This is a genomic window from Microbacterium sp. NPDC064978 (genome assembly GCF_044543605.1).
GTDB lineage: Bacteria > Actinomycetota > Actinomycetes > Actinomycetales > Microbacteriaceae > Microbacterium > Microbacterium meiriae.
In genome coordinates this window covers 1-56,073 of record NZ_JBITWF010000005.1, presented here as the reverse complement: position 1 = coordinate 56,073, position 56,073 = coordinate 1, and the positions used below count along the sequence as shown (strand labels likewise).

57 protein-coding genes and 4 pseudogenes (1 of these 61 only partly in view) are annotated in these 56,073 nt (G+C 65.2%); 37 read left to right on the top strand and 24 right to left on the bottom strand.

Annotated features, from left to right (window positions below):
* Window positions 1-705 carry the 5' portion of an App1 family protein gene (locus ACIGJI_RS15750; RefSeq protein WP_187661683.1) on the bottom strand. It extends 321 nt beyond the left edge of the window, so 705 of the gene's 1,026 nt are visible here — the first part of the coding sequence; it begins with the start codon at window positions 703-705; its stop codon lies beyond the left edge, outside the window.
* Between the two features lie 4 nt (window positions 706-709).
* Window positions 710-1,381: a DedA family protein gene (locus ACIGJI_RS15745; protein WP_025104953.1), complete on the bottom strand. Its 672-nt coding sequence runs from the start codon at window positions 1,379-1,381 to the stop codon at window positions 710-712.
* A gap of 41 nt (window positions 1,382-1,422) precedes the next feature.
* Between ACIGJI_RS15745 and ACIGJI_RS15740 the strand changes: the two genes are divergently transcribed.
* The 4 genes from ACIGJI_RS15740 to ACIGJI_RS15725 all read left to right on the top strand — a co-directional run bounded on the left by ACIGJI_RS15740 (window position 1,423) and on the right by ACIGJI_RS15725 (window position 6,480).
* Window positions 1,423-2,745: an anthranilate synthase component I family protein gene (locus ACIGJI_RS15740; protein ID WP_363447630.1), complete on the top strand. Its 1,323-nt coding sequence runs from the start codon at window positions 1,423-1,425 to the stop codon at window positions 2,743-2,745.
* Between the two features lie 46 nt (window positions 2,746-2,791).
* Complete coding sequence (gene leuS, locus ACIGJI_RS15735; RefSeq protein WP_363447628.1) at window positions 2,792-5,356, top strand: leucine--tRNA ligase; 2,565 nt, start codon at window positions 2,792-2,794, stop codon at window positions 5,354-5,356.
* A 9-nt stretch (window positions 5,357-5,365) separates the two neighbouring features.
* On the top strand, window positions 5,366-5,785 hold the full coding sequence (locus ACIGJI_RS15730; RefSeq protein WP_363447626.1) for a hypothetical protein: 420 nt from the start codon (window positions 5,366-5,368) through the stop codon (window positions 5,783-5,785).
* A 95-nt stretch (window positions 5,786-5,880) separates the two neighbouring features.
* Window positions 5,881-6,480 carry a ComEA family DNA-binding protein gene (locus ACIGJI_RS15725; RefSeq protein ID WP_363447623.1) on the top strand — a complete coding sequence of 200 codons (600 nt, stop codon included), beginning with the start codon at window positions 5,881-5,883 and terminating at the stop codon, window positions 6,478-6,480.
* A gap of 68 nt (window positions 6,481-6,548) precedes the next feature.
* Here the strand turns inward: ACIGJI_RS15725 and ACIGJI_RS15720 are convergent, their stop codons facing one another.
* Window positions 6,549-6,821, bottom strand: a complete 273-nt coding sequence (locus ACIGJI_RS15720; RefSeq protein ID WP_363447621.1) for a hypothetical protein — start codon at window positions 6,819-6,821, stop codon at window positions 6,549-6,551.
* Window positions 6,822-7,091: a hypothetical protein gene (locus tag ACIGJI_RS15715; protein WP_363447618.1), complete on the bottom strand. Its 270-nt coding sequence runs from the start codon at window positions 7,089-7,091 to the stop codon at window positions 6,822-6,824.
* Window positions 7,092-7,348: 257 nt separating this feature from the next.
* On the opposite strand from ACIGJI_RS15715, the gene ACIGJI_RS15710 reads away from it, so the two are divergent.
* From ACIGJI_RS15710 to ACIGJI_RS15625, 18 genes and pseudogenes are all read left to right on the top strand, one after another.
* Window positions 7,349-8,092, top strand: coding sequence for a hypothetical protein (locus tag ACIGJI_RS15710; protein WP_363447616.1), 744 nt, complete (start codon window positions 7,349-7,351; stop codon window positions 8,090-8,092).
* On the top strand, window positions 8,085-8,339 hold the full coding sequence (locus ACIGJI_RS15705) for a hypothetical protein (protein ID WP_363447613.1): 255 nt from the start codon (window positions 8,085-8,087) through the stop codon (window positions 8,337-8,339). Before ACIGJI_RS15710 ends, ACIGJI_RS15705 begins: the two co-directional genes overlap by 8 nt.
* Before the next feature lie 87 nt (window positions 8,340-8,426).
* Window positions 8,427-8,645 (top strand): annotated as a pseudogene (locus tag ACIGJI_RS15700) (IS30 family transposase); the annotation flags it as partial.
* A 193-nt stretch (window positions 8,646-8,838) separates the two neighbouring features.
* Window positions 8,839-9,804 (top strand): hypothetical protein, encoded by a 966-nt coding sequence (locus ACIGJI_RS15695; protein ID WP_363447611.1) that lies wholly within the window; start codon window positions 8,839-8,841, stop codon window positions 9,802-9,804.
* A 681-nt stretch (window positions 9,805-10,485) separates the two neighbouring features.
* Window positions 10,486-12,351, top strand: coding sequence for a molecular chaperone DnaK (dnaK, locus tag ACIGJI_RS15690; RefSeq protein ID WP_363447608.1), 1,866 nt, complete (start codon window positions 10,486-10,488; stop codon window positions 12,349-12,351).
* An 18-nt stretch (window positions 12,352-12,369) separates the two neighbouring features.
* A complete protein-coding gene (locus ACIGJI_RS15685) occupies window positions 12,370-12,909 on the top strand; it encodes a nucleotide exchange factor GrpE (RefSeq protein WP_363447606.1) in 540 nt (179 codons plus the stop codon).
* 3 nt (window positions 12,910-12,912) lie between these two features.
* On the top strand, window positions 12,913-13,800 hold the full coding sequence (locus tag ACIGJI_RS15680) for a DnaJ C-terminal domain-containing protein (protein WP_363447604.1): 888 nt from the start codon (window positions 12,913-12,915) through the stop codon (window positions 13,798-13,800).
* On the top strand, window positions 13,797-14,108 hold the full coding sequence (locus ACIGJI_RS15675; RefSeq protein WP_363447602.1) for a chaperone modulator CbpM: 312 nt from the start codon (window positions 13,797-13,799) through the stop codon (window positions 14,106-14,108). The genes ACIGJI_RS15680 and ACIGJI_RS15675 overlap by 4 nt, the downstream gene beginning before the upstream one ends.
* Window positions 14,099-16,726: an ATP-dependent chaperone ClpB gene (gene clpB / locus ACIGJI_RS15670; RefSeq protein WP_363447600.1), complete on the top strand. Its 2,628-nt coding sequence runs from the start codon at window positions 14,099-14,101 to the stop codon at window positions 16,724-16,726. Before ACIGJI_RS15675 ends, clpB begins: the two co-directional genes overlap by 10 nt.
* Window positions 16,723-17,175, top strand: a complete 453-nt coding sequence (gene trxA, locus ACIGJI_RS15665) for a thioredoxin (RefSeq protein ID WP_363447597.1) — start codon at window positions 16,723-16,725, stop codon at window positions 17,173-17,175. Before clpB ends, trxA begins: the two co-directional genes overlap by 4 nt.
* On the top strand, window positions 17,172-17,432 hold the full coding sequence (locus ACIGJI_RS15660; RefSeq protein WP_363447594.1) for a UBP-type zinc finger domain-containing protein: 261 nt from the start codon (window positions 17,172-17,174) through the stop codon (window positions 17,430-17,432). The genes trxA and ACIGJI_RS15660 overlap by 4 nt, the downstream gene beginning before the upstream one ends.
* Complete coding sequence (locus ACIGJI_RS15655; protein WP_363447592.1) at window positions 17,429-19,132, top strand: FAD-dependent oxidoreductase; 1,704 nt, start codon at window positions 17,429-17,431, stop codon at window positions 19,130-19,132. Before ACIGJI_RS15660 ends, ACIGJI_RS15655 begins: the two co-directional genes overlap by 4 nt.
* Window positions 19,129-20,031 carry an alpha/beta hydrolase gene (locus ACIGJI_RS15650; RefSeq protein ID WP_363447590.1) on the top strand — a complete coding sequence of 301 codons (903 nt, stop codon included), beginning with the start codon at window positions 19,129-19,131 and terminating at the stop codon, window positions 20,029-20,031. Before ACIGJI_RS15655 ends, ACIGJI_RS15650 begins: the two co-directional genes overlap by 4 nt.
* 144 nt (window positions 20,032-20,175) lie before the next feature.
* Window positions 20,176-20,589, top strand: coding sequence for an Hsp20/alpha crystallin family protein (locus ACIGJI_RS15645; protein ID WP_183623767.1), 414 nt, complete (start codon window positions 20,176-20,178; stop codon window positions 20,587-20,589).
* Between the two features lie 195 nt (window positions 20,590-20,784).
* Window positions 20,785-21,312 carry a general stress protein gene (locus tag ACIGJI_RS15640; RefSeq protein ID WP_141386018.1) on the top strand — a complete coding sequence of 176 codons (528 nt, stop codon included), beginning with the start codon at window positions 20,785-20,787 and terminating at the stop codon, window positions 21,310-21,312.
* A 53-nt stretch (window positions 21,313-21,365) separates the two neighbouring features.
* Window positions 21,366-21,611: pseudogene (locus tag ACIGJI_RS15635) on the top strand (helix-turn-helix domain-containing protein); the annotation flags it as partial.
* A gap of 154 nt (window positions 21,612-21,765) precedes the next feature.
* Window positions 21,766-22,943, top strand: a pseudogene (locus ACIGJI_RS15630) (IS3 family transposase).
* Window positions 22,944-23,723: 780 nt separating this feature from the next.
* On the top strand, window positions 23,724-24,326 hold the full coding sequence (locus ACIGJI_RS15625; protein WP_363447587.1) for a hypothetical protein: 603 nt from the start codon (window positions 23,724-23,726) through the stop codon (window positions 24,324-24,326).
* Between the two features lie 229 nt (window positions 24,327-24,555).
* On the opposite strand, the gene ACIGJI_RS15620 is transcribed toward ACIGJI_RS15625, so the two are convergent.
* On the bottom strand, window positions 24,556-25,356 hold the full coding sequence (locus ACIGJI_RS15620; RefSeq protein WP_363447585.1) for a hypothetical protein: 801 nt from the start codon (window positions 25,354-25,356) through the stop codon (window positions 24,556-24,558).
* Between the two features lie 1,055 nt (window positions 25,357-26,411).
* Here ACIGJI_RS15620 and ACIGJI_RS15615 point away from each other — a divergent pair.
* From ACIGJI_RS15615 to ACIGJI_RS15600, 4 genes are all read left to right on the top strand, one after another.
* On the top strand, window positions 26,412-26,795 hold the full coding sequence (locus ACIGJI_RS15615) for a hypothetical protein (protein ID WP_079113010.1): 384 nt from the start codon (window positions 26,412-26,414) through the stop codon (window positions 26,793-26,795).
* A gap of 66 nt (window positions 26,796-26,861) precedes the next feature.
* Window positions 26,862-27,062 (top strand): LPXTG cell wall anchor domain-containing protein, encoded by a 201-nt coding sequence (locus ACIGJI_RS15610; protein ID WP_079113994.1) that lies wholly within the window; start codon window positions 26,862-26,864, stop codon window positions 27,060-27,062.
* 141 nt (window positions 27,063-27,203) lie between these two features.
* Complete coding sequence (locus ACIGJI_RS15605) at window positions 27,204-28,109, top strand: hypothetical protein (protein WP_363447583.1); 906 nt, start codon at window positions 27,204-27,206, stop codon at window positions 28,107-28,109.
* A gap of 236 nt (window positions 28,110-28,345) precedes the next feature.
* Window positions 28,346-28,654, top strand: a complete 309-nt coding sequence (locus tag ACIGJI_RS15600) for a hypothetical protein (protein ID WP_079113008.1) — start codon at window positions 28,346-28,348, stop codon at window positions 28,652-28,654.
* Between the two features lie 126 nt (window positions 28,655-28,780).
* Here the strand turns inward: ACIGJI_RS15600 and ACIGJI_RS15595 are convergent, their stop codons facing one another.
* The 6 genes from ACIGJI_RS15595 to ACIGJI_RS15570 form a co-directional block, all read right to left on the bottom strand.
* Window positions 28,781-29,446, bottom strand: a complete 666-nt coding sequence (locus ACIGJI_RS15595; RefSeq protein WP_363447580.1) for a hypothetical protein — start codon at window positions 29,444-29,446, stop codon at window positions 28,781-28,783.
* A gap of 131 nt (window positions 29,447-29,577) precedes the next feature.
* Window positions 29,578-30,144: a DUF5067 domain-containing protein gene (locus tag ACIGJI_RS15590; RefSeq protein WP_363447578.1), complete on the bottom strand. Its 567-nt coding sequence runs from the start codon at window positions 30,142-30,144 to the stop codon at window positions 29,578-29,580.
* A gap of 296 nt (window positions 30,145-30,440) precedes the next feature.
* Entirely contained in the window at window positions 30,441-31,124 is a 684-nt protein-coding gene (locus tag ACIGJI_RS15585; protein WP_363447576.1) for an HNH endonuclease signature motif containing protein, read from the bottom strand.
* Window positions 31,121-32,209 carry a hypothetical protein gene (locus tag ACIGJI_RS15580; protein ID WP_363447574.1) on the bottom strand — a complete coding sequence of 363 codons (1,089 nt, stop codon included), beginning with the start codon at window positions 32,207-32,209 and terminating at the stop codon, window positions 31,121-31,123. The genes ACIGJI_RS15585 and ACIGJI_RS15580 overlap by 4 nt, the downstream gene beginning before the upstream one ends.
* Before the next feature lie 45 nt (window positions 32,210-32,254).
* Entirely contained in the window at window positions 32,255-32,410 is a 156-nt protein-coding gene (locus ACIGJI_RS15575) for a hypothetical protein (RefSeq protein ID WP_363447572.1), read from the bottom strand.
* An 11-nt stretch (window positions 32,411-32,421) separates the two neighbouring features.
* Entirely contained in the window at window positions 32,422-32,877 is a 456-nt protein-coding gene (locus tag ACIGJI_RS15570) for an SOS response-associated peptidase family protein (RefSeq protein WP_366244619.1), read from the bottom strand.
* Between the two features lie 600 nt (window positions 32,878-33,477).
* Here ACIGJI_RS15570 and ACIGJI_RS15565 point away from each other — a divergent pair.
* Window positions 33,478-33,774, top strand: a complete 297-nt coding sequence (locus ACIGJI_RS15565) for a hypothetical protein (protein WP_363447568.1) — start codon at window positions 33,478-33,480, stop codon at window positions 33,772-33,774.
* Window positions 33,775-33,915: 141 nt separating this feature from the next.
* On the opposite strand, the gene ACIGJI_RS15560 is transcribed toward ACIGJI_RS15565, so the two are convergent.
* Window positions 33,916-34,476, bottom strand: coding sequence for a hypothetical protein (locus ACIGJI_RS15560; RefSeq protein WP_363447566.1), 561 nt, complete (start codon window positions 34,474-34,476; stop codon window positions 33,916-33,918).
* A 221-nt stretch (window positions 34,477-34,697) separates the two neighbouring features.
* On the opposite strand from ACIGJI_RS15560, the gene ACIGJI_RS15555 reads away from it, so the two are divergent.
* The 6 genes and pseudogenes from ACIGJI_RS15555 to ACIGJI_RS15530 all read left to right on the top strand — a co-directional run bounded on the left by ACIGJI_RS15555 (window position 34,698) and on the right by ACIGJI_RS15530 (window position 38,585).
* Window positions 34,698-35,864: a glutathione-independent formaldehyde dehydrogenase gene (locus tag ACIGJI_RS15555; RefSeq protein WP_147041051.1), complete on the top strand. Its 1,167-nt coding sequence runs from the start codon at window positions 34,698-34,700 to the stop codon at window positions 35,862-35,864.
* Window position 35,865: 1 nt separating this feature from the next.
* Entirely contained in the window at window positions 35,866-36,435 is a 570-nt protein-coding gene (locus ACIGJI_RS15550) for a type 1 glutamine amidotransferase domain-containing protein (protein ID WP_363447564.1), read from the top strand.
* Window positions 36,432-36,734, top strand: a complete 303-nt coding sequence (locus ACIGJI_RS15545) for a putative quinol monooxygenase (RefSeq protein WP_061018829.1) — start codon at window positions 36,432-36,434, stop codon at window positions 36,732-36,734. The genes ACIGJI_RS15550 and ACIGJI_RS15545 overlap by 4 nt, the downstream gene beginning before the upstream one ends.
* Before the next feature lie 141 nt (window positions 36,735-36,875).
* Entirely contained in the window at window positions 36,876-38,006 is a 1,131-nt protein-coding gene (locus tag ACIGJI_RS15540; protein WP_366244623.1) for an FAD-dependent oxidoreductase, read from the top strand.
* A gap of 47 nt (window positions 38,007-38,053) precedes the next feature.
* Window positions 38,054-38,241 (top strand): annotated as a pseudogene (locus tag ACIGJI_RS15535) (transposase); the annotation flags it as partial.
* A 71-nt stretch (window positions 38,242-38,312) separates the two neighbouring features.
* A complete protein-coding gene (locus tag ACIGJI_RS15530; protein WP_363447658.1) occupies window positions 38,313-38,585 on the top strand; it encodes an antibiotic biosynthesis monooxygenase in 273 nt (90 codons plus the stop codon).
* A 63-nt stretch (window positions 38,586-38,648) separates the two neighbouring features.
* Here ACIGJI_RS15530 and ACIGJI_RS15525 read toward each other — a convergent pair whose 3' ends face one another.
* Both ACIGJI_RS15525 and ACIGJI_RS15520 read right to left on the bottom strand, forming a co-directional pair.
* Window positions 38,649-41,306: an excinuclease ABC subunit UvrA gene (locus tag ACIGJI_RS15525; protein ID WP_363447559.1), complete on the bottom strand. Its 2,658-nt coding sequence runs from the start codon at window positions 41,304-41,306 to the stop codon at window positions 38,649-38,651.
* Window positions 41,307-41,504: 198 nt separating this feature from the next.
* On the bottom strand, window positions 41,505-41,843 hold the full coding sequence (locus ACIGJI_RS15520; RefSeq protein WP_180964651.1) for an SOS response-associated peptidase family protein: 339 nt from the start codon (window positions 41,841-41,843) through the stop codon (window positions 41,505-41,507).
* A 128-nt stretch (window positions 41,844-41,971) separates the two neighbouring features.
* On the opposite strand from ACIGJI_RS15520, the gene ACIGJI_RS15515 reads away from it, so the two are divergent.
* Both ACIGJI_RS15515 and ACIGJI_RS15510 read left to right on the top strand, forming a co-directional pair.
* Window positions 41,972-42,697, top strand: a complete 726-nt coding sequence (locus ACIGJI_RS15515) for a tyrosine-protein phosphatase (RefSeq protein WP_363447556.1) — start codon at window positions 41,972-41,974, stop codon at window positions 42,695-42,697.
* A 57-nt stretch (window positions 42,698-42,754) separates the two neighbouring features.
* A complete protein-coding gene (locus ACIGJI_RS15510) occupies window positions 42,755-43,231 on the top strand; it encodes an ATP-binding protein (protein ID WP_219846283.1) in 477 nt (158 codons plus the stop codon).
* A gap of 291 nt (window positions 43,232-43,522) precedes the next feature.
* Here ACIGJI_RS15510 and ACIGJI_RS15505 read toward each other — a convergent pair whose 3' ends face one another.
* The 4 genes from ACIGJI_RS15505 to ACIGJI_RS15490 all read right to left on the bottom strand — a co-directional run bounded on the left by ACIGJI_RS15505 (window position 43,523) and on the right by ACIGJI_RS15490 (window position 47,219).
* On the bottom strand, window positions 43,523-43,741 hold the full coding sequence (locus ACIGJI_RS15505; protein ID WP_146008274.1) for a hypothetical protein: 219 nt from the start codon (window positions 43,739-43,741) through the stop codon (window positions 43,523-43,525).
* A 153-nt stretch (window positions 43,742-43,894) separates the two neighbouring features.
* A complete protein-coding gene (locus tag ACIGJI_RS15500; protein ID WP_363447553.1) occupies window positions 43,895-45,796 on the bottom strand; it encodes a site-specific integrase in 1,902 nt (633 codons plus the stop codon).
* Window positions 45,790-46,917 (bottom strand): tyrosine-type recombinase/integrase, encoded by a 1,128-nt coding sequence (locus tag ACIGJI_RS15495; protein WP_363447550.1) that lies wholly within the window; start codon window positions 46,915-46,917, stop codon window positions 45,790-45,792. Before ACIGJI_RS15495 ends, ACIGJI_RS15500 begins: the two co-directional genes overlap by 7 nt.
* Entirely contained in the window at window positions 46,914-47,219 is a 306-nt protein-coding gene (locus ACIGJI_RS15490; protein WP_363447547.1) for a hypothetical protein, read from the bottom strand. The genes ACIGJI_RS15495 and ACIGJI_RS15490 overlap by 4 nt, the downstream gene beginning before the upstream one ends.
* A 150-nt stretch (window positions 47,220-47,369) precedes the next feature.
* Here ACIGJI_RS15490 and ACIGJI_RS15485 point away from each other — a divergent pair, with 150 nt between their 5' ends.
* Window positions 47,370-47,717: a hypothetical protein gene (locus ACIGJI_RS15485; RefSeq protein ID WP_025103720.1), complete on the top strand. Its 348-nt coding sequence runs from the start codon at window positions 47,370-47,372 to the stop codon at window positions 47,715-47,717.
* Here ACIGJI_RS15485 and ACIGJI_RS15480 read toward each other — a convergent pair whose 3' ends face one another.
* From ACIGJI_RS15480 to ACIGJI_RS15460, 5 genes are all read right to left on the bottom strand, one after another.
* The gene (locus tag ACIGJI_RS15480) at window positions 47,718-47,927 is read right to left on the bottom strand and encodes a hypothetical protein (protein ID WP_115642549.1); all 210 of its coding nucleotides are present in this window, start codon (window positions 47,925-47,927) and stop codon (window positions 47,718-47,720) included.
* A 400-nt stretch (window positions 47,928-48,327) separates the two neighbouring features.
* Window positions 48,328-49,317: a hypothetical protein gene (locus ACIGJI_RS15475; protein WP_363447545.1), complete on the bottom strand. Its 990-nt coding sequence runs from the start codon at window positions 49,315-49,317 to the stop codon at window positions 48,328-48,330.
* 546 nt (window positions 49,318-49,863) lie between these two features.
* The gene (locus ACIGJI_RS15470) at window positions 49,864-50,517 is read right to left on the bottom strand and encodes a hypothetical protein (protein WP_363447542.1); all 654 of its coding nucleotides are present in this window, start codon (window positions 50,515-50,517) and stop codon (window positions 49,864-49,866) included.
* Window positions 50,518-50,591: 74 nt separating this feature from the next.
* A complete protein-coding gene (locus ACIGJI_RS15465; protein ID WP_366244627.1) occupies window positions 50,592-51,668 on the bottom strand; it encodes a plasmid recombination protein in 1,077 nt (358 codons plus the stop codon).
* Window positions 51,669-52,088: 420 nt separating this feature from the next.
* The gene (locus ACIGJI_RS15460; protein WP_363447536.1) at window positions 52,089-53,861 is read right to left on the bottom strand and encodes a phage/plasmid primase, P4 family; all 1,773 of its coding nucleotides are present in this window, start codon (window positions 53,859-53,861) and stop codon (window positions 52,089-52,091) included.
* Between the two features lie 543 nt (window positions 53,862-54,404).
* Between ACIGJI_RS15460 and ACIGJI_RS15455 the strand changes: the two genes are divergently transcribed.
* Window positions 54,405-54,965 (top strand): hypothetical protein, encoded by a 561-nt coding sequence (locus ACIGJI_RS15455; RefSeq protein ID WP_363447534.1) that lies wholly within the window; start codon window positions 54,405-54,407, stop codon window positions 54,963-54,965.
* Between the two features lie 24 nt (window positions 54,966-54,989).
* Here the strand turns inward: ACIGJI_RS15455 and ACIGJI_RS15450 are convergent.
* The coding region (locus ACIGJI_RS15450; RefSeq protein WP_366244629.1) for a recombinase family protein at window positions 54,990-56,073 on the bottom strand (1,084 nt) is incomplete at its 5' end.

The window sequence follows — 56,073 nt, the reverse complement described above, 5'->3', positions numbered from 1 at the left end:
GGGACCCCAGTCGGTCAGCAGCAGCGAGCCGGCGGGGAAGAGATGCCGGCCGAGGAACCGGGAGAGTGTGGGTGCGACGTTCCAGGCACCCGTGGAGAGGTAGATCATGGGCGCTCCGGGGTGCTGCCGGAGGAGCTGGTCGAGCAGCACGGCCATGCCCGGTACCGGGATGCGCGCGTGCTCGTCGACGACGAACGAGTTCCAGAAGGCGATGAAGGGTCGAGGGAGCGCCGTGACCATGACGGTGTCGTCGACGTCGGAGACGACGCCGAACCGCGTGCTCTCCGCGACGATGAAGGCGCGGGCCTCGATGGGCTCCTGCCCTTCGACGGTGATGGTGAAGGTCTGCCAGCCGGGTTCCAGCTCGGCGCGGATGACCGAGTCGATCACGCCGCCGCGGTCGGCGACGACCTGATGAGTGCCGTCTCCGAGGTGCACGCTGACCGAGGCGAAACCCACGGGGATGCCGACGAAGCTGCGCCAGCCGCGGATGCTCGCCGGCTCGCCGTCACGGTTGTTTCGCTGCGGCGGGACGATCAGCACCCGGCCGAGCACGCGCACCCATCCGGGGCCTCCGTAGCCGGGGAAGGGCAGGACAGTGGCGTTGCGACCGCGGCGGCGCGCTCGTCCCTCGCGCCACACGTGCAGACGGTGCTCGAGTCGGGCGAACCAGTGGATCCTGGGCGCCGGGGGTGCGGGGGCCATTGCCTCAGTCTTTCACGTCGGCGTCGGACTCCGCCGCCGGGGCCTCCAGATGACGGGCTTCGAGACGGTGCAGCAGCCTCTTGCCCAGATAGGCGAGGACGAGGAACAGGGCGATGACTCCGACGAACAGGTAGCCCGCGAAGTGCACGCGGTCGACGAGCTCGCGGAAGCTCCCGGCCGCCAGGGAGGTGACGCTCACGTACGCCGAGGCCCAGATGATGCAGGCCGGGGTCGTCCAGGCCAGGAAGCGCCGGTAGGGGTACTCGCTCATCCCCACCGTGAGAGGGACGAGGGAGTGCAGGACCGGGAGGAAGCGGGAGAGGAAGATGGCGATGCCGCCGCGCCGGGCGAGGTAGTTCTCCGCGCGGACCCAGTTGTGCTCGCCGATCCGTCGCCCCAGCCAGGAGGCACGGATGTAGGGGCCCAGCCAGCGGCCGAGCCAGAACCCGATGCTCTCCCCGATCAGGGCGCCGACGACGACGGCCACCCCCATCGCGATGCCCTCCAGGGGAGTGGCGACGCCCATCGAGGCGATGATGACGATGGTGTCGCCCGGGACGATGAGGCCGATGAGGATGCTCGTCTCCAGCATGACGGCGAGACCGGCGACCAGTGTGCGCGTGACCGGATCGATCGACTGCACGGTGTCGAGGAGCCAGAGCAGGAGGTCGTCCACCCCATGAGGATACGGGAGCGGCCCGGTCCTAGGCTGGAAAGGTGCCCGACCGCCTGAGCCCCCGACCGCTGCCGTCCTGGGTGGCGTCGGAGCGTCTGTTCCCGGCGCTCGCGCAGCGGGAGGCGGACGTGTTCTGGCTCGATGCGGGCGCTGACGCCGTCGAGGGATGGAGCTTCCTCGGCACTGGCGTCGCGGAACCGCTGCCCGGGGACGTACGTCTCGACACCGATCCCGTGGAAGCGGGGATGCCGCCGTTACGCGGGGGATGGGTGGGCTGGCGCGACTACGAGAGCGGTGCGGCCCTCGCGGGGGCGCCGGTCGCCGGGGAGATGGAACCGGACGCTCGGACCTGGCTGCGCGTGACCAGGGCTCTCGCGTTCGACCACGGCGCGCGCCGATTGTGGCTGCTGTCCCCCGAGGGCGAGACCGACGACGAGGGGGAGCGCTGGCTGCAGTCCCTTCTGACCGTGCCACGTGCGGAGGGTCCCGTCCGTGCGGCGGAGGCCCGTCCGGTCGCGGAGGCCCGACACACCCCCGACGCGTACCAGGGGCTCATCGGCCGCTGCCGTGACCTCATCCATGCGGGCATCGCCTACCAGCTCTGCCTCACGACGCGGTTCACCGTGCCAGGCACCCACGACCCCGTCGCCGTGTACGAGCGGCTCCGGGCCGCCACACCGGCGCACCATGGCGGTTTCCTGCGCATCGGAGGACGTGCGCTCCTCAGCGCCAGCCCCGAACAGTTCCTCCACGCCAGCGGTGGGGTCATCCGCACCCGTCCCATCAAGGGGACTCGTCCTCGGGGCACCGACGCCGTGACCGATGCCGCGCTCGCCGCAGAGCTCGCCGCGGACCCGAAGGAGCGGGCCGAGAACGTCATGATCGTCGATCTCATGCGCAACGACCTCTCCCGGGTCTGCGTTCCGGGGTCGATCCGCGTCGAAGGCCTCTGGGAAGTCGAGAGCTATCCGGCCGTGCATCAACTCGTGAGCACGGTCAGCGGCACGGCCGCGGAGGGGATCACCGTCGGAGTGCTGCTGGAGGCGGCGTTCCCCGCCGGGAGCATGACCGGGGCCCCGAAGCTGTCGGCCATGACGCAGCTGCACGATCTCGAGGGCGCTCCTCGCGACATCTACGCCGGCTGCTTCGGCTACATCGGCGTGGACGGGGCTCTCGATCTCGCGATGGTCATCCGCAGCATCGTGGTTGACGCGGATGCGGCGTTCGTCGGCGCGGGCGGGGGGATCACCTGGGGTTCGGTGCCGGCGGCCGAGGTGCGTGAGGTCGCCACCAAGGCCAGGGCCCCCCTCGCGGCGCTAGGCGCGGAAATGCCCGCGACCTGGCGTTCCGATATCCTGAACTGATCCCGTTTTTTCCTTCAGATTGGTCGTGCGTTCGTTGTCTGAGAACATGTCCACCGCTCCCGTCGACGAGGAGTTCTCCTCGCCGCACGCCATCCAGGCCAAGTGGCAGAAGTACTGGGCGGAGCACGAGACGTTCCTCACGGGCGGCGACGAGGACACGCGGCCCCGGCGCTACGTGCTGGCCATGTTCCCGTACCCCTCCGGTGACCTGCACATGGGGCACGCGGAGAACTACCTCTACTCCGACATCGTCGCCCGCTTCTGGCGGCACCGCGGTCACAACGTCCTGAACCCCATCGGGTGGGACTCCTTCGGTCTGCCGGCGGAGAACGCCGCGATCCGTCAGGGTGCCGATCCGCGCGAATGGACGTACCAGAACATCGCGCAGCAGAAGGTCGGCTTCCAGCAGTACGGTGTCTCGTTCGACTGGAGCCGGGTGCTGCACACCTCCGACCCGGAGTACTACCGCTGGAACCAGTGGCTGTTCCTGAAGATGTATGAGCGCGGCCTGGCCTATCGCAAGAAGAGCCCGGTGAACTGGTGCCCCAACGACCAGACCGTGCTGGCGAACGAGCAGGTCGTCGATGGGCGCTGTGAGCGCTGCGGCTACGAGGTCGTCAAGAAGAAGCTCACCCAGTGGTACTTCCGCATCACCGACTACGCGGACCGCCTGCTGGACGACCTGAACCAGCTCGAGGGATTCTGGCCGCACAAGGTGCTGCAGATGCAGCGCAATTGGATCGGCCGCTCCGTCGGCGCCGACGTCGACTTCCGCATCGAGGGGCGCGAGGAGCCGGTGACGGTGTTCTCGACGCGCCCCGACACCCTGCATGGTGCGACGTTCTTCGTCGTGGCCCCGGATGGCGACCTGGCCGCGGAGCTCGCCGCCGACGCCGAGCCGGAGGTGCGCGAGCGCTTCCAGGCCTACCTGGCCGAGGTGCAGAAGACCACGGACATCGATCGGCAGTCCACCGACCGCCCCAAGACGGGTGTGTTCCTCGGCCGCTACGCCATCAACCCGGTCAACGGTGAGAAGCTCCCGATCTGGGCCGCCGACTACGTGCTGGCCGACTACGGGCACGGCGCCGTCATGGCGGTCCCGGCGCACGACCAGCGTGACCTCGACTTCGCACGCGCGTTCGACCTGCCGGTGAAGGTCGTCGTCGACACCACCGCTCCGGTGACCGGTGCCATGCCGGTCATCGAGGTGGACGAGGACGGCGTCCCGATCGATGCGGATGCGGCGCTCGACGAGCAGAACCCGGCGAAGACCGGTGTCGCGCTCACCGGCGAGGGGCGCATGATCAACTCCGGTCCGCTGAACGGACAGTCGAAGCGCAACGCGATCGCGCGCGCCATCGAGCAGCTGGAGGCCACGGGGACGGGTCGGGCGGCGAAGAACTATCGCCTGCGTGACTGGCTGATCTCGCGTCAGCGCTTCTGGGGGACGCCGATCCCGATGCTGCACGCCGAAGACGGCCGGATCATCCCCGTGCCAGAGGACCGACTGCCCGTGAAACTGCCGAGCGTGGAGGGCCTCGACCTCAAGCCGAAGGGCACCTCGCCGCTGGGCGGCGCGGAGAGCTGGGTGCGCACGACCGATCCCGAGACCGGTGACCCGGTGCTGCGCGACCCCGACACGATGGACACCTTCGTCGACAGCTCCTGGTACTTCCTGCGGTTCCTGTCCCCGAACAGCGACACGCAGGCGTTCGACCCGGCCCAGGCGGCACGCTGGGCACCGGTGGACTCGTACATCGGCGGCGTCGAGCACGCGATCCTGCATCTGCTCTACGCCCGCTTCATCACGAAGGTCCTCTTCGACATGGGGCTGATCGACTTCACGGAGCCCTTCTCCAACCTGATCAACCAGGGCATGGTTCTGCTCGACGGGCAGAAGATGTCGAAGAGCAAGGGCAACCTGGTGCTGTTCCAGGAGGAGCTCGACGCCCACGGCGCCGACGCCCTGCGCGTCGGGCTGGCCTTCGCCGGTCCGGTGGAGGACGACAAGGACTGGGCCGACGTCTCGATGACCGGTGCGCAGAAGTTCCTGTCGCGCGCCCTGCGTGTCGCCCACGAGGTCGCCAGCCCGGTCGACGTCGTCTTCGACGGGGGCGACGCGGCGCTGCGCCGCGCGACCCACAAGCTGCTCGCCGAAGCGCCCGCGCTGGTCGAGCAGACGAAGTTCAACGTGCTCGTCGCCCGCCTGATGGAACTGGTCAATGTGACCCGCAAGACGATCGACGGCGCTGCCGGTGCTGCCGACCCCGCCGTCCGTGAAGCGGCGGAGACCATCGCCGTCATGCTCGACCTCATCGCCCCGCACACCGCGGAGGAGATGTGGGAGATCCTCGGGCACGAGCCGTCCGTCGGACTCGTGTCGTGGCGCTCCGCCGATCCGGCGCTCCTCGTCGAGGACACCGTCACCGCGGTCGTGCAGATCGGCGGCAAGGTACGCGCGCAGCTCGAGGTACCGGCACGCATCGGCGAGGCCGAGCTCGAGGCGCTGGCACGAGCCGATGAGCGCGTCATCCGGTCGATCGGTGATCGCGAGATCGTCAAGGTCGTCGTGCGGGCCCCGAAGATCGTCAGCATCGTCGTCAAGGGCTGAGTCCTCGGCGTGCGGGGACGGGTGTCCTGGGGCGTGTGCCTGCTCATCGGGGCGCTGGCTCTGAGCGGATGCGGGATCGTGCCCCCGATCGGCGGGCCGGATCGCTCTGAGTCGGTGCCGTCGCTGGGCGGGACGTGCGAGATCGGGTGGTGGCTGGCTCCGGCGGTGGAGAACCCGCCCGCCGAAGCCGAGCGCATCGCTGCCGACGCTCTGCAGGAGGCGACCGTCAGTGACCGGCAGTGGGACGACTGGTACCGCCTCCTCGATGACGACCCCGACCTCGACACGGTTCCCGCGATCCGGCTCCGCGGTTCCGCCTACCTGGAGGCCGTGCGGGAAGACGTACGGACGGCTCTGGAGGAAGCGGGCTATCCCGATGACCAGAGGGTCGTCGAGGTGCACGCGAATCTGTCCTGCGCGAAGGGCTGACGGCTGTCCTCCACGGCGCGTCCCGTCTGAGCACCTGTCCACGTTCCCCGGATCCGGGCCCGGGACGCGGTGGGCGCGACGCATAGGGTGACCGGATGACCTCGTCGCCGCCTCCACCTCCTCCGCCCCGTCGGAGGCTCCGCCTCGGGCTCGGCGCGGCGGTCGTGCTGGCGATCATCGCGCTTTCCACGGCCGTCGGCCTCGGGCTGTTGCAGGGCCGACCGTCGTCCGTCGAGGCCGTTCCGCTCGCGGAGAGCTCGGCGTCGGTCGAGTCCGCGCCCGCGGAGATCTACGTGCATGTGCTCGGGGCGGTCGAGCGCCCGGGTCTGTACGTGTTGCGAACCGACTCCCGGGTCGTCGATGCTCTCGCGGCCGCCGGCGGGTCGACGGATGCCGCCGACCTCGCGGGGGTCAACCTCGCCCGACGGGTCGAGGACGGGGAGCAGATCCTCGTGCCGGTCGTGGGTGCCGTCGCCGACCCCTCGGCCGGGCCTCCCGGTGATGGCGCCGTCGACCTGAACACCGCGGATAAGGCAGCTCTGGAAGAGCTTCCGGGAATCGGGCCGGCGCTTGCCGAGCGCATCGTCGCGTGGCGCGAGGAGAATGGTCGATTCCGCACGGTGGACGACCTCCTGGCGGTACCGGGGATCGGCGAGAAGGTCTTGGAGGGGCTGCGCGACGGGGTACGCGTGTGACGAGCGTCACGCCTCGGGCGCCGCTGCCATGGACCCGGAGTGCGCAGGGGCGAGAGAGGAGCGTCGTGCTACGCCTGCTTGCCAGCGTCCGGTCCGTGCGCAGCCTCGAAGGCACGCACCTTGCGGCGGTAGTCGAACCAGAGCTTCACTCCGTACGACGCCAGTGCCAACGGTAGGAGGAAGGCGATCCAGTTGACAACGTCGGCGACGTCATGGATGCCTACGCCCCGGAGTGCCGCGACTGCGCCCCAGCCGAACATCATGAAGAGAGCGGTCAGACGCAAGCGTCCGAGAGCGAGGCGCTGCTGGATCAGGGACGGTGCGGGGTCAGGCGCAGCCATCTATTTCCCCGGACCGCTGCCCGCATCGGAGAGTTCCCGTCTCCGCCGCTTTTGATCTCGAATCACGGGGATGAACACACCGAGGCCGAACGTGAGTCCTAAGAAGACGGTGGGGATCCATCGTCCGGTGAGGTCGGCGACAAGAAATGCTGCGCCGATTGTCATTGCGAGCCACCCCACTGCGAAGAGCGTGATCAGCCATCCCCGACGGCTGAGCTTGCGCTCGGCCACAGCGAGTTCGTCCGGAGAATCCCCCAGAGATTCAGTCATGCGCGAAGCATAGCGGTGTCGTCGTGAGCCCCACGCTACGCCTGTCTGCCGCAGTCAGGCTGATGGAACGGTCGCGCCCGACGCCGACTGTCTCTCCGCCCTCGGAGAAGTGCTCCTCCACGTCCTGACCTCGAGAGGTGTTGTCCTCCGCTCGTGCAGCGGCGGTCGCGGCGGGCGGAGTGGGCACCGGCGCGACTCTAGGGTGATCGGATGCATGAGCCGCAGCGATCGTCCCCGGGGCCCGAGTGGGGAACCGGGTGACCCGTGATCTGCGCCTGCTGCCGGTAGCGGTCGGTGCGTGGGGTATGGCCCTGGTCTGCGTTTCCGTGCCGGGAACGGCGGGATGGCTGGCGGGTGGATGCCTGGCATTCGCGGTGATCATCGGCGCCGTGCTCGCGCTCCGGCGTCCCGCAGTCGCGACGTGGAGCGGCCTGATGATCGTGGTTCTCGCGGCCGGGGCCGCCGTGGCATTCACCGTGCTCGTAGAGTCTGCGGACCGTGACGCCGTGCGGGAGTGGGACGGCAGGGTCGTCGAAGCGGTCGGTGAAGTGTCGTCATCGGCGTCCGTGGGGCGGGACGGGCGCCTGTGGATGGACGTGCAGTTGAGCGGCATCGGTGCGCCGGGTGCCGCGGGGCTGGCGAGCGGACCGGTGCGTATCGGGATCGCGGAGGCTGAGGGGTTCGTCCTCGGTGCGGTCGTGCGGGTGACCGGCGAGAGTGTGGGAACGGATCCGGGGGAGCGGGCGGGGCTCGTCGTCTTCGTCACCGTGGGAACCGTGGAGCGAGCGGCGCCGGGTGTCTTCGGAATCGCTGCCGACCTGCGACGGTCGTTCGTCGAGCGCGCCACCCGACTCCCGGAACCCGGTGCGGGACTCCTTCCCGGGCTGGCCGTGGGCGACACCACCGCGGTGCCCGACGGGGTCGACGCCGACATGCGCACGAGCGGCCTCAGCCACCTCACCGCCGTATCCGGAGACATCGCTCGTTTAAGAGGTGGGTGACGGTTGGCTGCTATTCCAGCCGGTCGATCAGATCGCGTACTCCAGCCAAGACATCCTCGACGCCGAGCAGCGCCTACTCGCGCACAGCCAGCGCATTGGCGGGCCAGCACTGACGGCGCGGCTCGTCGCGCGGCACACCTCTCGCAAGATCAGGGGTGTTCGGCTCGATCCCGACCAAGCCGTCGCGATATCGCGCATCGCCCGTTCCGGGTTGACGCTGGATTTGCTGGTCGGCCCCGCCGGTTGAATGCCGGGAACCGGCGGCTTCGTGAGGACGTCGCGATCCTGAAAGCGGCGACGACTTTCTTTGCGGGGGAACTCGACCCCCGCACCCGCGATCGGCACCGGCGTCGAACGGACGGCGCGGTTCACGATGCTGCTCCACCTTCCCCGCTAGGAGGGCTACCGGCACACGGAGATTCCGAAGAACAGGCCCGCGTTGGCCGACTACGGCGCGATCACGATGAAGAACTCGCTCACCAACACCATGTCGCCGCTGCCGAGCCAGCTCGCTCGGCCACTGACCTGGGATCGCGGCGCACACCTGACGGATGCTTCTTGCACTACTCCGCGGGCGACCCCACACTTGTGTGTATGACGCACACTGTTCGAACCCATTCCTGCAACCCGACCGGCTGCCTGTGAGTGCCGGTGAGGTGGTGATCGGACTCATCTCGGCTCCGGGTGTGGCCGCCCAAGTCGCGGCTGATCTCGCTGAGGACCTGCGCGCAGAGCTGAGTGTTCTGATGCCCACCGTCCGATGGCGGGTGCCAACGGTGGTCGATGCCCTCGTCCACCCACCTGCTGACGACGCTGTCCTCGTCGGCGCGGCGCGGGAGCGGCTCCTGGTGGAGGCCTGGGACCTCGTCGTCTGCCTCACCGACTTGCCGCTCAGCGTTCGTCGCCGGCCGGTGGTCGCCCATGCCAGCCCGGTGCACGGAGTGGCTGTCGTATGCCTGCCGGCGCTCGGGGCGGTGGGACTGCGTCGACGCGCCAGTGGCGCAGTCGTCGGTCTCGTGCGCACCTTGCTCGGGGAGGCCGAGGATCACGGGTCCGCTGGCTCGCAGGCCGCCCTCCGGCGCCGCGCTGGCGAGCTCGGGAGTCAGCAGGAAGGGGGAGACGGCAGCGTCATGTTCACGGCGAGGGTCCTGAAAGGGAACGCGCGACTCCTGGTCGGAATGATCCGGGCCAATCAGCCGTGGCGGCTTGCTATTGGACTCTCCAAGGCTCTGACCGCCGCTCTGGCGGCCGGAGTCTTCGCGATGATCACATCCGACATCTGGCAACTGGGCGACGCGCTCAGCTGGACCAGGTTGACGGCGATCGGAATGGGCGCCGTCGCAGCGATCACGGCCTCGCTGATCCTCGGAGCGGGCCTTTGGGAGCGCGGTTCGAATCCGGCGGGTGGGAAGCACGTCACCCTATTCAACCTGGCCACGACGGGAACGGTCGTGCTGGGTGTGACCTTCCTGTACACAGCGCTCCTGCTCCTCGCACTCCTGATCACCCCACTGCTGGTGCCTGCACATTTGCTGGAGGAGAACCTCGGACACGCGGTTCAAGTCGGCGACTACTTCAAGCTGGCCGTGCTGGCCAGCGCCCTGGCAACGGTCGGCGGAGCCCTGGGCGCGGGCCTGGAGAGCGACGAGGCGGTCCGGGCCGCCGCCTACACGTACCGGCAGGAGCCGGGCGAGGTCCAGCGGAACGGGTGACAGACATCAACCCTGTCCCCGATCAGCGGGGCTCAAGCCATTGTCATCGTGCTGTCACGGCGTTCCTCGCGCGCGCCGGTCGCGCGGCTTCGCCCGCTGATCCAGAGGCCACCATCTCGATGACCTATGGTGTCACAGCACCTGGTGTCACAGCACCTGGTGTCACAGCACCTGGTGTCACAGCGACGCCGGGTCTCAAGACGGTGAAGAGCGACCATAAGATTCCCTTCCTGGCTCGAAGTACGCGGACCAGCATGGCGAGAAAATTCGTCGGGCCGATGCCTTGCGCATTTGAAAACGGCGGTCCAGGATGGCGACAACAGCCCCAGCTTTCTGACACGGGCACGCGGAGAAAGCCAAAGTCGAGCCATATCGACTCTCCGTGTACGAGGAGGTAGCCAAGGTGATCGCAAATGCAGTCGGACGCAACACCGAGCAACCGGTGCCGGTGGATCCATCTCGCGATCACGACCAGTACATTCTCGATGCCAAACACGCGGATCAGTGCCCGCTACCACAACACCTTGTTGCTCATCGGGATGTCGCTGGCGAAACTAGCTGTGCGCAGGATCCCCTCGAACATCCACTAGAGTCCCGCAGTTCACTCGCTCAGCGCCGTCCGGGCGCCAGGTTCGGCGTCTCCGGAATCCGGGCGCTCACCGCAACAGAAAGGAAACCGACATGGCCAAGGCAGTAGGAATCGATCTGGGAACCACGAACTCCGTTATCGCCGTCTGGGAGAACGGCGAGGAGAAGGTCATCCCGAACGCGGAGGGAGCCCGCACTACCCCGTCGGTGGTCGCTTTCACCGAGGACGGTGAACGGCTGGTGGGGCAGCTTGCCCGCCGGCAGAGCATCCTCAACCCGAAGGGCACCATCTCGTCCGCCAAGCGGTTCATCGGCCGTTCCTTCGACGAGATCAAGGAGGAAGCCAACGCCGTCGGCTTCGACGTCGTGGAAGGCCCCAACGGCGAAGCACGGTTCAACATCCGCGGCAAGCAGTACGCGCCGGAGGAGATCAGCGCCCAGGTGCTGCGCAAGCTCGTCGACGACGCCAGCAAGTTCCTCGGTGAGAAAGTGACCGAGGCCGTCATCACCGTTCCCGCCTACTTCAACGACGCCCAACGCACCGCGACCAGGGACGCCGGACGCATCGCCGGGCTCGAGGTGCTGCGCATCATCAACGAGCCTACCGCCGCCGCACTGGCGTACGGAATGGACAAGAAGAACCACGAGACCATCCTGGTGTTCGACCTCGGTGGCGGCACGTTTGATGTCAGCCTCCTCGACGTGGGCGACGGGGTCGTCGAAGTGCGATCCACCGCCGGTGACACCCACCTTGGCGGCGACGACTTCGACCGCCGGCTGGTGGACCACTTTGCCGAAGAGTTCAAGAACGAGAACGGCATCGACCTGCGCAACGACCCGCAGGCGCTGCAGCGACTGTTCGAGGCGGCCGAGAAGGCGAAGGTCGAGCTCAGCTCGGTGTCTCAGACCCAGGTCAGCCTGCCCTTCATCACCGCCGACGCCAGCGGACCCAAGCACCTCACCATGACCGTGAAGCGGTCCAAATTCGAAGACCTCACCGCTGACCTCGTTGAGCGGTGCCTCGATCCGGTGCGTCAGGCGATGGCCGACGCGAAGGTCAGCGAGAACGATATCGACGAGGTCATCCTCGTGGGCGGTTCCACCCGCATCCCCGCTGTCCAAGCGCTCGTCAAGCGGCTCACCGGCGGCAAGGAGCCGAACATGACGGTGAACCCCGATGAGGTGGTCGCTGTGGGCGCCGCCATCCAGGCGGGCGTCCTCAAGGGCGACGTCGACGACGTGCTGCTGCTGGATGTCACCCCGCTGTCGCTGGGTGTAGAGACCCGCGGTGGCGTGATGACGAAGATCATCGAACGCAACACCACCATCCCCGCCCGGCGCAGCGAGGTGTTCTCCACGGCCGAAGACAACCAGCCGTCGGTGGAGATCGTCGTGCTGCAGGGCGAGCGGGAGAACGCCGCAGACAACCGGGTGCTGGGCCGGTTCCAGCTCACCGGCATCCGCCCCGCTCCTCGCGGTGAAGCGCAGGTCGAGGTCACCTTCGACATCGACGCGAACGGCATCCTGCACGTGACGGCGAAGGACAAGGACACCGGCACCGAGCAGGGCATCACCATCAGCGACACCTCGAATCTGGACCAGGGCGAGATCGACCGGATGATTAAGGAAGCCGAGCAGCACCGTGCTGACGACCAGGCGCTGCGCCAGGCCGTGGACGCCCGCAACGAGCTGGACTCCGCCGCCTACCAGGTCGAGCGGGTACTGCGTGAGCTCGGCGACGCTGCACCGGAGCACGAGCGTGCCCGCGCGGAGCTGCTCATCACGCAGGCCCGCGAGGCAGTGCAGAACAACGTCGGCGAGCAGGATGCGAAAGAGCGCACTGGCGAGCTGCTGCAGGTTGCGCAGTCCCTTGCTGCGGCCCGCGCGAACGCCAGCCATGCTGAGCAGCCCGCTCAGGACGACGAAGACGACGTCGTCGACGCCGAATTCGACAAGTAGCACGGAGGGAGGATCGCGATGGTCGAGGAGCAGAACGAGGACACGCGGGCCGTGGACCTGCTGAAGGACGACCTCACCGACGTGTCCCCGGAGGAGATCCGCGCCGCGCAAGCAGCGGTCGCCGCCCAGTTGGAGACGGCCGAGGACCGGTGGCGCCGGGCGGCTGCGGACTACGACAACCTCCGCAAACGGATGGCGCGCGAGATCCAGACCGTCCGCGAGCAGGAGCGGCAGCACACCGCCAAAGCCTTCTTGCCTGTCGTCGACGGGCTGGATCGGGCGCTCAGCTTCGGGGTGGATCTCGACGAGGGCGTTCTGGGTGGCATGCAGGCCATCCGGGCGCAGGCCGCTGATGCGTTGCGCGCACTCGGGTACCCCGAGATTGTCACCGACGGTGCGGAGTTCGACCCGCAGCTGCACGAGGCGGTCTCGGTCGTCGAGGATGCCAGCGTCCCGCCACGCAGCATCCGCGCCGTCACTCGCCCCGGGTTCGGAACGCCTGAGCGGATGCTGCGACCGGCTGCGGTCGTGGTCACCCGCAGGCCGGATGAGGAGTAGGAGATGGCGGAGGATCTCTACAGTGCGCTGGGGGTCTCCCGGTCGGCGGATCAGAAGGAGATTCGCCGCGCCTACCGGGAGAAGGCCCGCAAGTTCCACCCGGACGTCAACAAGACCCCGGGGGCGGAGGATACCTTCAAACGGATCAGTGAAGCCCACGATGTGCTGTCGGACCCGGAAACCCGTGCGCAGTACGACCGGTTTGGTGAGAACTTCCGGCAGTACGCCGCCGCAGACGCGGCTCGCTCCTCCGAGCAGCCGCGACGCAGCGGGGGCACCCGATACACGTGGAGCGGGGGTGGCGCGCAGAGCGTGAACTGGGAGGACCTCTTCGGGGGCGGCTTCGGTGGTTTCGGTCGCGGCGAGGACCACACCGCGGAGCTGGAGATCACCGTCGAGGAGGCCTACCGGGGCGGGCGGCGCACCGTGCAGGTTGCGTCCCCGTACGGCGGCGCGCAGGAGTACACCATCGATATCCCAGCGGGCGCTGTCGACGGGCAGCGGCTGCGGATCGCGGGCGCAGGCGGAGCGGGCGCCGACGGACAGGACGGGGACCTGCTGGTCACGCTGCGCGTGAAGGACAGCAAGCGGTACCGGCTCAGCGGCGCGGACATCGAAACGGACCTTCCCATCTCACCGTGGGAGGCGGCGCTGGGCGCGGATGTCAGCGTGCCCACCCCCGGCGGCCCGGTCACCGTGCACGTTCCGCCCGGCTCGTCCACTGGCAGGCGGCTCCGCCTGCGCGGGCAGGGGATGCCCCGCAGAGGACAGCCGGGAGACCTGTATGCGCGGGTGAAGGTCGTCGTTCCCCGCACTCTCAGCAAGAAGGAGAAGGAGCTGTTCGAACAGCTCCGCGACGTATCGTCGTTTGATGCTAGGAGAGGATCATGACCTCACATCACCTGCCCGTCCGTATCGCCCGGGCCGACCTGGCGGCGACCGCGGTGGCCGCAGGTATCCACCCGGATACGCTGCGGAAGTTCGTCGAGCTGGGGCTGGTCACCGCACACGTCGACACCAGCGGCCGGCTGTGGTTCGCCCGTACCGTCCCCGCCCGCGTGCACACCATCGTGCGTCTGCACTCCGATCTTGCCGTGAACTACGCCGGCATCGCACTCGTGCTCGACCTGCTCGCCCGCATCGAGCAGCTCGAGCGGCACCGGACCATCCGACTTGAAGGAGACACCTCATGGACATGAACTCACTCACTCAGAAGTCGCAGGAAGCGCTCACCTCGGCCCAGAGCATCGCGGTCCAGGCCGGTCAGATCGAGACGGATGAGGAGCATCTCCTGCTCGCACTGCTGCAGCAGGAGGAGGGGCTGGTTCCCCGACTGCTGCAGACAGCGGGTGCTGACGTGGAAGCGGTACGCGCCGACGTCGAAGCGGAGATCGCCCGCAAGCCCAGCGTCTCCGGGTCCTCCCCGCAGACCGGTCAGGTGTACGTGAGCCGCAGCCTCACCTCCACCCTGGAACGGGCGGAGCGGGAGGCAAAGCGGCTGAAAGACTCCTACATCTCCGTGGAGCATCTCGTTCTGGCCCTCGCCGACGACTCCTCCAACCGTGCCGCGTCCCGAGTGCTGCGCGGGCACGGTGTCACCCGGGAGAGCTTCCTCAGCGCGCTCACCAGGATCCGCGGCAACCAGCACGTCAACTCCGCCACCCCCGAGCAGACCTACGAGGCGTTGGAGAAGTACGGCCGTGACCTGGTCGCTGACGCCCGGTTGGGCAAGCTTGACCCGGTCATCGGGCGTGATGCGGAGATTCGCCGGGTCATCCAGATTCTCTCCCGCAAGACCAAAAACAACCCCGTCCTCATCGGCGAGCCCGGTGTCGGGAAGACCGCCATCGTGGAGGGCCTTGCCCAGCGGATCTTGCGTGAGGACGTGCCCGAGGGCCTTCGCGACAAGACCGTGTTCTCGCTGGACCTGTCTGCCCTGGTCGCCGGTGCGAAGTACCGGGGCGAGTTCGAGGAGCGAATGAAGGCAGTCCTGGCGGAGGTGCAAGCAGCGGAGGGACGCATCCTGCTGTTCATCGACGAGTTGCACACTCTGGTGGGGGCGGGGGCCACCGAAGGGGCGATGGACGCCGGCAACATGCTCAAACCGATGCTCGCCCGCGGGGAGTTGCACCTCATCGGTGCCACCACCCTCGATGAGTACCGCAAGCACATCGAGAAGGACGCGGCCTTGGAACGCCGGTTCCAGACGGTGATGGTCGACGAACCCGACGTGGAGGACGCGATCTCCATCCTCCGCGGCCTGCGCGAACGGCTGGAGGTCTTCCACGGTGTCCGCATCCAGGACAGCGCCCTGGTCGCTGCCGCCGTGCTGTCCCACCGGTACATCTCCGACCGGTTCCTGCCCGACAAGGCCATCGACCTCATCGACGAAGCCTGCGCGCGACTGCGGACCGAGATCGACTCAATGCCCGCCGAGCTGGACGAGCTGACCCGGCGGGTGACTCGCCTGGAGATCGAGGAAGCGGCGCTGTCGAAGGAAACGGACGCTGCCAGCAAGAACCGGCTGGAGGAGCTGCGCCGGGAACTGACCGACCTGAAGGCGGAGGCGGACTCCAAGCGCGCCCAGTGGGAGGCGGAGCGTCAAGCGATCCGCAAGGTCCAGGAGCTGCGCGGTGAGCTGGAGCGGCTGCGGCGGGAGGCGGAGGAAGCTGAGCGCTCCTACGACCTCAACCGTGCCGCTGAACTGCGGTACGGGGCTATCGCTGACGCGGAACGACGCCTGCGCGCCGAGGAGGAGCGTCTCACCTCCAAGCAGGGCCGGCAGCGGCTGCTGCGGGAGGTGGTCACCGAGGACGAGATCGCCGAGATCGTCGCAGCGTGGACGGGGATCCCCGTGGCCCGGCTGCAGGAAGGTGAACGCACCAAGATCCTCACCCTGGACGCCACCCTCAAGGAGCGGGTGGTCGGTCAGGATGAGGCCATCACACTCGTCAGCGACGCGATCATCCGTGCCCGCTCCGGCATCCGCGACCCGCGCCGACCCATCGGCTCGTTCATCTTCCTCGGCCCCACCGGTGTGGGAAAGACCGAACTGGCCAAAGCGCTCGCGCAAGCACTGTTCGACAGCGAGTCGGCGATGGTCCGGCTGGACATGAGCGAGTACCAGGAACGTCACACCGTCAGCAGGCTGGTCGGTGCACCTCCCGGGTATGTCGGGTACGACGAGGGAGGGCAGCTGACCGAGGCGGTGCGCCGCCACCCGTACAGCGTGGTCCTTTTCGACGAGATCGAGAAAGCGCACCCGGACGTGTTCAACACGCTGCTGCAGGTCCTCGATGACGGCCGCATCACCGACAGCCAGGGACGCACCGTCGACTTCCGCAACACCATCGTCATCATGACCTCCAACATCGGTGCCCATCACCTGTTGGGCTCCGATGGCGGCGCGATCCCCGACGACGTGCGAAACCGTGTGCTCGGTGAGTTGCGCGCCCACTTCCGTCCCGAGTTCCTCAACCGGGTGGACGACATCGTGGTGTTCTCGCCGTTGGGGCGTGATCAGATCCAGGACATTGTGGAGCTGCAGTTCACCGACCTGCGCTCCCGGCTGGCCGAGCGTCAGATCCGCATCGAGCTGACGCCCGCGGCACGCCAGCTCATCGCCGACCGCGGCTACGACCCCGTGTACGGTGCGCGTCCGCTGCGACGCTACATCAGCCATGAGATCGAGACCCGGCTGGGCCGTGCGCTGCTGAGCGGGCAGGTGATGGACGGGTCGACGGTCACGCTGGACGTGCAGGACGACGACCTCGTCTTCAACATCGCACCGCCCGCCGAAGAGGAGGACGCGGCGTGAGCGCGATTGTGACCTGCCCCAACTGCGGGAAGAAGAACCGTGTCCCCGCCGCTGCGTCGGGGTACCCGCGCTGCGGCGTCTGCAAGAGCGCCGTGCCGTGGATCGTCGATGCGGGCGACGCGGACTTCGCCGAGGTCGTCGAGCAGGCCCCGCAAGTGGTGCTCGTGGACTTGTGGGCGACCTGGTGCGGACCGTGCCGGATGGTCAGCCCTGCCCTCGAGAAGGTCGCCACGAAACGTGCCGGCAAGCTCAAGCTGGTGAAAGTGGACGTGGACGCCGCGCCGGAGACGGCCCGCAAGTTCTCCGTCCAGGCGGTGCCGACCCTGCTCATCCTCAACCAAGGGAACGTGCTCTCCCGCCAAGCCGGAGCCGCCCCGCCGGACGTGCTGCTGCGCTGGGTGGACGAGGCGCTGCAGAAGAAGGCTGACTCGGCCGGCGGCGCCACATGACATACGTCGACCCACACGTCCCGCTGATCCGTCCGGTCCGTCCCCGGACACCCGGGTCATGTGAGGACTGCGTGGCGGCCGGCACGCCCTGGCTGCACCTGCGGATGTGCCGCACCTGCGGGAAGGTAGCGTGCTGCGACTCCTCCCCGATGCGGCACGCCCGCACGCATGCGCTCACGGCGGGGCACCCCATCGTGCGGTCGCTGGAGCCGGGGGAGAACTGGAGCTGGTGCTACGTGGACGAAGCGTACCTATGAGTGACACGCTCGGCGCCAACCACCCCCAGGCCGAGACACCTGACACCATCGGCGCCTTCCCGCGGCTCAGCGACGAGCAAATCGCGGTGCTGCTCGAACGAGGGCAGCGCCGCACACTCACCGACGGGGAGGTTCTCATCCAGCCCGGCGAGCACCCATCCTCCCTCTATGTCGTCCTGGAAGGGCACCTGCTGACAGCGGACACCGAACCTGCGGCGGACCCGCGTCACTCCGATGAGCCGTTGGCGGTCGAGGTGCACGGCCACGGCCGGTTCGTGGGGGATATCGGGCTGCTGGAAGGACAGCCGTCTTTCGTACTCGTCTCCGCCATCGGCGCCACCGAGGTGGTGGAGGTGCCCGTCGATGAACTGGAGGCCATCGTCACCTCGGACCCGCTGTTGGGTGAAATCATCCTGCGGGCCTACCTCATCCGCCGCTCCCTGGCCATCGGGGCGGGAGCGGGACTGCGGATCGTCGGCTCCTGCTTCTCCCCGCAGACCCGGGATCTGCTGGACTTCATCGCACGAAACCGGCTGCCCCACCGGCTGGTGGACCTGGATGAGGACGAGAAAGCGGAACGGCTGGTCCGCCAGCTCGGCGCAACCGTCGCCGACTTCCCCCTGGTGATCCTCGGCGGCTCACGCACCGTCCTGGGTGCCACCCCGGCACGGCTTGCCGACGAGTTGGGGATGCGCCCGCCCGCCCCACCGGCCACCTGCGATGTGGTGGTCGTCGGCGCTGGGCCGGCTGGTCTTGCCGCGGCGGTGTACGCAGCCTCCGACGGGTTGTCGGTCTACCTGTGCGACGCGGTCGCCACCGGCGGGCAGGCGGGAACGGCAGCGAAGATCGAGAACTATCTGGGATTTCCCGCTGGGATCTCTGGCAGTGAGCTCGCCGACCGCAGCCTCCTGCAAGTGCGCAAGTTCGGTGCCACGTTGGACATCCCGACCAAGGTCCAGGAAGTCGTGGAGGATGAGGACCGCTTCCGGGTGATCTTCGCAGATGGCAGGGAGTTCACCTCAGATGTGGTGGTCCTTGCCACCGGGGTGCGATACCGCTCGCTTCCCGCCGCGGGGCTGGACCGGTTCCAGACCTCGAACGTGTTCTACGCGGCAACAGCGCAGGAAGCGCGGATGTGCGTAGACACACCTGTCGCTGTTGTCGGCGGCGGCAACTCCGCCGGCCAGGCCGCGCTGTTTCTTGCCCGCACGTCCTCCCGTGTGCACCTTGTCGTACGAGCCGCGGACCTGGGAGCGGGAATGTCCAGATACCTGGTGGACCAGATCCAACATCACCCCCGTATCAGCGTGCTGCTGTCCTCGGAAGTCGTGGAAGCACACGGCGGCAACCATTTGGAAGCGGTCACAGTCCGCCACGGTGACGTGCTGGAGAAGCTCCCCGTGGAGCACGTGTTCATCTTCGTCGGCGCCGCTCCGGCGACGACGGGATTGAAGGTCGATGTGGCACGCGATCCCGACGGGTACATCCTCACCGGCGCGGAGGCGGAGCTGGCCGGCGCGCGGACGGAAGGAAGCCCCCGCTTCTCTCTGGAGACCACCATCCCCGGAGTCTTCGCTATCGGCGATGTACGGCACGGGTCTGTGAAGCGAATGACCTCGGCAGTGGGTGAGGGCGCCAGTGTGGTCCGGCAGATCCACGAGTACCTGAACGAGGGTCGTCACAGTCGGGTGCGCGCATGAGCTCCGACATCCAGGGACACCTGACGCCGCACGCCGCCCCGAACCCTGCAGCCGTGGGAGAACCCGCGGATCCTCCGGTGGCCCATGCGGGCGTAGCGGGCGAGATCCGCTCGACGTTGCGTCGGATGAGGTGGTTTCGCCCCATGCCGGTGCTGCACATCGCCGAGGAACGCGGCGAGGGCCCGACGGTGCTGCTGCTGCACGGTATCGCGTCCTCGTCGGTGACGTTTCACCACGTGATCCCGCTGCTCGAGCGCACCCACCGGTGCATCGCCATCGACCTGCTCGGCTTCGGCGAGTCGCCGGCGCCGGAGTGGGCCGATTACACCCTGGCCGACCATGTCGCCGCTATCGAGCGGACGGTCGCGTCGCTGCGGCTGCGCGAGCCGTTCACTGTGGTCGGGCATTCCATGGGCGCCCTCATCGGCGCCCGGTACGCCGCCCGGCGGCAAAAGCGAGTCGCGAAGCTCCTGATGGTCAGCCCACCTATCTATCTCGCACCCCATGAAATAGGGGACGTCATCGAGCGGGCCCGGATGGACTTCTACCTGCGGCTCTACGAGTACCTCCGCACGAACCGGGAGTTCACCCTCCGGCACGCTGCGCTGGTACAGCGGCTGCTGCCCATCCCCAAAGCTGTAGATATCACTGAACGCAACTGGGAGCCATTCGTCAAGTCGTTGCAGCACTCCATCGAGTCACAGACCACTCTCAGCGACATCGCCCATGTCAAAGCCCCCATCGACGTCATCATGGGTGACCTCGACGATTTCCGCTCCGAAGCCGTGCTGCGCATCGTGGAGCGGATGATGGGGGTCACCGTTCGGCGTGTGCGGGCAACGAACCACCTCATCGGCAAGCGCCTCGCGCGAGTCGTCGCCGAGGCGGTGACAGCATGACGATTTCGCCCAAGAAAGCAGATTCTTGGTACGAGAAATAACCAGATGAAAGGGTCAAAAACGATGGGCTCCCGCGTGGAGAGTGCTAATTTACAGGCTCGGGATAGACCCGAGGACCCGCATACGGAAAGGAAATGATTCATCATGGCAATGTCGTTCGATCCTTTGAGCGAGCTCGACCGCCTCGCGTCCGGCCTGCTTCAGTCCCGTCCGGGACCGCGTGTGATGCCGGTAGACCTGTACCGTGAAGCTGACCGTTACATTCTCACCGCCGACCTGCCCGGGGTCGAACCGGAGTCGGTAGACATCGACGTCGACGGTCAGCTGCTGACCATCCGCGCCCAGCGCACTGCACCCCACACCGAGGGAGCCAAGTGGCTCGTTCAGGAGCGACCGGCGGGTACCTACCTCCGCCAGTTCAGCATCGGTGAGGGTGTGGACTCGGCGAACATCTCCGCCTCGTACGACAACGGCGTGCTGAGCCTGGTCATCCCGGTCAGCGAGAAAGCCAAGCCGCGCAAGGTTCATGTCCTGAGTCAGCACTCGCCTCAGGAGTAACGCCCGGCCGGAGACCCATCGACGAGCCAGAGTTAGCTTCTCGTTCGCAGCACGCGCCGAAAGCAAACAGGGGCGACCTTTCCCTGATGCCGAACGGGGCAACACCCGGCCTTGCAAGACCGGAAGACGGGCGTGCACCCAGCCTTCTGGTCTTAGCACGGTGATTCATCCAGTTTTCACTAAAGGAGTACGCCCATGACCAGCCCCGAGGCCCCTCGCAACAACCCTTCGGAACAGGACGCTAGTGAGCCCCCGTTCACCAATGACCCCCGCTGGAAACAAACGATCGCGCGGTTCTCTGACTACGCCAGTGCGCAGGCAGCGGTTGACCGTCTTTCCGACGCCGGCTTCGCTGTGGAACGAGTGGCGATCGTGGGGCTCGACGTTCGTGTTGTCGAGCATGTACTCGGTCGCTTGACAGGAGGAAAGGCTGCGCTACGGGGCGCAGGCGTTGGAGCATGGTTCGGTGTTCTGCTAGGTCTGCTGTTCGGGCTGTTCGCCCCCGGATTCGGTTGGCTGGCCATCCTGATCATCTCGGTCGCCTCTGGCGCAGTTTGGGGCGCTTTGCTTTACTTCCTTGGACACCTGGCTAAGGGCGGCCGACGGGACTTCGACTCACTGGAGACCCTTGAGGCGGGCCACTACGAGGTCCAAGTGGAAGCACCATACGCTGCGGAGGCCGCTCGTCTCCTCGCGGACCAGACCGCCCACCCCGGAGACTGAAAAGGGCCCTTCACGAATGAGGGTGTAGCGCGGGTCTGAAGCCTCCGGCTTCGAGTAGCGATCTCGGCACCAGCCGGCGCACCCTCGAACGACGAGTCCGTGCGGCGCTCAACCTCACTCCGCTCGGCTTCGTCCAACGGCTGCGCATCGAACGAGCTCGGCACCTCTCAGCAACCACGGACCTCACCTCCGCCGAGATCGCGCTACGGGTCGGCTACGCGAACGCCGAGACTCTGCGCTCCCTCCTGTGTCATGCGGCACGCGGACTGGCTCGTCGACATCGGTCCGGGTGCGGGTGAACCTGGCGGGCGCGTGATCTACAGCGGCCCCACGGACGGGCTCGCGGACGTCGACGATTCTGTGACACGCGGGTACATCTTCGGGGGGCGTGAGGAACGGATCGGTGACAACTGATCGTTAGTGCCGGGAGGCGCTGACGGGGAGGATGTCATCATGCCCGGCCCCTACCCCAGAGAGTTCCGCGAGGACGTCGTTGCGGTTGCTCGCAGCCGCGAGAGCGGCGTCACCATCAAACAGATCGCCGCCGACTTCGGTATCAGCGAAGCGACGTTGCAGAACTGGCTCCGTCAAGCCGACGTCGAAGACGGTAACCGTCCCGGCCAGACCGCCGCGGACGCCGCCGAGGCGCGGGAGTTGAAGAAGCGGATCCGGTTGCTCGAGCAGGAGAACGAGGTCCTCCGCCGTGCGGCGGCGTATCTGTCGCAGGCGAACCTGCGGCTTGGTGGCTCCCCAAAATGACGTACCCGCTCGTATCTGAGCTCGCCGACGCGGGGATCCCCGTGACGGTGTCGTGCCGGGTTCTCAAGCTCGCCCGCCAGCCCTACTACCGGTGGCGCAACGACCCCGTCCGGGACGCGGACGTGCTCCGCGCATATCGGATCAACGCGCTGCATGATGCGCACCACGAGGACCCGACGTTCGGCTACCGATACCTCGCCGACGAGGCCCGCCGAGCGGGGTGGCGGATGAGCCGGCGGACGGCGTGGAAGCTGTGCTCGCAGGCGGGGATTCTCTCGTCCGCGCAACGCCGGCGACGCGGGAAGGGGAAGAAGGCCGGGCCGCCCGTGTTCGACGACCACGTCCAGCGCGTGTTCCGCGCCGATGCACCGAACCGGCTCTGGCTCACGGACATCACGAAGCACTGGACGAGCGAAGGCAAGCTCTACTGCTGCGCGATCAAGGACGTGTTCTCCAACCGGATCGTCGGGTACTCGATCTCAGATCGGATGACCGCGAAACTCGCCGTAGACGCCGTCCGAAATGCTGTCGCGCGCCGCGGTGAGGTCGCCGGCTGCATCCTGCACGCCGACAGGGGCAGCCAGTTCCGCAGCCGCGCGATGGCCCGCGAGTTGCGCCGCCACGACATGGTCGGATCGATGGGAAGAGTCGGCGCTGCGGGGGACAACGCGGCCATGGAGTCGTTCTGGTCACTGCTGCAAACGAACGCCCTCAACCAGCAGCGGTGGGCGACCCGGCAGGAGCTGCGACTCGCCATCGTCGTTTGGATCGAGCGGAAGTATCACCGCCAGCGCGCCCAGGACACCCTCGGCGGCTTGACGCCCATCGAGTTCGAAGCCAAGCTAGCCGAGCCGCTCACACTCGCGGCCTAAACCGAACCTGTCACCAGTTCGTTCCTCACGCCCGAGCTTGAGTAGTCGTCGAGTCATGACGCGTCGGACAGCGCAATCGATGCGCTATGCCTGATGTGACAGTTTCGGGCGCGCTGTACGTTCGTTGCACGGACAGACGATGACGGGAGGCGTGATGTGATGCGATAGAACTAGACGATGCAGACTGCGTCCGACTGGAAGCGACACTTCGCTCGACGGTTTAAGAGCCGTGACGGCCATCTCATGCTTGGGAGCGGCGTCGGTTCGATGCCGGGCACCATCCACTCGCTAGTCGGTTTTCTCGCTGAGGTCTGTCCGCGAGGATCGCTCGAGCGAATTGAGATGCTCTTGGAAGGCACCTCCATGAGCGTGATGGATACCCGCGCGATCCCCGGAAGGTCGTCGGCAGGGTCACGTGAGATTCCTACGGATCCCGTAGCGGTGCACGCCACCGTTCATCGAGCGAACGAGTGGCTCAGTCGTGTTCGAGAAGGAAAGCCCGCGGGAGAGGGCACTCGCATTGTGCCATCCGAGGACACGGGATCGATGATGAGGGCCGGCAACCTCGTTGCGGGTGGACTCATTTGGTTGGCACCCGCAGCGGCCATCGAGGGGCTGCAGCTCGCGCTCCGACCAGTCCCGTTTCAGACGCTGTTTCGATCGGAGAGAGTCAATCAGCTCAGTTTCGCAATGCAGCTCGCCACGAACGATGCGAGGGCATTGGAACCGCTATTCCGGTACGTCTGACTCGACCGGCGGCATACCTGGGATGCTGATGGCATGGAACTCAGCCAGCTCGAAAGCCTCGATCACTCTGATCAATGGACTGTGGTGAGAGGTCGCATTGCCGAGGGGTCGATTGAACTTGATGCAGCCCTGAGGGGCCTGCACGCGCAGCTTCGCGGGCTCGATACGCGAGAGGCGCTCCTTGCTGCTCCCCAGAATTGGGCGAACCTTGCCGGGCAGTGCCGCACGATGTCAGCCTGTGCACCCGTCGCGGATCGAAGAATTCATGCCGCGATCGGGGCGGCGATCGATAGCGCATCAGCGGCGTACGACGAGCGCAACCGCTTCATGCACGATCTGCTCGTCGCGGACATCGACGATGAGCTGCTTCCCGACGCCGAACGCATCAAGCAGGAGGGTGACCGCTATTTGTTGCGCCTGGTCTCGAAGGCCGGTGTGCCCGGGGTATCGGTCGTGACTCTGGACGAGGCCATCGGGGTCGTGCTCACACTCTCGGCCGAAACGTGGCGTCTCCGCGCAGCCCGCGGCTATTTGGCGGGCCGCACCACTTGGCGGTCGTTGCTCCTCGGAGCTGTGGAGGGTGAGTGGGACGGTACGGCGAACTGGACGTACGACGGCCCCGAGTCTGACGACTGAAACTCACGCAGCCGTCCGGGAGGCTCGCACTCGAACCGGAGGCGTGGCTTAGGTAGCTAGCGAGGCGCTCGGCAGCTCCAGCGCCGCGAAGCTTGGAATCGCGGTAGACGAGAATCGTGCGGGTGGTGTTCAAGTCCGTCGTGTTCGCCTGCGAGCACGCACTGGTCGCGACTGCGGGTCGAGCGCAGCGCCGAGAACGCAGTCGCCTTGTCGTTGAGCGGGGTCGGCGTCAACGCCAGGTGTAGGCTTGGCGGGCAACGATCTCAACGAGGGCGGCGGTGGGTGCGTATCCTGTCCTCTCCAGGAGGAACGCCCGAGCTGTCGCCTCGCGTTCTTTGGCCGTACGTGACTTCCGCCAGTCATCCGTATCTCGAAGCTCGTTCGCAACCACCTCTACCGACTCAGACACGGAGAGGTAGGCGGTCGCCGCGTTCTCACGTACAGACTTACTTGCGCGCTCCAGCGCCCACTTCACAGTCGTGGCGTCATCGTCGGCGTGGCGAAGCTCATCCATGACAATGCGTCCGATGACGGTGCGTTGATTCTGTCCAGCCGCGCGGTATCGCGGGTCGAGTTCGATTCGGTCGGCAAGAGAGGCGATCCGAACTGCACGCGCGTCTCGCTCTTCCGCCCACGCGGACTGCTGACCTTCCGCCCAGCTCTCTTTGAAAGTCGCGAGATCTTGAGCCCACTCTGCGTCGGCGAGGTAAAGGCCGGTTGCGCCGAGGCCAAACCACCGCAGTGCCACACCTTGTGGCTGGTCGTTGCGTTCGCGAGCGAGGCGCGCGATCTCGGGCGTGACCTCGCCTTCGAACTCGTCCAAGAACTCTTCCGCGTTGAAGACATCGACGGTGATGCTGACGAAGGGAGAGAGCATCCGCTGGGCGAGATCCAGCGCCTCATCGGGAGACGTCGTGTCGACATGAAGGGCGAAGGTCGGCTCTTGCAGAAACGCGGCATCGACGACCGGCAAGCCGCGGCTCTCCGCCCCTCGATACAGGGTGCTCAGGAGACTATCGAGGTCTGTCACTCGCGCACCCTATCTGTTTGGCGGTGACGGCCGCGTGTCCTGCGACCCGGTCACCCGGCGTTATTGCGTGGAATACGTGAATACCCCAAACATCGTCTCTGTTAGTCGCCGTGTCGTCGTCTGACAGTGGGCCTGCGATGGGCGCAAGCTGTCGGCCTCGCCCTGGCGGCATCCACTCTCTCCCCACAGCCTGATATAGGCCGCTCTGATGCAGTCCGGCATCGTCGATAGTTACGGGAGGTGACTGCCGACGAGCGGTCGGCGCTTCGTCGACCCGCTCTCGCGCGCAGCGCACCCTCGTCCGTCAGAGCCGATCCCAAAGCAGAAGAACGGCCGGTGCCGCAGTGGGTGCGAGCTGCAGTGGGCGCAGAATTACGTCAGCTCCTCGCCGATCCAGATCTCGTAGCAGTGCCGAAACACCACAGCCGCGAGCGCAGGGAGATCACCCTTGTGGCTAGATAGTTCAGAGCATCGCAGCGATAGACCTGTGAAGCGCATGGCGCTGTCGAGGGCCGCGTGGGTGCACCTGGTGCTCCCTGTTGCGGTACCCGGCAGTGTGCTCTGCGGGGCGGCGATCGGCTCAGTAGAACCGGATGGGTGCGATTCGTACAGGTCTGCCTCGCGAAGCGCATCGACGAAGCGGGGCACAACGCAGGTCTCGTCCTTCGGCGCGACGACGTTTCTCGACATTGATGGGCTGCTCTCGCTAGGGGACCTCCGGGAGCGCATGCCGCCAGCGTCGATGACTATGACGTTCCGAGGCGCGCTTGATCGCGCCGGCGATGCTCTCGCGCCCCCCAGCTGAAAGCAGCGCAAGTCCCGCAGTGTCCGGGGGCAGGACCGACGCGCGCGCCGGTGAAACCCTTCCACCTGAACCCTCGTCACTTACGCCGATAGCCCGGATAAGGGGTCTTATCGTGCCCAGTGGGCCAGACATTGAAGTGAGGTGGGGCTGAGTTGCTGATCGGCGTCTGAGCAGTGCTCGAGCGGGATCGCGAGGGGTCGATCGTCTGCAAAGTAGATTCGGGCAGCAACCGGACCGATACGCTTCGACCGTGAACATGAAGTCGCTCGCCGCCGTCGCTGTCCTCGCTACCCTCCTCCTGAGTGGATGCTCAGCAACGACGAAGCCGTCGTTGCTCGACGCCCCCGAGGGGTACCAGAACATTGAGAATGAACTCGCAATTCGCGAGGCCCCGGACGGTACCGTGTGCTCTATCTCGAGCGTCGGATGCCGTGTCGTGGAGGCGTTCGCGATCCAGGACTGCCCGAATGGCGCCTACATCGAGGCGAGGGTGCTGGACGGAGGTGGCGTCGTCATCGGTATGACGAACGCCACGCTCCCCGCTCTTAAGGCTGGTGACTATGGCAGGTTCGAGATGCTGATCTCGGAAGCCGGAGCTGCGAGCACGGAGCTATCGACCCTGAGGTGCAACTAAGCGAGGGCGACGGCGGGCTTCACGTGATCTCGCCAGCCGTCAGGGCGCGCTTGATCTCCTTCAGCGATCGCCAGGGGCGACTGCTCCCGTAGTGACGTTTCTGGAGTCGGAAGCCGCCTGCCCAGCAACCGGGCGATCCAGGGCGGCGCTGTAGAGCTCGCCGCGACCGGTGGCGCACCGCTCTTTGCGCTGGGCCTGATCGGGGGCAGCGTGATCGTTGCAGGAATCCTGCTCCTGCGCGCCCGCCGCCGAGCGCATACCACCTGACGCACACCAAAGAGCGGTGCAGACCGGGTGGGTGTGCCCGCTCTTCGATTAGGCGGTGAGGAACGCGCAATGTCGCCCTGTCGCTTGTAGCGCGCAGCCGCTAATCATCGTAGGACGAGTCGGGTCGATAGGATTCGGCTCATGAACGAGCAATCCGAGTCTCCGGCGGCACTGTCGGCTGGTCACCGTAAGCGGAATCTGATCATCGCGGCTGTCGCCGTGGTGGTTCTTGTTGCGGCGGGCATCACGACGGGTGTCGTTGTAGCGGATGCGAATGCTCGCGCCGAGGCCCAGGCTGCAGCCGATGCGCAAGCCGAGGCTGAGCGCGTCCAGGCGGAACAGGACCATGCAGACGCACTCGAGGAGGCGCAGACCGCGTTGGAAGCGGGCGAGTTTCGCTACGTCGAGTCAGAACCCTACGGCGACGCTGCGAAGCGGGAAGAGCTTCGGACGGAGATCGACGCCCTCACCAAATTGCTCGACTCGTCGGAGCCGACGACCGAGGAGTTGAAGGACGCGGCGACCTCTGTGGACATCGCAATCCTGCTGGTCGGTTCGAAAGAGCAACGCGATGCAGAGCTGGCAGCTGCGGCGGAGAAGGCGCTCGACAATCAGTACGAGACAATGGCGGCGTCATTCGAGGGGAACGGCATGTCCCCTCCATTCGACGGCCGCGAGTACTGCGAGTACCTGCACGAGTACTACACCCCAGACAACGTGTATCCGATGTTGTGGGGAGACCAGACCGAGTCACGTCAGATCGATATCGCCGCGGTGCGCGTGTACTGCCCGGAGTTTGCTCCGAAGATGGACATGGTGCTCGGTGGCTTTTACGACGGTGATCACATCGTCGGTCAGACGATCCAGCCGGGGACGTACCGGACGGCGACGGGAGTGAAGGACTGCTATTGGGAGCGCAACGACGGCTCCGGTGACATCCTCGACAACAACTTCGTCGGAGCCGCGCACAACGGCGTCACGGTGACGGTGAACTCTGGAGAGGGCTTCACGACGAACGGCTGCGGCCTATGGATTCCTGCGGGGTAGAAGGAGACCCCGGCGACCACTCACTTCCGCTCGATTGCTAGGAATATAAGACGAAGTGCCCCAGCAATCGAGCGCGGCAGAGCAGCGAGGATCCGCGTGCTTCTGGGGCAGTCGCGTGCGGGGTCATAAAGGGTGGCGACCCGTCGGGGCTTATGACCCCGCGCTAGATCTCGTACTGGCCTACACGTCCTCAAGCCCAGACGAGTGGTCAGCGCGGCGTGAGATACGGTCGGGACATGGTGAAGCACTTCGATGACCTCTCTTCGGCTCTCCGAGAGTTCAGGATGCCCATGGAGAACCACGCCGCGATCTACCAGATCAAGAACGTGGTCGGGGGATTCGCGCCCGGGATCAAGGTGCGCAAAGACCTGATCATCGCTCAGCGCCTCGACGGAAAGCCTGAGATTCAGATCGGGCTGGGATCCGTTAGCGGTTTCGTCTCCGAGGAAGAAGCCGCGGTAGCTGCGGGCGGGCGTTCGAAGCGCCCGAGCGACCGCGGTAACGGCCTGTGGCGTGTGGACCTGCCTGTGCTCAGCCGCGGTTGAGCCCGTGGGTAATGCTGTCCAACGCTCGCTTGAAGTGACTCTCAGCGGCGTTAATATCCCGGAGTGGCGTCGAGGGGTCGAAGACCCGAAGTAGTGAGTATCGGAAGGTCGACGGATTTCGCTCCTTCAGCGCGACGTTGCCGCCGTGCCCATTGGTGGCGTAGGTGCGCCATCGCTGCAGGATGTTCTCGGCGCCGTCTGCCTTACCCACGTAGTGGCGACCGTCGCGGGTGTCGGTATCAGATAGATCCCGACGACCGACGAAAGCGCGGTCTGCCAGGAGGCATATGGGCGCTCCTTCACGACCGCCTTCAGCACGTCATACGAGACGACCAGCTGGTCGAATCCCGGGAAGCGCGGAGGCTGGGCGTCGGCGAGCTCGAGCACCGGATACGTCGCGGCAGTCGGGCCGAAGACTCGCCACACCCGTCCTGCCTTCCACCGAATGACGAGCCGGTTGAGCAGATCTTGCATGTAGTCAGTGTCGACGAGGTCGAACTCACGGAGCTCGCCGTCGTTGGACAGTTCCCCACGGTTCTCCACGACGCGCCAGAGGCGGCCACGATCGCCGCCTTCGGGCATGAGCACGACCCAGAATCGCGGAGGCGTCGCGGGGAAGATCTGCGACTTCGCCGACTGGCGGCGCGTGTACGCGAGGATCTCGTCGTCTGTCGAGTCTGCATGAATGCCGGCGAGACGGCTCGACGTCGGCTCAGCGTTGTAGGCGTGCCTGATGACCAGCACGTCCTGGATGGACAGCGACTCCGAGTCGAGGATCGTTCCGAGCGTCAAGGACATGCGACTGAGACTATCGATCAGAAGGCCGCACGACATCGGCGATCGCGATGTGTCCAGCGGCCGGAGGCTCCGACAGAAACGGCCCCGGCAAAGTCGCAGGGGCCGCTTCCTTCATGCTCAGTACGTCACTGCAGCGTAAACGTCGCGCTTCCGATCTCTGTCATGCCGAAGTCGTTCGAAGCCACGAGCTCCACGGGGGTGGTCTCGTCATCCAGCTCGTACGCGACGGCGTTGGCGACGGTGCCGCCCTTCTTGATGTCCTGGATCTGAGAGTCCAGGAACTGCTGGTCGGGGAGCATGCCGACGTTCAGTTCGTTGACCGCGTTCGGGTCGTTGTCCTGGATCGCAGTGAACGTGCCGATCCATGCAGTCGACGGGTCGGTGGGCTGGTCCGAGGTGTTGGTGACCTCGTACCAGAAGGCGATGACGGGCTTCTCGCCGTACTCGTTACCGGGCTGGCCGACGGCGATCATCTTCGTGTCCGTGATCTTGATCGTGTACTCGGGCAGCGTGAGGACGTTGTCCGAGAATGAGGCTCCTGACGTCGTCTCAGCCTCTTCCGTCGCGTCGGAGGACACGGCGGTCGTGGTTTCGGGCTTGGGCTCGGATGCCGCGGGCGCCGAGCATCCGCTCAACAAGAGTGCCGCGACCCCCAGTGCGAGGACGGCAGAGTTCTTCTTCGACAGGCGCATGTGCGCTTCCCCCAGGAGTGAGTGTGAACGCTGACGACGCGTCAGCGATTCTCAGGGTAGTGGCTCTGGGACAGCGTCCTGGGCGCCGAAGCGACCGCGACGATCGATCGTTACCAGCACGTCACCGGTCGCGACTCGGCGGTCGATGCTCCGTCAGTCGGGGACGGTCCGAAACGCGCGGGTGACATAGGGCAGGTCGATGGCTGAGTCATCGTCGAGTCCGAGCTCGTCGAACAGGAGGTCCAGTTCGGGCCGGATGCGGGTCTTCTCCTCGTCGGAGGCCGCGATCGAGTGATCTACGGTCGCGCGTTCGATATATCCTCCACAGGCAGCAGCGACCTCTCGAACCTCCTCAACCAGCTCGGGTGGTAGCCGGGCGCCGCATGTCGGCGACCGGTGTTCTCCCCGGCGGCGACGATCCTTGCGTATCGAGAGAGCAGACCGTCCCACTCGCTGTCGTGAGCGGGAGCGGCGGCGACAGAAAGAGAGGCTGCGTCGAGGCTCGACTTCCGGGTGTTGCACATTGCGTGAAGGGTCGTGAGGTTCTCCGGGTCGCTGGACCCGCCGCCGGCGTGAGCGAGGACGTGGTCGGCTTCGGGCGCGAGCGCCCAGTAGGCGGGGTGCACGGTACCGCGGCGGTAGTGGGCGTAGTACGGGAAGCCGTCGGGGAACACGTCGCTGATCGCGGCGAGGATGCAGCGGGGGATCGTCCGGCCGCCGCAGTACGTGCAGACGAAACCGTCCCGGAGGAACACTTCGGCGCGCGTCCGATCGGAGACGCGGCGAGAGCTGCGGACCTCACTGCCCGCGGTGGCTGGGCCGTGGAGCGTGAGCGTGCCCATCCAGACTTCGCCAGCGATGGGTTCGAGGAACTGGCGGGCGCGGTCCAGCGACGACGGCAGCACCGCAGTGACCTCATCGAGGATCCCGCTGTACCAGGCGGCCGCGTCGGGGCGGAGGGCGTGAACCTCGCGGGTCACGAGCTCGACGAGTCGTCGACGGGGACTTCAAACTCACGGGTGCGCATGACGGCGCCGACTCCGAGGAAGCCGGCAAGGTGAACGACGTCGTTGCCACCCATGACGCGGTTCAGCGTGAACTTCCTCGGGAACTGCTCGAGGAGTGGGTTCTCGCCGTCGAACGAGCGCTCGGTCTTGAGCGCGAAGATGCGGGTAGTATCCAGGGCCCGAAAGCTGTCGATCGAGAGGATCGATGTGTCGACGCTGCCCCAGATGAGGCGATCGAACTGTTTCTGGTTGGTCCAGTGCTGTCGGATGCGCTTCGCGATGCCGCTAGATGCCCCAGCCACCCCGACGTACACCTGCGCGAACTCGTCGAGCACCATGATGTAGAGCCCGGGCACGCCGTCCCACTTGGTGAGATCGGTGACTTCGACCATGCCGGGCTGGCTGGCAACGACAGACTTCAGGGCGCTCTCGAACTCGTCGCGATCGAGGGAGGCGAAGTGTGCCATGTTCAAGTCGAAGTTCTGCAATGCTCTCTCCCGATGCTCTTCGCACCATTCGTCGGAGTGAAAGAGGTGCTCGGCGTCTTCGTACGACCAGTCGAGGGAGTCCCACAGCTCAGGGTTGTCTTCTCGGTGCCACCGCGGGAGCGACGAGCGATTGTTGATCGTGGCGTAGGTGTCACGAGAGATCCTCAGGCCGAGGCCGAAGTGGCTGCGCACCGCCGTGCCGAAGTGCGTGGCCCTCTCGACGCCGCTGACGCGAGGCCGGCCGCGCCGCGGGATCGCGACCGGGACGCCCCAGACCTTGCGGGCGAGCCTCGTTTGCCACCGGTGCCAGACGAGCGTGTGACCGGAGTCGGTCAGCACGTGCAGCGTCGCATTCGCGTCCGGCCCGATCGAGACGTTGAAGATCCGAGCCGGGTCGAACTCGAGGTGCTCACCCTCGGGGATGAGTCCGGCGCTGTTCAGCTCAAACGGGTCAGCGTCGAGCACAGGGTAGCCGTCGTCAGCGAGACCCTGGCGCAGCTCCTGAGCAGCCTGCACGGTCTGCGCCCACACGAGGGTCTCTCGCGGAGTGGCGGTGATTTCGAGGTGCACTCGGATAACGCTACTTTCATGCCACGGGAAAGCTACTCACGCCTCTCAGCGTTGGGCTGGTCGAAGCACCAATGCGACGGTCTCCTCGGTTGTGAACGTCTTCCCGTCACGCTCGGCGAGTGCGTCGGCGTGCAGGGCCTCCATGCCTGAGCGGATCTGCTGCAGGCGCTCGAGACGGCCCGAGTCATCTGGTTGGGTCACAGGTGCTCCTTTCAGGCGACGGGTTCCAGCAGCGTGGGGTCGGTCGGGTCGACGGTCCGAGAGTTGCTGACCTTGCGATCGACGATGTGCTCACGGATGGTAGACGCGACGGCGCTCGAGGTGTGCTCGAGCATCGCCAGGGTCTCAGCCTTCCGGTCGCCGGTGAGCTTCTCGGGCGTGAGCCACGCATCCCAGGAGTCGGGCGTTAGGAACGCGGGCATCCGGTCGTGCACCTCGCCGCTGGCATCGCGCGCCTCGCGGGTGATGACGACGAAGCAGCGCGACTTCTCACCGTTCGGCAGCTCCATTGACCAGGTCAGGCCCGCGGCCGAGAGCAGACCGTCGCCGTGCAGGAAGTGTGGCGTCTCCGGGGTCTTGTCGCCTGTCCACTCGAAGTAGACCCGCATCGGAACGATGCATCTCGCAGCGGAGAAAGCGGGAGCCCAGAAGCCCTGAGCGAGCTTCACCGAACTAAGAGGACGCCTGCCGAAAACGATCGTTTCTGGCGCGAGACCGCGAAACTGGCCGGAACGGTCGCCGTTAACGTCCTTCAGAACCGCCAATCGGCGGAGGCTTTCGGCTGGGCGTCAGCTGCCCGCTGTGGACGCGCGCAGCGCTCATCGCTTGTGCGCCTGGCTGATGTCCTGAAGGTGGAATCGGTCTGTCAGTATGGCTTCATGTCCGGCACACGCAAGCTCGCCCCTGTACTCGCCGTACTCACCTTGACAGCTGCCGCGCTGGCCGGGTGCACCACCACAGCACCAGCGTCAGTTCAGACGTCTGAAGCCCCCGCTCCCACGGCTGACATCAGGCCGGTGACCGAGAGTACGCCAACGCCGGAATCGACCGAGCCGGAAACCTGCACCCGCGCGTCTGAGGTCTACGGCGACGGCGGTGGTTTGTATTGGGAGCGGCAGGGGATACTCCGGGATCTAGGCGCACGTGAGTTCGCGCGGGGCGAGGTGACAGTCGATGAGGACGGCACTCCCGTGACCTATACCGTTGAACCTGGTGACGTCGAGGCTGTGATCGCTGAACGGCTCTGCGCGTGGCCTACCCTCGGCGAGATGAACCACGTGCGTGTGATCCAGCCCGGGCAGATCCTCTGGCTCACCCCCGACCCCGACCTTCCCTGGGTGCCGTACTACAGCCCTGACGACGCGCCTGCCGGGTTCCAGCAGATTCCGTATCAGCAGGCCATCGAGTCCGCCGACAGGGCAGTTGACGCCGGTGACGTGGACACCGTGCGGGCGATTTGGAGCGACACGCTCAAGGGCATGTTCGTGAACCAGGAGACCATCGGCGTGGTCCAGAAGGTGGTCGACTCCGGCGACCTCGACGCGCTTCGCCAGCTCTTCTCCTGACACTGGGTCGTCCTCGGCGGTGTCGAACGATTCTTGTGCGTGGAGCCCTGATCGTCGCTAAGGAGGACGGGCCGGCCGCGGAACGGCGCGACGCGAGTACCACGTGTGACTACGTGCGGCGAACTTGCGCGAAGGATCCCGTTACTGGGCCCAATCTGGCACGGGGTATGACAGGCGCGCGAAGATGATGCATGCGGTGGCGAGTGCGATCGAGGTGACGGCGATCATCACCATGCCGCGCACCCGGAATCGTGCGGGCTGGGTCAGGTTGCGCCAGGAGAACACGCCACCGACGAAGGCCGCCAACACGGGGAGCACGGATGCGCTGAAGACTCCCATGAGAGCTACGACCTGCTGGTCGGCGTCGTTCTCGAGTCCGATTCCGGCCCAGCCGAAATAGAACCAGGCGACTGGAAGAGCGAGTGCTGCGATGATGCCGGACCCGACCGTAATGACGACGTGTGGCCTGCCGCTGACCGGTGCGGCTGCGTGAATGACGAGTCCGGCGACGACAAGGGCGAGTGCGAGGAAGTACGGCCAAGCCACGAAAAGATCGACGGTTGAAAGCGCGAGATACGTGGTCCCGCCAAGAACGAGGTGAATCGTTGCGATGATGCACCCAAGCAGCACCGCGCTAGTCGCCGTTGTCGAAACAGCACGACCGTGAACGTTGGCGTCCATCTGCTCCGCTTTCGCGCTCATGAGCAGAGCCTAGCGAGGCACAAGCGGCGGACGGGCGTCCGCCGTAAACGATCGTTTACGGTGCACTCGCGATAGAGGCCACGGATCGCGCCGAAAACGCACATCAGAACGTGTTTCGGCGGGCGTTCGATGTCTCGCGAAGGGCTGGCGTTGTCAAGGCCCTACCAGCAGGCTATCGAGGCCAGTAGGTTCTCGAGCAACACCATTTGATCGGAGTGGACATGAAAGCAGTAGTGTACGAGGGACCCCGTCAGGTCAGCACGAAGGATGTCCCGGACGCGAAGATCGAGCGACCCACCGATGTGCTGGTCAGGGTAACGACGACGAACATCTGCGGCTCGGACCTCCACATGTACGAGGGGCGGACCTCTTTCGAAGTAGGCCGGACGTTCGGTCACGAGAACATGGGGGAGGTCATCGAGGTCGGTAGTGGCGTGGAGAAGGTCAGGGTCGGAGACCGGGTTGTGCTCCCGTTCAACATCTCGTGCGGATTCTGTAAGAACTGCGAACGCGGCCTGACCAACTACTGTCTCACCACCCAGCCCGAACCATCGTTCGCCGGTGCGGCCTATGGGTTCGCCGACATGGGTCCCTATGGCGGTGGCCAAGCGGAACTGCTCCGTGTGCCTTTCGGTGACCACAACGCGCTGCGCCTGGGCGAGGATGCGGAGGAGAGGGAGAACGACTACGTCATGCTCTCTGACATCTTCCCCACCGGCTACCACGCCACCGAGATGGCCGGCGTAGTACCCGGCGACAGCGTGGTGATTGCGGGGGCGGGTCCGGTCGGATTGATGGCCGCCCTGTCCGCGATGATCAAGGGCGCGGCAAAGGTGATGGTGGTCGATCGCCACCCTGACCGGCTCGCGCTGGCCGAGCAGATCGGTGCGATTGCCATCGACGATTCCAAGGTCGACCCCGTGCAAGCTGTTCTCGACGAGACGATGGGGCTCGGAGCTGACCGTGGCTGCGAATGCGTGGGCTACCAGGCCCACGATCCACAAGGCAACGAGGACACCGCCGCTACGCTGAACATGCTCATTAACTCGGTCCGCTTCACCGGAGGGATCGGCACCGTCGGCGTGTTCGTCCCCCAGGACCCTGGAGGCAAGGATGACCTTGCCAGGCAGGGAAAGGCGGCCATCGATTTCGGCACGCACTGGTTCAAGGGGCAGACCATGGGTAGCGGTCAGGCCCCCGTCAAGCGGTACAACCGCCAGCTGCGGGACTTGATCGCCGCCGGCAAGGCGACCCCCTCATGGATCGTCTCCCACGAGATCTCGCTGGACCAAGCCGCCGATGCCTACAAGAACTTCGACGCCCGGTCCAAGGGTTGGACCAAGGTCCTCATCAAGCCCGGGATGTCGACCGAGAAGAAGGCGAGCTGATATGACCGAGATGCTACAGGGCAGGAGAGTTGCCATCCTCGCCGCCGACGGGGTTGAGCGAGTCGAGCTCGAGAAGCCCCGCGAGGCACTGGAGCGAGCTGGGGCACAGACCGAGGTCCTGTCGATCCATGACGGTGAGATTCAGGCGCGTGAGAACGATCTGGATGCAGCAGGCACGTTCACCGTTGATGGGTTGGTCGCGCACGCCTCTGTCACGGACTATGACGCTCTGCTTCTCCCAGGGGGTACGGTGAACCCCGACCAACTCCGGGTTGACCCCGACGCCGTCTCCTTCGTCCGCGAGTTCGTCCAAAGCGGCAAGCCCGTTGCGGCGATCTGTCACGGGCCGTGGACGCTGATCGAGGCCGGTGTGGTCGGAGGTCGCACCTTGACGTCTTTCCCGAGCATCCGCACGGACCTGCGCAATGCCGGTGCGCACGTCGTCGACCAGGACGTCGTGGTGGACGGGAACCTGATCACCAGCCGCTCGCCCGATGACCTGTCCGCGTTCTGCGATACGGTCGTGGCGAAATTTGCGGGCAATTCGATCCAGGAAGAGGTGATGTCATGAGCGTGACGAAGGGACTGCTTGTCAGGTTGGAGGCCCTGCCCGGCAAGGAAGACGAGGTCCAGGAATTCCTCGGTATCGGGCGAGGGCTCGTCGAGGAGGAACCGGCCACCGTCGCGTGGTTCGCGATCCGTCTGGGCCCGTCCTCCTTCGGGATCTTCGACGTGTTCCCCGATGACGCCGGCCGCGACGCGCACCTGTCTGGCGCGGTTGCGACCGCTCTCGGCGAGCAGACCGGCACGTTGTTCTCCGAACCGACGATCGAGAAGTTGGACGTCCTGGGCTCCAAACTCCCCGCCTGACACCACAGACCGGGAGTACTGGCCCAGAAAGGAGGGGTCGCTGCGCGCGGTGACTTCGGGCTTACACAGCCCGCTGACGTCGTGGCAGCGGCCCCTTCTCTTGCGGCCTATCGCTAATCACCAACAGATCGAGGAACCGCGATGACAGGAACTGACGACGGCGTTTCCACGACGCGTTCACCCGAGATAGCAGTGATCGGGGGCGGGATCGTCGGTCTGTCGACGGCGTACGCGCTGCGGGAGCAGGGCGTGCGGGTGCGCTTGTATGAGGCTGGTCTGCCCGGGACGGGTCAGTCCGCAGGCGAGTCGCGGATCTTCCGGCATGCCCACGACGACCCGCGACTCGTCGCTTTCGCGCGCGAAAGCCGCGGCGTATGGGATGAGTGGGCCGAACACTTCGACGTCGAGCTCGTCTCATCAGACGGTGTCCTGGCGATCGGAGACAGCGCCCTGGCGCGGCTGCGGGTGCTCGACCAGGTCGGCGGCGTGGAAGCGCACGAGATCGACGCGGCCGAGGTCGCCCAGCGGATGCCGCTGCTCGCTGGGTACTCGGGGCCAGCGGTGCTCGACGAGTCGGGCGGCGCGATCCGCACCCGCGCCGCGATCACGGCACTCACGGGTGCCCTCGCAGATGCGGTCACCACCGGTGAGGTCATCTCCATCGATCCCCGCGCCGACGGGACGGTCGAGGTGCGCAGCGTCACCGACCGGGCTGTCTACTCCAAGGTGGTCGTGTGCGCCGGCCGCGAAACCGCCCGCCTGGCACGCAGCGTCGGCCTGTCGCTGCCGGTTCGCCTTGCCGCACACGTCAGGCTGACCTTCGACGTGAAAGCCGCCGCCCCGGCACGAGTCGCGTGCCTGCAGGACAGCAGCGGCGTCTTCGGCGAAGTCGGCGTCTACGCGACGCCGCTACCGGGCAACAGCAACTATTCGGTCGGACTCAGCGACACCGTCGGCGTCCGCGACGACGGAACTTTCATCGACCCGGCGGCGATTCGATCGCTGGACGAACGCGCACGCGAATACGTGACACGGGCGCTGCCCGGTCTCCACCCAGAGCCGCGCGACTTCCTTCACTGCTGGGTGACCGAACTCCCGTGGAGTGAGGACGGCGTGGCCGTGTGGGAGGCAGGCTCTGTCCTTTTTGTGGCCGGTCACAATTTGTTCAAGCAGGCACCTGCGCTGGGTCGCGCTCTTGCCCGGGCTGCGACCGGCGGCGGTCTCCGCGCCGAGCTCACGCCCGAAGCGCGCCTCGGCGAGGCCCAGAGCTAGGGCGTGTCTCCCAATCGCGTGGGGGGTGACCCGCGATTCTGGACAGCATGTCGCGGATGAGGGTGCTTTCGGATGGCGACTGGGAACTGGTCGAGCCGTTCATGCCGGCCCCGGATGGTAAGCGAGGTAGACGTTTCGTGATCACCGCACGCTGGTGGAGGGGATCATCTACCGGTACCGGGCCGGGATCGCGTGGCGGGACCTGCCCCCAGAGCCAGCCGGCCCTGGGACAACTCGCCCTATTAGCGGGCAATTCGACCCAGGAAGAGGTGATGTGATGAGCGTGACGAAGGGACTGCTTGTAGGCTGGAGGCCCTGCCCGGCAAGGAAGACGAGGTCCAGGAATTCCTCGGCATCGGGCGAGGGCTCGTCGAGGAGGAACCTGCCACCGTCGCGTGGTTCGCGATCCGTCTGGGCCCGTCCTCCTTCGGGATCTTCGACGTGTTCCCCGATGACGCCGGCCGCGACGCGCACCTGTCTGGCGCGGTTGCGACCGCTCTCGGCGAGCAGACCGGCAAACTGTTCAGCGAGCCGACGATTGAGAAGTTGGACGTCCTGGCCTCGAAGCTCCCCGCCTGAGACCACGACCTCGTCGAGCGTGCCGCTGTCCGATTCTCATATCGCACAGCGGCACGCTCGTCACTATGGGGTCACGTTGGTCGCTGCCTGCAGTGCGGCAGCGAGGTAGCCCGCGGAAGCACCGACGCCCTTATCCGCGACGTGAGCGGGCGTACCAGCTGCAACCACGGTCCCGCCGGCGTCGCCCGCGCCGGGTCCAAGATCGATCACGTGATCGGCCACCGCGATAACGCGCATGTCCAGCTCCGCGGCGACGACCGTGTTGCCTGCATCGACCAGCGTCTGCAGGTGCGCAACCAGACGATCCGTGTCGGCGCAGTGGAGCCCGGATGTCGGCTCGTCCAAGACGTACAGCGTGTCTCCGCGCTGCGCACGCTGCAACTCGGTCGCGAGCTTGACACGCTGCGCCTCACCCCCGGAGAGCTCGGTTGCCGGTTGACCCAACCGGAGGTAATCGAGCCCCACATCTGACAAAGCAGCCAGCGATCGAGTGATCTCCTCATCGCCAACGAAGAACACGTTCGCCTCCTCGACGCTCATCGACAACACGTCAGCGATCGAGCGCCCCCGCCACGTGACCTCGAGCGTTGATGCCTTGTATCGGGTGCCGTGGCAGTCGGGACATTCGGTGTACACGGAAGGCAGGAAGAGGAGCTCGACCATCACCGATCCCTCGCCCTCGCAGGTCGGGCAGCGCCCGTCGGCGACATTGAAGGAGAATCGGCCAGGCTTGTACCCGCGGGAACGAGCTTCCGGGGTGTCTGCAAATCGACGACGTACGTGATCGAACAGCCCGGTGTAGGTGGCGACGTTCGACCGCGGGGTCCGGCCGATGGGCCGCTGGTCGATGGTGACGAGCCGCTGTACACCGGTGACGGGCCCGGCGACGCGCCCATCGAGACGCTCCGGCGCATCCGCGAGGAGGGACTCGTCGCTGACCGGCTCGTCATCGGCCCGGACGGCCCGGCCAAGGCGGTCGCCAAGCAGCGACGGAAGCGCCTGGCTGACCAAGCTCGACTTGCCGGACCCGGACACGCCCGTGACCGCAGTGAAGACACCCAGAGGGATATCGACCGTGAGGTCGTGCAGGTTGTTCCGCGTCACGTTCTCCAGGCGCAGCCAACTGCGTGCCTCGCGGGGGGTGCGAAGAGGAAGACCGCGGCCGCCGAAGAGGTATCCGCGTGTCACGGACTCCTTGATGTCGGCGAGCCCGTCGGGCGCACCGCTGTAGAGCACGCGGCCACCGTGTTCACCGGCGCCGGGGCCGATGTCGACCAGCCAGTCCGCATGCCGCATCACAGCCACGGAGTGTTCGACGATGAACAGGCTGTTCCCTCGCCCCTTCAGTCCATCCAGGATCTCGAGGAGCGCCGCCACGTCCTGCGGATGCAGCCCCGCCGATGGTTCGTCGAGGACGTAGACGACCCCGAAAAGATCAGAGCTGAGTTGCGTCGCGAGCCGGAGTCGCTGGAGCTCGCCGCCCGACAGCGTTGGCGTCGACCGGCTCAACGACAAGTAGCCCAGTCCCAGATCGACCAGTGGACGAAGCCGCTGCAGCACTCCTGAAGCGAGCTGGACCGCAGCAGCACGCTTCTCTGGCGCTCGGCTTGCGGTGGGTCGCACATCGGGCGAGGGGGCAATGGGAGCCTTGCCAGCAGCGACCTGCTCTTCCTCCACGGCACGCGGAGAGGCAGCGTCGGAAGAGGCGGCCTCGTGGTCCTCTAAGCGTGCGACGACTCCCGAGAGGATCGTGGCAAGTTCCCGGAGCGGCAGTTGGGAGAATTCGGCGATGTCGAATCCTTCGAACGTGACCGACAGCGCCTCGGGCTTCAGCCGCTTGCCATCGCAGGCCGGGCAGATCGCAGCGGTGAGGAACTGCGCGACGCGCCGTTTCATAGAGGCGCTCTTCGTGTTCGCGAACGTGTCCAGAATGTACCGGCGAGCCCCGACGAATGTGCCCGAGTAGCTCGGCTCCACGCCTGCTTCGATCGCAGCTTTGGACTCAGAGAGTGTGAGCCGGGAGTGGACCGGAACGAAGGGGGTCTCATCGGTATACAGGATCCAGTCCCGGTCTTTCTTCGGCAGGTCCCGCCACGGCACATCGACGTCGTAACCGAGCGCAACCAGCACGTCGCGCAGCTGATGGCCGTGCCACGCGGTCGGCCAGGAAGCGATGGCGCGTTCGCGGATGGTGAGCGATGGGTCAGGGACCATCTGCTGCTCGTTCACCGTGTACACGCGGCCGATGCCGTGGCATTCCGGGCAGGCCCCTTGGACCGTGTTCGCGGAGAAGTCCTCCGCATACAACATCGGCTGCCCATCCGGGTAGTCCCCGACCCTCGAGTACAGCATTCGTATCAAGCTCGACAACGTGGTGATGCTGCCCACGGTCGATCGGGCGTTGCCGGCACCGCGCTGCTGCTGCAGGGCGACCGCCGGCGGCATCCCCGTGATCGAGTCGACATCGGGCACTCCCGCCTGATCGATCAGGCGCCGGGCGTACGGTGCGATCGATTCCAGATAGCGTCGCTGCGACTCGGCGTACAGCGTCCCGAACGCCAGCGAGGACTTTCCCGAGCCGGACACGCCGGTGAAGACGACCGTTGCATCGCGCGGCACCGTGAGGTCGACGTCCTGCAGGTTGTGTTCGCGGGCGCCGAGAACGCGAACGTCTGGCTGCACGGAGAGCTTGGGTGGCACGAACGAAGAGGATTCAACCATGGTCGAATGTTAGCCACGTACGGAACGGTCGGACGTGCTGCGACCTGAGGGAAGGGCTTCACACCGATCACGGCGCGGTGTGCGGCAGCGGTGGTTCGCAGTGCGACACCGCATCGAAGCAGATGTGAATGCTGAAGATCTTGGTGACTTTTCTCTCAGGCCGCGGATGTGGGCGGTGTGGTCACAGTGGCTTCGAACTCAACGGAGATCAACTTGCCGAGGACACGTGCCGGTGAGCTTCTCCGGAGTGAGCCACGCATCCCAGGTATCAGGCGTGAGGAATGCCGTCATCCGGTCATGCACCTCACCGCTGGCATCCCGCGCCTCGCGGGTGATGACCACGAAGCACCGCGACTTCTCACCGTTCGGCAGCTCCATCAACCAGGTGAGACCGGCGGCCGACAGCAGCCCTTTACCACGCAGAAAGTGCGGGGTCTCCGGCGTCTTGTCGCCGGTCCACTCGAAGTAGCCGCGCATCGGAACAATGCACCTGGCGGCCGAGAGGGCGGGCCCCCAGAAACCCTGCGCGAGCTTCACCGAACTAAGCAGACGCTCCGCCGAAAACGACCGTTTCCGGCGCTGTCACTCCTCGGGCCAGGGAATCACTGCCGCTAACGTTTGCCACAACCCCGGTTCGGCAAGGGTTTTCGGCAAGACTGGCAAACATGAAACCCACGCTCCGCATCGATGGTCTCGCCAATGTGCGAGACCTCGGCGGTCTAGAGCGCACAGATGGAACCGTGACACCCTCGGGCGTGTTTATTCGCTCGGAGAGGCTGGAACGAGTCGACTCGGAGGGGTGGCAAGCAATTCACGCCCACGGAGTACGCACCGTGATCGACCTTCGTCGACCAGATGAGTCGACGGGACAAGTCCCCCCGGCGGTCAAGCGCATCCACGTAGATCTTGACGGCAGCGATGAGACGGACTTCTGGAAGCAGTATGAAGAGGATGGCCGGTGGGGCACGCCCCTCTACTATCTCGCGCACCTCCAGGCGCTTCCAGACAGACTCGCGCTTGTACTGAACGCGATCGCTGACGCCGATGATGGAGCGATCCTCTTCCACTGCTCGGCAGGGTGGGATCGAACCGGCCTCGTCGCCGCCATACTCCTGAGGGCGGTCGATGTCACCGACGATGCCGCCGTCGCCGACTACCTCAAGTCATTCACGAACGCGGACGCGATGGCTGCGCTGCACGAACGATCTATTGAGGTCGAAGAACGACAGCAAATCCTTGGCCGATTCGGCCACACCGCAGAATCCGCGTTCCGCGACATGTACGGGAACTTGGATCTCGAAGCCTGGTTTAGCGAATCGTGCATCGCGCCTGAAACACGAGTGGCCATCGAGACGTGGCGGGGAGCGGCTGCCTCACTACGCCCGGTTTGACCTTCGCGTCTGCCGTAAATGATCGTTGCCAGAGCGGGCGGGGCTATCGTCGGAGTGATGATCAGAGTTGTTTTGATGTGCGGGCCGGCGGGATCCGGAAAGTCGACCGTTGCGAGGCGACTGGAAGCGGAAGGCATGGTTCGTCTTTCATTCGACCAGGAAGCCTGGCGCAGGGGCATCCGGACGATGCCCCTGCCGAGCGATGTGCATGAAGAGATCGAGCAGGAGCTCCGCGCCCGCCTCATCGCGCTCGTCGCGGCTGACCAAGACGTGGTACTCGACTTCTCGTTCTGGTCCAAGCGTGCCCGTCTCATCTATCGGAACTTGCTGCGCCCGCTTGGAGTAGTGCCTGAGACGATCTATCTCGCGACGCCAAGGGCAGTCGCACTGGGACGACTCGCGGCACGGAGCCACGAGCACGCGGACGACTATGCGCTTTCCAACGACGTCGCGGCAGACTACTTCGACCACTTCGAACCCCCGACCGCCGAGGAAGGTCCCCTGACGGTGCTCGGCGCGGAACCGTCGCACTGAGCGATCGATCGATGAGACGCAGACCTGAAGATCGATCACTGTCCGGCCACGATCGGCGTTGAGGCTCACGAGGGGTGTTCACGTCCAGTCTCACCAGGGTCAGCGTTGATGAGAAGCTCGCGGTCGGAGGCCCACCGAAAACGATCGATTTCGGTGGCCCGATGGAAGTTGCCTGCCGCAAGTGCGACACGCCGAGGATCGACGCGCCGTAACCCCCTGCCGAAACCCAAACGCACCGAAACGGGTGGTGTACCGTTTGCGACCGAAGTACTGTCCGTGAACCGCGAGGGGTCAAGGCGTGGGGTTTTCACCGTTCGGACGACGTCGTTCGAGGGTCAGCCGAACGATCTGGGTCATCTGCCCCAGCTTCTCCTCGGCCGCTCGGATGCTGATCTCGATGCCGTCCACTTCTCCAAGCCAGCCCATCCTCTTCGCCTCGGCAAGCCGTTCGTGGAGGTTGGCCAGGATGGATTCGAAACGCTGGCGTTGTGCCGGGTCCGGTCGTAGCATCGGGCAGCGGATACACGCGTGCTCGTGAATGCAGGGCGTTCCGTAGCCGCGTGAGCAGGACCCGAGTTCGACCTTGCGTTTGGAGAAGTGTGCGTGGAACTCCTCGAGCTCGGTCGCCGACGGATCGCGGTAGTCCTCTGCTGGTCTCGACGCTCATCGACGATCAACGAACTGGCGGAAGTGTCGAGCGACGTCTTCATCGAAAACTGCCGCGTATCCCTGGGTCGTGGAGAGATTCAGGTGTCCCATCACCTTGGCGAGGATGTGCACGGGTAGTCCCGATCTCAGAGCGTCCGTCGCGAACAGACGCCTGAAGTCGTGCGCAGTCAGACGAGTCTCAGGGGTGTCGAGGCCGGCCACTTGCACGGCATAAGCGACGAAGTTCTTGAAAGCGGCAGGGGAGAACACGCGGCGAACGTCGCCGTCTTTCCACTGGAAGAGGAATGGCAGTGGCGGGGAGAAATCTCGCTCGAGTGAGTCGTAGCGGATCACCAGGGGCACCTGATGTTCATCGCCGCGCGCTCTTTGGCGGAGACGAGCGAGAACATGTGCGAGCTCGGGAGAGACGAGTAGTACGCGTCCCCGATCCGATTTTGATGGGACGACCTGCAGCAAGAGCATCTTCTCACCCGTCGACGCTTCATAGGTGAATAATGCTGTGGCTGTGAGCTCCGCGACTTCTTCCTGACGCATGCCCGTTTCGTGCATGACGTGGACGATGGCCCAGGACCAGAACGCTCGTTCTGCGATCCGTGCCTGGAAAATGCGCTCACCTGTCGCGAGGTCTCGAATCGGGACCGCGGTCATCGACACACCGGGGCCTGCACCCGTCTCACGAAGGTACGCTCGCCCAGCCCACTCGAATCGCTCTCCGAGAGGAGTCGTGGTCGCCGCGCGCAGAAGTGACTCCTGATGCTCGAGGTCTGTGTCGATGGCGGCGAGGAGCTTCGGGACTCTAGGCGCGATCTTGCGGACTCGTTGATGGTGGGCGGCGATCACCCGTCGTCTGTGTTTCTGGTGGCCGGCGGTGTCGATCTGGGAGACGATGCTCGCAGTCGACCACGACGCCCAGTAGGCGTCGTGCGTGGCCCACACGGCGATGTCGAGGTACATGGCGCGCACCGCGAAGAGGGTGCGATAGCGGTTCTTCAGGCGTCCGACCGATTCCGTCTTCCACCAGTCAGCCACCTCCGGCGCGACACGTAGGTCGGCTTGCTCGGGATTGCGCGAGCGAATCTCCATCCAGAAGTTCCGGAGCAGTTCAGTCGACATCGCCTGCAGAGTTGGGTAGTCCACGCCCGGTGCTCGCGACCTGAGGTAGCGCGTGAACATCTCTGCGACGGCGGGCGGTTCGATCTTGTTCCTCGCGACCATCGCGGCTGCATCCGGCCTCGGCGACTTCGCGAGCTGGCGAAGAGGCGGGAGGTCGGGCGGAACGATGCCGAGCCGTTTAAGGATCTCGAGCGCGTCTGCGAGCCCGCGGCGGATGGGCTTGCGGGCGACGGCAGCGGAGGCCACGACGTCGTCGGCCGTGATCTCTCTGAGGTGTTTGCCGGTCGCCACCTGGAGGATCAGCATGGCTCGCAGTGTGTCTCGTGCGGCATCGGTGGGGAAGCCTTCGAGCGACCACGGCGAGAAGCCGTCGAGACGGATGCGACCCACTCGGTTGAGGAACTCTGCACTCGGCCGAAGAGCGTCGAGGCGAATGAAGATCGACACGGCTATGCCGGGGCTCGTGGCAAGTTCGCGAGCGACTTCGTTGAGGCCAGGGAAGGCGTCGTGCCAGGTCAGGCTCGGCATGTTCTCGACCCCGCTTGCGTCCCAGCGCCGTTGCCAGGTCTCGCCGGGGAAGGTCATCAGCGTATCGATGAAGATCTGAACGATCGGGCGATAGTCGTTTCGGATGCCATCGTCGTACGGCGTGTGAGGAATCGCGGCGTTGAGGAACACGCCGGGGCGCGCTCGTCCTCGGGACGGCCGGCGATGTCGACGGAGTTGCGGCGCTGTAGGCGCTGCTTCGATCGGGTCTTCCGTCTCGATGAGGTCTTTCACCATGATGCGTCCCCCAGAAGTTCGTCAAGATCGGAGCTGTCGTACGTCAACGCCGGAGCCTCCGGCGCGGGCCTAGGCTCTGACCGCGCCCGAAGGTGCTGAGCGACGCGCTCGATGATGTCGTCGTCATGCTGTTGGAGGTACTCCTGGGTCGTGGACAGATGCAGGTGGCCGAGAATGCGTTGGATGTCGCTAAGTGTCAGAGCGGGGTCGTTGGACATCCGCACGGCTGCAGTGTGCCGAAGGCCGTGAAGGCGCACCTTCGCATCTATCTCGAGGCCGACCCTGTTGAACATCGCTCTGGCAGCGTCATACCCGAACGGCCGATACGGGCGTCGATTCGTCCACCACACCGGGTTGCCCTTCGCGAGTAAATCGGGCGGCAGCGACTCTTGGTACAGCCGCAGCCACAGGAACGCGTTGGACGAGGCTGGCAGAGCCTGCTTCGCGCGAGTGCCCTTCCGCTCTACCGTGATGCGCTGGGATCCTGGGTCAACGTCTTCGAGATTCATGCCGAGCAGCTCTGAGGGGCGAGCCGCGCTGGAGAGGTAGAACTCGACGAGGGCTCGATCCCGCGTATTGCGGATGGTCTGAAGGATCTCGGCGACGCGCGACTCAACGATCAATCGAGGTGCTGTCTTCGGGACCTTCTGACGAAAGTCGGCCCGACGGTCGCGTCGGAACGCCAGTTCAGGGTTGTGGTGAGCGTTCAGCCCTCTGCCGCTATCGGCACGGCGCGCCGGTACGGGATTGATGATCGGACCGCGCTGTTGCGCAAGCTGATAGTCATAGAAGGCCGAGATCACGGCGAGGTTGTGATTCAGCGTCCGAGGCGAAAGCGGCCGAGGGCTCAGCGCTGAGGGTTGGCGACAGGCGAGCACGAAGTCGCGCACTGTCTCGCGTGCTGCGCGCTCCCAGTCCGCGCGCTCGAGCGCGAGGTGACGAAACCACCTCAGCAGGCCGTACGCGTACGACCGGCAGCTCGATTCAGCGTTCCCACGTGCCCAGAAGTCGAGCATGAAGTCCGAGACTGCGGCGATAACCGCGCCATCACCATCGATGACAGCCCAGAAGGGAGGGTCATCGAGGGCCAGTACGGCGCCGACACGGGTTCTCTCGCTCATCTAGTCGAGCATCGCATTGAGAACCGATAGGAGAGAGGCTTAGTTCGGTATACACACCTTCTCCATCCGGCGTTGACGATCGGTCCGCCCTTGGGACGGTTCGCCGGCTTCTGCCAGTCCCAGCGCACGAGCTCCAGGATCCGCCCCTCGCCGCGATCGCGCACGATCGGCGCATCCTGCGTGCGAGCGACCGAGTAGGCACCGGCCCACGACTTCCACCAGTCCTCGGGCTTGCCGCCATCGGCGACGTACTCCCGGATCAGCTCGTCGGTCTTGGCGTCGTTCGCGAATCGGCCGCACATGTGAGCGACCCTACGCCCGAGGTGGCGAGGACCGCTAAGTGTCGCCGAGTGCAGCGTTAATCGCCAAGCACTGCACTCGCCCCGTTCGGAGGCGGTTCCGAGCGCTCTTCGTAAACCTCCACGTCGTCGAGCACAAGTAGGATCGCGCTCGTGACCTCACCGGACCCAGTCGATCTCGCCCGCCGTCTCATCGCAGTTCTCGGCCCGACGCTCGTCTCGACGCTCGCTGGATCGCGCGATACGAGAGCAGCGCTTGCATGGAGCGAAGACGACGGCGCACGTCCAGACGCGGATGCGGTGCGTCGCCTCGAGTGGGCCGATGCGGTATGGCGTACCGTCAGCGACGCTGAAGGTGACCAGGTAGCGAGACTGTGGTTCATCGGCGGCAACCCGTTCCTCAGCGGCGATGACACCGTGATAACGGCGATCCGCGAGGGTCGGTTCAACGAGGTTGCCCGCGCCGCTCAGGCGCTGGTGGATGAATCCTTCTCGGGATAATCAGTTCGCGCGTTCGTCCTCAACCAGGGCCTGAAGCGCAGCATGCATCTCGGTTCGAGCGTCCTCGGGCGATAGCTCGCCGACGAGGATACGCCGAGCACGATCGAGATCCGCTGCGGTGGGCTGGTGTCCTCCGAGCTGTTGTCCTTTCTTGACAAGAGCAAGAGCACGGGCGGCTTCTGATGAACCTAAAGGCTGCTGATGATCCATCCTCTTCCTCTGGCGGCTTGTTGGAGTGGCGTCTGAGGCGAATCCCAAGGGCACGGCTGTTCTGCACAGTCTGGTCTTGAGAAAGCGGCCGATCAACACCGTCGAGATATTCGTAGCCACGCGGTAGCGGCGATGTAGCGCCATAGTTGAAGACCGAAATGGCCCAGGAACGGGGAGTTATGATGGCTGTAGCTGTGTAGCTCGCTCGAGGCAGTCGTCCTCAACGAGGAGGGGTAGTCTCCAGCTGATCGTTACTGTGGCTGTCGGACAGTCCCATTTCAGGGCTACTCAGCTACAGTTCACAAAAACCCTGGTTCAACTGGCAAATTGCGCGTAGCTGGGCGGTAGCTCGTAGGTGTTCTTGCGCTACCGCCCGCTACATGCAACTAACTCGCCACCATCACTTGCGCGCGTACCCGCTGAGGTATTGGCCGCGCTTCGGCATCGGCCAACGGCCTGCGAGCAGGCGAAGTCGTTCATTCTCCAGGGAGGGATCCTCGTCCCAGTACTTCCTGTCCCAGCGCCAGCCACCGACCATTTTGATGGCGTGCTTCAGTTGCTGAGCAAAGCCGTGCGCGGGCTTCACTCGCTCGACGCCGAGAGATGCTTGCTCGTTGACCCACCCGTCGTACAGCGCCTCGAGCAGCGAGTATGGAACGTAAGACGTGGTGAAGCGAGGCATGAAAAGCAGTGCGAAGCACAGTATGTCGGCGTGCGCACCCTTTGTGAAAAAGGGACCGTCGTGACCAGCGTGCCGAGGTCTCTGGCGATCGATGTGGTTGAGAAGCCGGCTCGTGCTGTTCTCAACTGCTGACACAGTTGCGATGTGAAGCTCCTGAAGCTGGGCACGCACGCTGATCGGACGCTCCGAAGGAGAATCGACGTCCATCCATTCGGCGACAGCCACCAGTGTTTCGCCGGCACTCCTATAGCTATTCACCACGTGCACGCTGATGGGGATGTCGTTCTCGCGAAGTCGCCTCACCGCCTTGAGCGTGGCTACGTCGACGCTCCCTGCGACCAGTTCCATCGTCTGGGTCTGATTCAAGGTCATGGGCATGGGCATGCCGAAGTGCTCCTCGAACGCTTCGGCGAGAGTGGGCCTCACTGATCCCTGCGACCGCGTACGGTTCCGCGTGTATTCCTCGAAGATTCGCTCCAACGCTGCGCGATCCAGGGTGTCAACCCATGCCGCGTACGCCACCAGCTGTCCGATAGCGTCAGCCTTCGCGCGGCCTCTCTTGCACTCTGTTGTGATCGTCGAGCCCGTTGCCCTGAGCTTGAGTAGGTCGAGCACGTGACCGTCCGGCGTTCTCACTTGTCGGCCGATCGTCATGGCCTTCTCGCCGGTCAGCCCTGGTGTGGCCTCGACAAAATCTTCGAGATCCATTTCATACCTGAACTCAACGGGATGGAGCGGTTCGAGACTGCTCGTCGTGAGTCTCCAAAGCGAGTCAGGGCCAGCTATCCGGCGGACACTCATGCCGTGACTCCGAATGCCAGATCATCGCCAGGGTCCGGGGCTTGAACGCGAGGCTTGCTAGTTGTACTCATCCTCGGAATCTAGCGACGACCGCAGACATGCTCGTCGGCTGGACGCAATTCCGGTAGTGGGCTGATTGCACGGCTCGTCACACATGGATCTGGATGGTCTCCTGGTGGCCCCCGCATGGTCTCCACGAGGCCTTCCGGTGTCCACTACTCAGCGCAGCTGTTGGCCAGACAAGCCGGAGTGGCCTCTTCCGGGTCTCGAGGTGGCCACGGAAAGGCCTGTTCGAAACCGCGAAGAGACCGCCGCGGCCTGCTTGTATTCGGGTGTCCACTGTGAGGCCATTGCGAGGCCAGTTGGAGACCAAGGAGAGCCCAGATGGCCTACTTGCGAACGGAGAAGTTGCGAGCAGCGATACGCGACACTGGATTCTTAAACAAGCAATCGTCATCGCCACCGCTGTGCTTCGAGGATCGCCTCAAGCGCATCAATTCCGCCGCCAGCACGGAACCACTCCACCGGTGTGTGCTTGCCCTCAATCATCATCGTGTCCTGGGGCGTAGACATCAATCCAGAGACCGAGATCCAGTGCTTCTTCCCGAGGAGCGCGATGATCTCGGTCAGGTGCGGCAACACTTTGCCGGGAGACGACAGGCTGAACTGCCACCACGGGAAGCGGCGATGACCCGCGACATCGACGGCGTAGAGTCTCCCCGCGGATACCAGGTCGTCGAGTTCCTGATTGTTGAGATCCAAGAAGCCTCGTACGGCGTCGTCCGACATGCTTCGGTGCAGCCCCGCGACGAGGGTGTTCGCGGCGATGGCGGGTAACGAGCCCCGACGCACTCGTAGCTCGATGTCGTCGAATTCTTCGGGAGTGAACTCACCGGAGGTGATCAGGAAGTCGATTTCCTCGGGGGATAACGACGGCTCGTCGACTATCGGGCGTTCGGCAAGAAGCGACTCGGTCAGCGCCTGGGCGATGTAGTTACCGTCCCCATTGAGGCGGGCGATCGCATCCTCCAACGCGCGCATCGCGTCTTCCGAGGGGCGAGGCATCAGGTGTGCAGTAGCTTTCGATCGGAATTCGTCTCTGGTCATGCGGCCAGCGTAGAAGCGGCCGGGGACGTTGAGGAGACGCAGCCCAATCTGGCGGCGCCTCCTCTAAGCAAGCTCTAGAGTTCGAGCGCGTCTCGACGCTTTTCGACGTGCGTCGAAGCTGGTCCGAGCTTCGCTTTGATCTCACTACGCATCTTGATCCGATCTGCTTCGAACCGCGTGCGAATCGGCTTCCCTGCAACTGTTGTCCTGTCAAGCCAGCGCTCGAAGAACGGCGGGAGGCTGTCGAGACGCTGATTGTTCAATGCCAAACGATCGCGCTCGGCCGCAGCTTCTTCGCGAGCGCGTTCTGCCTTCAGGTGCGCCTCGCGTGCGCGCAATGATGAGGTTCTCGCCGCCGCAGCTTCATCCGCCGCTCTTGCTCGCGCGGCAGCAGCTTCCCGATGGCGCTCGGCGACCTGCGTCTCGCGTTCGGCGAGCTCCTTCTCTCGCTCATCCAGCACGGTGGAGCGCTTCGCGAGGCGCTTGTTTCTCTGCAGGCTCACGTCGAGCTCGAACTCGAGGGCACTCGCTGCATCACGTAGCCGGTCCGCCTTGGCCTGGAACTCGCTGCTGCTGAGGTGCTCTCGTGATCGTTCGGTAACTCGATACTCGACGTCGTAGCCTGCAGCGGCCACGGCGTCCCGTACTTCCCGGTGTTGCCGTTTGAGGTCCGCCGGCCCCTCTAGGTGCATCGACATGCCAATGATGTTCTCCTCTCCGAACTCGCCACGCGCCCAGCGGATCGCAGCATGCGTGTACTCGGCTGCTCGACGATTCAACCCTTCCTCGCGCCAGTCGGGGTTGTACTGCTCGAACCACTTCGGATCAAGCTGGAGCACCACACCTCGGATGAGCACGGCATCCCTCCGCAGCGCGCGCTGGACCGTGCTGAGACGCTGCTGAAGATAGTCATCGAATTCGTCGCTCGGCGGTCGGCCATCAACCGACTGGGGACGCCTGTAGCCACCGTTTCCGTCGTTTACAAAGGTGCTGTTCAGCTTGGTGCGGTCGGCCACGATGTTGGGGTTCGCCTGGGGGAAGTGGAAGCCGGCTGCTTGATCGACGTCTCTCGCGATGTGTCGGAAGAAGGCCTTGGCGTGCCCTCCGCGCCCCACTTTGTGGGAGACGTCATAGGTCATTGTGTAGCTCATGCTTCACTCCTGTCTGGATGGCCGAGACGAAGCCCCGCAGGGTCCCTGGTGCTTCGGAGGAGCAGAACGCGCGCCAAAGTGTATGGGGCTACACCTTTTCTTGAGATGAGATTGCGCCGCACGCGCACCGACAAGCACACGAGGGGGCGGGGTGCGAGTGAGCTCCGCCCCGGGGCTGAGCCGTCTGAGGCTCCATGATTTGTTCTGGCCGAGCAGGTGCGGTCCACGAAGGTCGGCTCCGTACTGCGCGGCTCACGTCGCGAGTGATGTCTTCGAGTAGAACATGCCGCCCAGTCACCGGGTGCGGTCTCGAGCGGTGCTGGCGCGAGTTCAGATTGCATGTCTTCCTTTCCTGGTTCGGGTAGCGGTGTGGCATCGGCCGCGCCGCTACCCGAACCTTCAGATGCTGAGGTGGTCTCTTCAGTCGTCGTCTTCGTCTGGGGTCGTGCCCGCACTCTGGGTACGCAGGAGGCCCTTGTAGTTCGTCTTGAGCGTTGGCAAGCAACGACGGCTGGGGTCGCTGCCCGAGTAGTTCGTGTTCATCCAGTCGGTAAGCCTGAGGTCATCGATCAGGGGCTCGGGCGACGACATCCGTGTGCCGGGTCGGACCGAGGTGTTAGTGGGGGACCAAGCAGTTGACGACTTCAGATGCTCGCGGAGCGTCTCCGTGAACTGATTGAGTCCTTCGACAGTGCCACTCGGTTCGACGCGGCTATACCAGCCCTTGTAGGCGTCGTAGAGGAAGCTCCATGGCAGGAGGTCCCATACGAACTGATCCTCGTGTTCCTCCCACCAGCCGACGACCTTGTTGTTGGTTGTGAACCAGCGGTCGAGTGCCTGCTTCGACACAATCGGCTCGTCGAAGGCGGTGTGAGTCATCTGGAGAGCGCGCTTCAGGACGTAACCAAGCACCTCGGGATCTCGCAGGTACTTCAACTTGATGTCGACGTTCTCCGAGCCGCTGAAGTCCTTGGTCATCGGCACGAGAAGCATGCGGCGCTTCACGGATTTTGATTTGTCCTTGATACGCGGGCTTGTTTCATTGAGGCAATGCACCTCGATGCCGTTCCAGCGCATGTGAATCACGTCTTTACCTTTGAACTCGACCTGGAAGACGTCGCCAGTTACGCAGGCCTTCCAGTCGTCGGTCCTCGACGCGAAGGCGCCCACCGGATTCTCATCGACGAGATTGACACTCCGAGTGATCAGGTCGCCCAGTCCGAACCTGTCGCCGAATCGAGCCAACGAGATGGAAGCACAAGCGGCTTCGCCCACAAGATTGCGGAGGAGGCTCACCAGCGTGCCCTTGCCGCCGTTACCGTCAGTGCCCACGAGGAATACGGACTTGTTCCAGGGATGGTGTGGGCGCAGAGTCGCGCTCACCACCTGCCACAGCAGCTCGGGTATGCCCTCGTCGTCGGACAGGCTGTTGAACCACTCCTCGACTTCCCACTCCGTTCCGTCGCTCTGCTTGATACGGGGACTTTGCGCGGTGGGGTCGTAGTCGCGCTGGATCTTGGACAGAAAGACCCACTCAGGTGAGAACTCTCGGAGTTCCTGCGTCGCGTGATCGAGCACGCCGTTAGCTACCGGAATCAGACGAGGCTCCTGAGTGCGCATCACGATAGGGGCGTGCGTGCGCAACTTCCGGAGGGTGGATTCGACTCCGGCGTCGGTGAAGGACGGACGGAGCTCGCTGACCAGCCTCTTCAGTCTCGGCACGCTCGTGTTGTATAGGCCGCGGAGCGGTCCATCGTCCTCATAGATCGCCAGCACTCCGTTGTTCTCACCACCGTGTCCGCCAGTGAGGTCGACCGTCACAAGGCGATGCCGGGAGAGAAGGATCTGGATCACCGAGAACTCGTCGAGCCGATGCACGGGCGCAAGCGCCGGAGCAGATGAGTGCTTCCGCCCCATGTTCTCGAGCGCGATCTCTGCGTTAATCCGGGTCAGCGCACAGTCGCGCAGTTCCTGCGGAGAGACATACCTACGGTGCTGAATCGATTCCAGGTAGGTCGTGACTGCCCGTTCGGTGAGAGTCTCAACCGATGCGCGTGCGGGCTTCGGTCCGGAACGACCTGAGTCGCCGCTCGAATCCTGCTCCGGTTCCTCGATAGAATCGAAAGCGACGCCGCCAAGTGTCTCTTCCGCCTCAGTGTTTTCCGCGCTGGGGCGGATCTCGTTGGTGGTCACTTGCTGCGACCTCCAGAGAACAGGCCCCGAAGACGCAGCGATTGTTGTTGCGACAGCGGGGGAGCTGCTGCTGCTCGGTCCCGAGCCCAAACGCGGATGCTCTCGGTGTTGTGCGCGATCGTCTTTTCTTGGACGCGCTCCATCACGCCCGCGCTCAACGTGCGCTCCGCGACGGGGTAACAAGCTTCGAGCGGTATGCCGCTAGGTCCTCGGGCAAGATTCGCCAGAGCCCGGCGAACTTGTATGCGGTGAGCTTACCTAGGCGAATGTCCGCCCGGAGGACGAAGCCTGATCGGCCAGTGATGTCCTCCGCCTGAGCTACGGTGAAGGCGCTCAGTAGAGTTTCGTGCGTTGGTGTCGTTGAATCGGTGGATCCCACGGAACACTCCTTGTCAGTATGTGTCCCGAAGAGGCCGCCGCGACGGGACTGAGTGTTCCGGCCACGATGGAAGTTAGATGATGGCTCCGCCGGTTCGTTCTTCTGTTGTATCCATTACATTACATACATGGCAGAGTAATGTCAAAGCTATGCCAGGAGGTCTCATGCCGATCACACCAGAGTCCGATATCGAGCAACGCGGATGGACGGTGGAGACGACCGGGGCGGTCCACGCCCAGCCAGGGGTGACAATCCCCGTAATGGTGGACGCGCAGGGACCGCTCAAGTCAGCCCCTGGAGGACTAGCTCAACAACAGGGATTCGAGCTGCGGGTGCAGGCCTCGTTCGACCCAGACCGCGGCCACTACCTCTTACGAGGCCTTTCTGTGAAGGCGCCCGCCGCCGACGAGGTGACCGGCACCTTACTTCGAGGAATCGCACCGTTAGCTGTGCTCAGATGGATCCTTCCACGCACTTTCGAACTCAACCACTCGGCCCTCACGGCGGCGGTGGTCAACTTCGTTGCGCCGGAGCTTCGAGACGTTCGCGATCCGGATGGCCTTGAGAAGATTCGGTCGGTCGACCTGAAGGACGTCGCGACCATCTACTCACTCGCCAGCATCGTCCGTTACCCACCGGCCAAAGCGGTCGCCGAGGCATTCGAGTTTCCATCGCGGACGGCAAGTAACTGGATTGCGCGAGCTCGAGCGGCGAACCTGATCTGACTGGATGCAGCCGCCTAGGTAGAGTCATCGCCAGTCGAAAGTCACACGTTCCGGATTCAAACCACGCTTGCCCACTGCCTCTGCCGGCACCCGATGCACCCGAGGCACGATCAGCTCGCGGATGATGTGACGCTGACGAACGATATCGCCCTTGTCTGTCCACTCCGCCCACGTGTCTCGCACCTGTCGGGATCGGACGAGTTCGACGATGAGAGGGTCAGCGCCGGCAAGCAACTCAAGCCGCTTCTGCGCCGCCGCAATCTTCGGTTCGACGAGGTCCCGCTGCTCGGTGAGCATACGTAGATCCCGACGGCGCTCGGCCTCCGCCGCGACCTGCTCGAGCCATTGCTCATGGCCTCGGATCTCGTCGAGTATCGACTTCCGGTCGGCGTCCACTTCCTCATCTTTTCCACCAAGCGTGGCGAGGAAGTCAGGGCGTTCGAGGCGAGCGAGGACTAGCTCGGTAACCAGCAGGTCGAGATGCTCTTCGCGCATCGAGACGTGGAATCCGGGTCGTCCCGGCGTGCCGATGCAGTTGTAGGCGTAGTAGCGAGGCCGGGGGATGACCGTGCCATCTTCGTCGACCTTCGATGAGCCGGCATTCTGTTTTCCCGCCCGCATCCGGGCGCCGCAGATTCCACAGAGAGCGATCCCGGACAGCAGATGGGTAGCGGGCCAGTTGTTCGACTTGAATCCACGTGATGTCATCGCAGACTGGAGGCGCTGCCAGTCGTCGGGGTCGATCAAGGCCGGCCAGATGCCATCGTACGTCGCAGTCTTGCCCTCGCGAGGGTTGTGCACTCGCTGCCCCATGTACACGGGCATGGTCAACATCTGCTTCACAGCGGGCGCGGTCCAGCCAAGCGACCGTCGGTGTTCAGAGCGCGCGGGCCGTCGCGGTGGGATCTCACGTTCGTTGAACGTCGCTGCGATGTCGTAGTACGAGCGGCCAGCAAGCACCATCGCTGCCGCTTCCTTGACAACCCAGGCTTGATCCGGGTGCTCGATGATCTGGGCGTGAGGAACGAACTGGTGACAGGTTCGGTTTAGGCCGCGAGTGTGAGCGGCTCGGCTAGCTTGGCTTCGAACTCGATGGGCGTCAAGCCGC

Excerpts from the sequence above, each read along its gene's own strand:
- leuS (WP_363447628.1), top strand. The coding sequence starts at position 2,792 with ATGTCCACCGCTCCCGTCGACGAGGAGTTCTCCTCGCCGCACGCCATC.
- ACIGJI_RS15725 (WP_363447623.1), top strand. The coding sequence starts at position 5,881 with ATGACCTCGTCGCCGCCTCCACCTCCTCCGCCCCGTCGGAGGCTCCGC.
- ACIGJI_RS15720 (WP_363447621.1), bottom strand. The coding sequence starts at position 6,821 with ATGGCTGCGCCTGACCCCGCACCGTCCCTGATCCAGCAGCGCCTCGCT.
- ACIGJI_RS15715 (WP_363447618.1), bottom strand. The coding sequence starts at position 7,091 with ATGACTGAATCTCTGGGGGATTCTCCGGACGAACTCGCTGTGGCCGAG.
- ACIGJI_RS15695 (WP_363447611.1), top strand. The coding sequence starts at position 8,839 with ATGCCCACCGTCCGATGGCGGGTGCCAACGGTGGTCGATGCCCTCGTC.
- dnaK (WP_363447608.1), top strand. The coding sequence starts at position 10,486 with ATGGCCAAGGCAGTAGGAATCGATCTGGGAACCACGAACTCCGTTATC.
- ACIGJI_RS15685 (WP_363447606.1), top strand. The coding sequence starts at position 12,370 with ATGGTCGAGGAGCAGAACGAGGACACGCGGGCCGTGGACCTGCTGAAG.
- ACIGJI_RS15680 (WP_363447604.1), top strand. The coding sequence starts at position 12,913 with ATGGCGGAGGATCTCTACAGTGCGCTGGGGGTCTCCCGGTCGGCGGAT.
- ACIGJI_RS15675 (WP_363447602.1), top strand. The coding sequence starts at position 13,797 with ATGACCTCACATCACCTGCCCGTCCGTATCGCCCGGGCCGACCTGGCG.
- clpB (WP_363447600.1), top strand. The coding sequence starts at position 14,099 with ATGGACATGAACTCACTCACTCAGAAGTCGCAGGAAGCGCTCACCTCG.
- ACIGJI_RS15660 (WP_363447594.1), top strand. The coding sequence starts at position 17,172 with ATGACATACGTCGACCCACACGTCCCGCTGATCCGTCCGGTCCGTCCC.
- ACIGJI_RS15655 (WP_363447592.1), top strand. The coding sequence starts at position 17,429 with ATGAGTGACACGCTCGGCGCCAACCACCCCCAGGCCGAGACACCTGAC.
- ACIGJI_RS15650 (WP_363447590.1), top strand. The coding sequence starts at position 19,129 with ATGAGCTCCGACATCCAGGGACACCTGACGCCGCACGCCGCCCCGAAC.
- ACIGJI_RS15645 (WP_183623767.1), top strand. The coding sequence starts at position 20,176 with ATGGCAATGTCGTTCGATCCTTTGAGCGAGCTCGACCGCCTCGCGTCC.
- ACIGJI_RS15640 (WP_141386018.1), top strand. The coding sequence starts at position 20,785 with ATGACCAGCCCCGAGGCCCCTCGCAACAACCCTTCGGAACAGGACGCT.
- ACIGJI_RS15625 (WP_363447587.1), top strand. The coding sequence starts at position 23,724 with ATGGAACTCAGCCAGCTCGAAAGCCTCGATCACTCTGATCAATGGACT.
- ACIGJI_RS15605 (WP_363447583.1), top strand. The coding sequence starts at position 27,204 with ATGAACGAGCAATCCGAGTCTCCGGCGGCACTGTCGGCTGGTCACCGT.
- ACIGJI_RS15600 (WP_079113008.1), top strand. The coding sequence starts at position 28,346 with ATGGTGAAGCACTTCGATGACCTCTCTTCGGCTCTCCGAGAGTTCAGG.
- ACIGJI_RS15590 (WP_363447578.1), bottom strand. The coding sequence starts at position 30,144 with ATGCGCCTGTCGAAGAAGAACTCTGCCGTCCTCGCACTGGGGGTCGCG.
- ACIGJI_RS15565 (WP_363447568.1), top strand. The coding sequence starts at position 33,478 with ATGAACCACGTGCGTGTGATCCAGCCCGGGCAGATCCTCTGGCTCACC.
- ACIGJI_RS15560 (WP_363447566.1), bottom strand. The coding sequence starts at position 34,476 with ATGAGCGCGAAAGCGGAGCAGATGGACGCCAACGTTCACGGTCGTGCT.
- ACIGJI_RS15555 (WP_147041051.1), top strand. The coding sequence starts at position 34,698 with ATGAAAGCAGTAGTGTACGAGGGACCCCGTCAGGTCAGCACGAAGGAT.
- ACIGJI_RS15550 (WP_363447564.1), top strand. The coding sequence starts at position 35,866 with ATGACCGAGATGCTACAGGGCAGGAGAGTTGCCATCCTCGCCGCCGAC.
- ACIGJI_RS15545 (WP_061018829.1), top strand. The coding sequence starts at position 36,432 with ATGAGCGTGACGAAGGGACTGCTTGTCAGGTTGGAGGCCCTGCCCGGC.
- ACIGJI_RS15540 (WP_366244623.1), top strand. The coding sequence starts at position 36,876 with ATGACAGGAACTGACGACGGCGTTTCCACGACGCGTTCACCCGAGATA.
- ACIGJI_RS15525 (WP_363447559.1), bottom strand. The coding sequence starts at position 41,306 with ATGGTTGAATCCTCTTCGTTCGTGCCACCCAAGCTCTCCGTGCAGCCA.
- ACIGJI_RS15515 (WP_363447556.1), top strand. The coding sequence starts at position 41,972 with ATGAAACCCACGCTCCGCATCGATGGTCTCGCCAATGTGCGAGACCTC.
- ACIGJI_RS15510 (WP_219846283.1), top strand. The coding sequence starts at position 42,755 with ATGATCAGAGTTGTTTTGATGTGCGGGCCGGCGGGATCCGGAAAGTCG.
- ACIGJI_RS15505 (WP_146008274.1), bottom strand. The coding sequence starts at position 43,741 with ATGCTACGACCGGACCCGGCACAACGCCAGCGTTTCGAATCCATCCTG.
- ACIGJI_RS15500 (WP_363447553.1), bottom strand. The coding sequence starts at position 45,796 with ATGGTGAAAGACCTCATCGAGACGGAAGACCCGATCGAAGCAGCGCCT.
- ACIGJI_RS15495 (WP_363447550.1), bottom strand. The coding sequence starts at position 46,917 with ATGAGCGAGAGAACCCGTGTCGGCGCCGTACTGGCCCTCGATGACCCT.
- ACIGJI_RS15490 (WP_363447547.1), bottom strand. The coding sequence starts at position 47,219 with ATGTGCGGCCGATTCGCGAACGACGCCAAGACCGACGAGCTGATCCGG.
- ACIGJI_RS15480 (WP_115642549.1), bottom strand. The coding sequence starts at position 47,927 with ATGGATCATCAGCAGCCTTTAGGTTCATCAGAAGCCGCCCGTGCTCTT.
- ACIGJI_RS15475 (WP_363447545.1), bottom strand. The coding sequence starts at position 49,317 with ATGGATCTCGAAGATTTTGTCGAGGCCACACCAGGGCTGACCGGCGAG.
- ACIGJI_RS15470 (WP_363447542.1), bottom strand. The coding sequence starts at position 50,517 with ATGACCAGAGACGAATTCCGATCGAAAGCTACTGCACACCTGATGCCT.
- ACIGJI_RS15465 (WP_366244627.1), bottom strand. The coding sequence starts at position 51,668 with ATGAGCTACACAATGACCTATGACGTCTCCCACAAAGTGGGGCGCGGA.
- ACIGJI_RS15455 (WP_363447534.1), top strand. The coding sequence starts at position 54,405 with ATGCCGATCACACCAGAGTCCGATATCGAGCAACGCGGATGGACGGTG.